The sequence below is a fragment of the Actinocorallia aurea genome, from assembly GCF_054783995.1.
The window spans coordinates 279,431-323,904 of record NZ_BAAGPQ010000027.1; the positions used below are offsets into that span (position 1 = coordinate 279,431).

Sequence of the window (44,474 nt, forward strand, 5' to 3'; positions counted from 1 at the left end):
GCCGCCCGAGCCCTTCGGCGGGCGCCCCGAACGTCTCGCGGAGCGGCACGACGAGCGCGTCCCGGGCGACCTCGACGCCGAACCTCCCGCGCAGTCTCTCCAGCAGGACCTCGCCGTGCGCCTCCCCGAGGCACCACAGGACGAGCTGGCCGGTCTCGGCGTCGTTGTGCAGCCGGACGGTCGGGTCCTCGGCGACGAGGCGGCCGAGCGCCTGGGCGAGCTTGTCGTCGTCGGCCTTGGAACGCGGCCTGATGGCGACGGGCAGCAGCGGGTCGGGCATCTGCCAGGGCTCCACGAGCAGGGGCCGGGCGGGCGCGGAGAGGGTGTCGCCGGTCTCGGCGTGCCCGAGCCGGGCGACGGCGCAGATGTCCCCGGCGACGCACTGCGCGACGCTCCGCTGCCGCCGCCCGAGCGGTGAGGTGAGCGCTCCGACGCGCTCCTCGGAGACGTGGAGGCTCCCGTTCTGCCCTGCGATGTGCACGGTCTCGTCGGGCCGGAGGGTGCCGGAGAACACCCGGACGAGCGAGACCCGCCCGACATAGGGGTCGGCGACGGTTTTGATCACTTCGGCCGCGAGGGGTCCCGCGGGGTCGCAGGCCAGGGCGTCCACCGCCCTGCCGTCCTCGCGGGTCACCGAAGGGGGCTCGTGCTCCAGCGGCGAGGGCAGCCCGCGGGTGATCACCTCGAGGACCTCGGCCATGCCGGTGACGGGTCCGGGCCGGTCGCCGTGCGGCACGGCGGTGGCCAGCACGGGGAACAGCCCGCCGCGCGCGACGGCCCGCTCCAGGTCGGCGATGAGCTCGTCGGCGGGCGGGTCCTCCCCGGCGAGGTACCGGTCCATCAGGCTCTCGTCCTCGCTCTCCTGGATGACCGCCTCGATCAGCGTCTCCCGCAGCGGCGCGTACTCCGGGGGCAGCCCTTGGCCGTCCTGCCTGCGCTCGCCCGACGAGTAGTCGTACCTGCGCGCGCTGATGAGCCCGATGACGGCCTGCCCGTCCGGCACGTACAGGGGCACGACGCCGGGCCCGAAGGCCTCCTGGCAGGCCGCGACGGTCGCCGCGTAGTCGCCGCGCATCTGGTCGGTCTTGGTGATCACGACGGCCCGGGGGAGGCCGGCGGCGGCGCACTCCTCCCACAGGGCGCGGGTCTGCCCGTCCACCCCGTCCACGGCGGACACGGCGAACAGCGCCGCGTCGGCGGCGCGCAGCCCCGCCCGCAGGTCGCCGAGGAAGTCGGGATAGCCGGGCGCGTCGAGGAGGTTGACCTTGACGCCGTCGCAGGAGAACGGCGCGAGGGAGAGGTTGACGGTCCTGCGCTGGCGGGCGTCGGCGGCGTCCGCGGACAGGGACTGGTCGGCGACGGTCGTGCCGTCCTCCACCCGGCCCGCCCGGGGGATCGCGCCGGACGCCGCGAGCAGCGCCTCGGCGAGGGTCGTCTTGCCGGCTCCGGAGCGGCCGACCAGCACCACGTTCCTGATCCCCGCGGGCCGGTCGGCCTCCGGCGCCCTGCCGTCGGCGTCTCCCGGAGATCCGTTCTTCGAAGATCCGCTCTTCTCGGACATGCGCGCTCTCCTCCACGTCGAGGGGAGGGTGTGGACGCGCCCCGAGGGTGAGTGCACACCCTTGTCCTTCCACCCTCCTCCGCGCATGCCCGAACGGCAAGGGGGGGTCGGCTCCGCGAGGTCGGCAGCCGCCCGCCGGGCGGGCCCGCCGCATGTCCCCACCTCGGGGACTACGATGGCGGAACTCCTGATGTCGATGGTTTGGACGACGATGCTCAACCGCTTGCGCCCCGCGCTGGCCAAGGTGGTCACGCCGGTGGGCACGACACTCGCCAGAACGGGCGTCACCCCGAACGTGATCACGGTGGTGGGCACGGTCGGCGCGGTGGCCGGCGCCCTGGGCTTCTATCCCCGCGGCGAGCTGTTCTGGGGCACGTTGGTCATCACCGCGTTCGTCCTGTTCGACATGTTCGACGGCGCCGTGGCGCGGATCACCGGCAAGACCGGCCCATGGGGAGCCTTCCTGGACTCCACGATGGACCGGGTGGCCGACGCCGCGATCTTCTCCGGCCTCATCCTGTGGTTCACCGGCTCGGGGAACAACGACCTGCTGGCCTGGCTGGCGCTGTACTGCCTGGTCTCGGGCGTCGTCATCTCCTATGCCAAGGCGCGCGCCGAAGGGCTCGGCCTCACCTGCGACGTCGGCATCGCCGAGCGGTCCGAGCGGCTGATCATCAGCCTCGTCGGCGCGGGCCTGTTCGGGCTGGGCGTGCCGTACGCCCTGCACGTCGCCCTCATCGTCCTCGCCGTGCTCGGCACGATCACCGTCGTGCAGCGCTTCCACACCGTGTACGCGCAGACGCGCCAGGCCCCCGAGAGGGTGGGCGGGTGATCCAGATCAAGGACGCGGCGGCCGACGCCGCCTACGCCGTCGGCTGGGCTGCGGTGAAGCGGATGCCCGAGCCGCTGGCCCGCCGCATGTTCACCGCGATCGCCGACCGCACCTGGCGGGGCCACGGGCCGGGGGTCCGGCAGCTGGAGAAGAACCTCGCCCGGGTGCTGGGCCGGCCCGCGGACTCCCCGGCCGTCCGGGAGCTGAGCCGGACCGCGATGCGCTCCTACATGCGCTACTGGATGGAGAGCTTCCGGCTGCCCGTGATCAGCCGCGAGCGCATCCACTCGGGGATGCACGTCACCGGCGACCAGCAGATCTACGACGCTATGGCCGAGGGCCGCGGCGTCGTCGTCGCCCTCCCGCACATGGGCAACTACGACCATGCCGGAGCCTGGGTCGGCACCCAGGGCTACCCGATCACGACCGTCGCCGAGCGGCTCAAGCCCGAGTCGCTGTACAAGCGGTTCCTCGCCTACCGCGAGTCCCTCGGCTTCGAGGTCCTGCCGCTCACCGGCGGCGCGTCGGCGTTCGGGGTCATGGCGCGGCGGCTGCGCGAGCCCAAGGTCATCTGCCTGGTCGCCGACCGGGACCTGTCCGAGACGGGCGTCGAGGTCGAGTTCTTCGGGAAGACCGCCCGGATGCCGGGCGGCCCGGCCGCCCTCGCGCTCCAGACGGGCGCGGCCCTCCTGCCCGTCACCCTGTGGTTCGAGGGCGACGACTGGGGCGCGCGCGTCCACGACGAGGTGCCCCAGCCGCTGGAGGGCACTCGCAAGGAGAAGACGCGGGCGATGACCCAGGCCCTGGCCGACGCGTTCGCCGAGGGCATCGCCGCCCACCCCTCCGACTGGCACATGATGCAGAAGATCTGGGTGGAGGACCTCTCTTGAGGATCGGCATCGTCTGCCCCTACACCTGGAACGTCCCCGGCGGCGTCCAGCAGCACATCCGCGACCTCGCCGAGGCGCTGATCGACCTCGGCCACGAGGTCTCGGTGATCGCCCCGGCCGACGAGGACGCGGTGCTGCCGGAGTTCGTCGTGTCGGCGGGCCGCGCGATCCCGGTGCCCTACAACGGGTCGGTCGCCCGGCTGTCGTTCGGGTTCCTGTCGGCCGCCCGGGTGCGCCGCTGGATCCGCGAGGGGCGCTTCGACGTCCTGCACATCCACGAGCCGGCCGCGCCCAGCCTCGGCCTGCTGGCCTGCTGGGTCGCCGACGGCCCGCTCGTCGCGACCTTCCACGCCTCGTACGAGAAGTCCCGGGCCGTCAGCGTCACCGCGCCCATCCTCCAGTCGGCGCTGGAGAAGATCACCGGCAGGATCGCGGTCTCCGAGGCGGCCCGCACGACCCTCGTGGAGCATCTCGGCGGCGACGCCGTGCTGATCCCCAACGGGATCGCCGCGAGCCGCTACGCCCGGGCCGAGCCGCTCGAAGGCTGGGCGGGCCGCACCGGCTCCGAGGGCGCCGAGGCCGCCCAGGCGCTCGGCTTCCTCGGCCGGCTCGACGAGCCGCGCAAGGGCCTCCAGGTGCTGCTGCGCGCGTTCGAGACGCTCGGCCGCGAACGTCCGGGGCTGCGCCTGCTCGTGGCAGGTCCGGGCGACGAGGACGAGATCCTCGCCAAGGTCAGCCCGGAACTCCGCGACAGGGTCGTGCTGCTCGGCCTGGTCAGCGAGGAGGACAAGATCCGCGCCTACCACTCCGTCGACGCGTTCGTCGCGCCCAACCTCGGCGGCGAGAGCTTCGGCATCGTGCTCACCGAGGCGATGTCGGCGGGCGCGCCCATCCTCGCCAGCGACATCGAGGCGTTCCGCCACGTCCTGGACGGCGGCAGGGCCGGGGTGCTGTTCCGCACCGGCGACCCCGCCGCGCTCGCCGAGGAGGCGGCCCGCCTCCTGGACGATCCGGACAGGCGCGACGCGCTCTCCAAGGAGGCGGCCTCGGCCGTGCGCGCCTACGACTGGTCCACGGTGGCCCGCGACGTCCTGCGCGTCTACGAGACCGTCGTGGTCGACGCGCCCGGCGTGGTGGAGACGGCCTCCTGATGGACGGCTTCCTCACGGTCCTGCTGTGGCTCGTCGCCCTGTTCCTGCTGTCCACCTACGTGTCCTGGCGGGCGGGCCGCCTCGACCGCCTGCACGCCCGCGTGGACCTCGCCCGCGCCGCGCTGGACGGCGCCCTCGTGCGCCGCGCCGCCGTCGCCCTGGAACTGGCCACCTCGCAGCTCCTCGACCCGGCCACCAGCCTCGTCCTGGCGACCGCCGCGCACGCCGCACGCACCGCCGACGCCGAAGGGCGCGAGTTCGCCGAGAGCGACCTGTCCCGGGCGCTGCGCGCGGTGGTCGACCAGCCAGGCTTCCACGACTCGCTCACCGCCAAGGGCGCGGGCCCCCTGCTGGAGGAACTGGACGCCGCCGCGCAGAAGGCGTCCTTCGCCCGGCGCTTCTACAACGACGCGGTGTCGGCGACGCGGATCGCGCGCCGCCGGATCCTCGCCCGCGTCGTGCCGCTGGCCGGCCACGCGCCCATGCCGGAATTCTTTGAGATAGACGACACTCCTCCCGCACTGGGGTAGCTCGGGTATGTTCGGGCCCGGCTGTCGTCGGGGTGAAGGAGAGGCCATTGCGTGGATTCTCCCGGAGGGGTTTCGCGTTCTCGCTGCTCGGGGTGGCCGCCGCCGCGTGCAGCAAGGATCCCGGGCGCGGCCCGGCCTCCGGAGGGGTCCCGAGCGCCACGCCGACGCCGACTCCGACGCCCACGCCGACCGGCCTGGGGTACCACCCGTTCACGGGCGGGAGCAGAGGGCTGCGCAACCGCGTCATCGCGGTCAAGATCGACAACACCCCCGCAGCGCTGCCCCAGGAGGGGCTGCGGTCGGCCGACATCGTCTACGTCGAGCAGGTCGAGGGCGGGGTGACCCGGATCATGGCGGTCTTCTGCTCGAAGTACCCCGAGCGCGTCGGGCCCGTCCGCAGCGCGCGCATCTCCGACCTGCACCTGCTCGGCCAGTTCACCAGGCCCGCCCTCGCCTTCTCCGGCGTGCAGACCCCGATGCTGCCCCAGATCCGCAAGGCGTCCCTGTACGACGTCTCCGAGGACAGGGGAGGCGGCGGCTACCTCCGGTCCTCGGCCCGCTCGGCGCCCTACAACCTCTACGCCGACGTCAGGGCGCTGCTGCGCAGGGCGCCCAAGACGGGCCGCGCCAAGGACATCGGCTTCCGCTTCGGCCCCGCTCCCGAGGGCGGGCGCAAGATCAAGCAGTTCACCGCGCGCTGGCCCGCCACCACCCTGACGTTCCGGTGGTCGCCGGACAAGAAGCGCTGGCTCACCTACCGGGACGGCGTGCCGAACACCGCGGCCGAGGGCGGCGTGCAGGGCGGGCGGACGGTCGTCGTGCAGTACGTGAAGACCAAGCGGTCGAGGTTCCACGACTTCCTGGGCTCCTACACGCCCTACCTGCGCGTGACCGGCAAGGGCAGGGCGCTCGTCCTGCGCGACGGCAAGGCCTACGACTGCACCTGGTCGCGCCCCTCCGACCGCAAGGGCACCACCTTCACCACGGCGGCGGGCGAGCCGATGACCTTCGCCCGCGGCCAGGTCTGGGTCGTCCTGGTCAACGACGGCAAGCCTGTCATGCCGTAAAGCACGGGCCCCGGACGCTGACACCATGCCGAGTCCGGGACGTCCGTGATCAGGCAATATCATGGAAGACGACTGTTTTGTCGTCGTCTGTGAGGAAGACATCCCGTGACTACTGTTCCCGCGGAGAACACCGCCGTCGGTACCGCCCGCGTCAAGCGCGGCATGGCGGAGATGCTCAAGGGCGGTGTGATCATGGATGTGGTCACGCCGGACCAGGCCAAGATCGCCGAGGACGCCGGGGCGGTCGCGGTCATGGCCCTGGAGCGCGTCCCCGCCGACATCCGCGCCGAAGGCGGCGTGTCGCGCATGAGCGACCCCGACATGATCGACGGCATCATCAGCGCCGTGTCCATCCCGGTCATGGCCAAGGCCCGTATCGGCCACTTCGTCGAGGCCCAGGTCCTCCAGGCGCTCGGTGTCGACTACATCGACGAGTCCGAGGTCCTCACCCCCGCCGACTACACCAACCACATCGACAAGTGGGCGTTCACCGTCCCCTTCGTGTGCGGCGCCACCAACCTCGGCGAGGCGCTGCGGCGCATCACCGAGGGCGCGGCGATGATCCGCTCCAAGGGCGAGGCCGGCACCGGAGACGTCTCCAACGCCACCACCCACATGCGCGAGCTGCGCGACCAGATCCGCCGCCTGTCCTCACTGCCCGAGGACGAGCTGTACGTCGCGGCCAAGGAGCTCCAGGCCCCGTACGAGCTGGTCAAGGAGGTCGCCAAGAACGGCAAGCTGCCCGTCGTGCTGTTCACCGCGGGCGGCATCGCCACCCCGGCCGACGCGGCCATGATGATGCAGCTCGGCGCCGAGGGCGTCTTCGTCGGCTCCGGCATCTTCAAGTCCGGCGACCCCGTCAAGCGCGCCGAGGCGATCGTCAAGGCCACCACGTTCTACGACGACCCGGACGTCATCGCCAAGGTCTCCCGCGGCCTGGGCGAGGCCATGGTCGGCATCAACGTCGGCACCATGAACGAGGCCGACAAGTTCGCCGGCCGCGGCTGGTAGCACCCGCGCACCCGCAGGCCCAGCCGGCGCCGCCCTCCCACGAAGCACCGACGGCGCCCAGCGCTCGGCGGCCCTTCCACGGAGCGCCGCCAGGCGCGGGGCGCCACGTGATCGGGCTCCCTGGGGCAGCCCCAGGCTCGCAAGAGCCCGATCACAGCCCGCCCGTAGGCCCCCCAGGGCCGGAGGGCGGGCGGAAAACAGAGCCAGAAACGCGTTAGCCTTGACTCTCGGTCGGCCCCGGGTCGGCGGGGTTCCGGGAGGGGGGCGCTGGCGTGGGTTGGTCGGTGGCACTGGCGTGCGCGAGCAGCGGGGGCGATCCCGGCAGGGTGTTCCGTCCGGGCCTGGAGCCCGACGCGGGCGCGGCGTTCGACCTGGCTCGGCGGCTCTACCCGGCGGCCTCGGTCGAGGCGACCGGCGAGACGGTCCTGGACTTCGCGCTGTGGCCGTATGAGGACGAGGTGTTCATCGGCGCCTACCCGGGCGGCCTCGCGGTCTGCGACCGCCGCCTGTTCCAGCTCGACGACGACGCCCGGCGCGTCGCCGACACCATCGCCACCGAGCTGCCCGGCGCCGACTGCGGCGTCCTGGTCCTGCACGAGCGGGTCCGGGCCTGCTGGTTCCGCTGGTACACCGGCGGCGCGCTCGTCCGCGACATCTACGTCACCGCCGACGACGGAGTGGTGGTCGACCAGGGCGCGCGGCTGGACGCCGAAGCCCCCTTCTGGAAGGCCATCGACGGCGGCGCCCCCGACGTGCCGCTGCCGTTCGCACCCGAGGACTTCGGCCTGGAGCTGGCCCGCGCCTGTCTGTTCGGCAGGGAGCTGGCCGGGCGCGACGCCGACGGCTTCCTGCCGCTGGAACTGCCGCTGCGCCGTTTCCGCCTCGCCTGAGGCCGCTTTCCTGAACGCGGGAAGATCACCGGCCGGTCCGCGCGTTCTACACTGAAGTCCTCCCTGAAAGGTCCGGTTTTGTCTGTTGTCATCGGTGTGCTCGCCCTCCAAGGCGACGTCCGCGAGCACGCCCGAGCCCTGGAGCTGTGCGGCGCGACCGCGGTTGGCGTCCGCCGCGCCGAGGAGCTGGAGCGCGTCGACGGCCTCGTCATCCCCGGCGGCGAGTCCACCGCGATGTGGAAGCTCATGCGCGCGTTCGACCTGCTGGAACCGCTGCGCAAGCGGATCGAGGCGGGCCTGCCCGCCTACGGCTCCTGCGCGGGAATGATCATGCTCGCCGACCGCATCGTCGACGGCGCAGCGGGCCAGGAGACGATCGGCGGCATCGACATGACGGTGCGCCGCAACGCCTTCGGTCGCCAGGTCGACTCCTACGAGTCTACGATCGAGTTCGACGGCAGCCCCCTGGACGCGGTGTTCATCCGGGCGCCCTGGGTGGAGTCCGTCGGGGCCGGCGTGGAGGTGCTCGGCAGGGTCGAGATCCCCGCGGGATCCCGTCAGGAGGCTCAACAGGAGGCCCAAGAAGGCTCGGAATCGCGGCAGGAGGGTCCAGACCATAGGATCGTCGCGGTTCGGCAGGGCAGTCTGATGGCCACCGCCTACCACCCCGAGCTCGCCCGGGACCCCATCGTGCACCGCTACTTCACCGAGCTGGTGCTTCAGTCGAAGAACGAGGAGTAAGAGCATGTCCGGCCACTCCAAATGGGCGACGACCAAGCACAAGAAGGCCGCCCTGGACTCCAAGCGGGGCAAGCTCTTCGCGAAGCTCATCAAGAACATCGAGGTCGCGGCCCGCACCGGCGGCCCCGACGCCGACTCCAACCCGACCCTCTTCGACGCCATCTACAAGGCCAAGAAGAACTCGGTGCCGAACGACAACATCGAGCGCGCCCGCAAGCGCGGCGGCGGCCTCGAGGCCGGCGGCGCCGACTGGCAGACGATCATGTACGAGGGCTACGCGCCCGGCGGCGTCGCGGTCCTCATCGAGTGCCTCACCGACAACCGCAACCGCGCGGCCTCCGAGGTCCGGGTCGCGCTGACCCGCAACGGCGGCTCCCTGGCCGACCCCGGCTCGGTGTCGTACATGTTCCACCGCAAGGGCGTCGTGGTCGTCCCCAAGAGCGGGACCACCGAGGACGACGTCATGATGGCCGCCCTCGACGCCGGCGCCGAGGAGATCAACGACCTCGGCGAGAACTACGAGGTCGTCTCTGAGGCGGGCGACCTGCTCGGCGTCCGCAAGGCCATCCAGGAGGCCGGCATCGACTACGAGTCGGCCGAGTCCAGCTTCCTGCCGACGATGCAGGTCCCCCTCGACGCCGACGGTGCCCGCAAGGTCTTCAAGCTCCTCGATGCCCTTGAGGACAGCGACGACGTCCAGAACGTCTGGGCCAACATGGACGTCCCCGACGCTGTCATGGCCGAGCTGGAAGAGGACGAGTAGTTCGGCCGCGCCTCCGGCGCGGCGGTGATCGGGCGCTTGAGATCCCTGGACCGCCCTCCGGCCCCGGGGGCCTCCGGGCGGCCCAGGGGCGCCCGATCACGCAGGCGCCGCGCCTGGCGGCGCTCCGAGGAACATCCGCGATATGTTGGCCGGGCCGGTTCGCCCGAACTGGTGTTCGCAGGTGAGCGCGGAGGTTCCAGCGGTGCGCGTACTCGGGGTGGACCCGGGCCTGACCCGGTGCGGAGTCGGGGTCGTCGAAGGGACGCCCGGCGCTCCGCTCACCCTGGTGCACGTGGGCGTGGTCCGCACCGACGCCGACCTGCCCCAGGCCGAGCGGCTGCTGCGGGTCGAGCAGGGGATCGAGCAGGTGCTGGAGGAGTTCCGGCCTGAGGCCGTCGCCGTCGAGCGGGTCTTCGCCCAGCACAACGTCTCGACCGTGATCGGCACCGCCCAGGCGGCCGGGGTGGCGATGCTGTGCGCGGCGCGGCGCGGCCTGCCCGTCGGGCTGCACACGCCCAGCGAGGCCAAGGCGGCGATCACCGGCAGCGGGCGCGCGGACAAGGCCCAGGTGACCCTCATGGTCACCCGGCTGCTGCGCCTGACCACCGCCCCCAAGCCCGCCGACGCCGCCGACGCGCTCGCCCTGGCGATCTGCCACGTGTGGCGCGGGGGAGCACAGGCGAGGCTGGCCGCGGCCCACCAGGCGGCGAGGGCACGGGCCACAGGAAACGCGCGGGGAGGCAGACGGTGATCGCATACGTGCGCGGGCGGGTGGACTCCACCGGCCCCGACGGCGCCGTGGTGGAGGTCGGCGGCATCGGGCTGGCGCTGCTGTGCGCCCCGGCGACGGCCGCGGCCCTGGTGCCCGGCGAGGAGGCCCGCCTGGCCGCGGCCCTCATCGTCCGCGAGGACTCCCTCACCCTCTACGGCTTCGCCACCGACGACGAGAAGCGGGTCTTCGAACTCGTCCAGACCGCCAGCGGCGTCGGCCCCAAGGTCGCCCTGGCCATGGTCGGCACGCTCAGCCCCGACGAGATCCGCCGCGCCGTCGCCACCGGGGACGCCCGCGCCCTCACCCGGGTGAGCGGCATCGGCCCCAAGGGCGCCCAGAAGATCATCCTGGAGCTGAAGGACAAGCTCGGCGCCCCCGTCGGCGGCGCCGCGGGCCTCCCCGTCCCGGCCCAGCGCGTCCAGCCGTGGCGCGACCAGGTTGCGGCAGGCCTGCAGAGCCTCGGCTGGGGCCCGCGCGACGCCGAGGCCGCGGTCGAGGCCGTCGCCGCCGAACTCGACGGCGAGCAGGTCCCGCCGATTCCCGAGCTGCTCAAGGCGGCCCTGCGCAAGCTGAGCCGCCCGTGAACGGCGACGAGCGCCTCGTCGGCGGCGAGCAGACCGTCGAGGACCGCGCCATCGACGCCGCGCTGCGCCCCAAGAAGCTCGACGACTTCATCGGCCAGCAGCGCGTCCGCGAGCAGCTCTCCCTGGTCCTGCACAGCGCCCTGCGGCGCGGCCGGACCCCCGACCACGTGCTGCTGTCCGGCGGACCCGGCCTCGGCAAGACCACCCTGGCCATGATCATCGCCGCCGAGCTGGGCAGCCCCCTGCGGATCACCTCGGGCCCCGCGATCGAGCGGGCGGGCGACCTCGCGGCGATCCTGTCCACCCTCTCCGAGGGCGAGGTCCTGTTCCTCGACGAGATCCACCGGATGGCCCGCCCCGCCGAGGAGATGCTGTACCTCGCGATGGAGGACTTCCGCGTCGACGTCGTCGTCGGCAAGGGGCCGGGGGCCACCGCCATCCCCCTGGACATCGCCCCCTTCACCCTCGTGGGCGCCACCACCCGGGCCGGCATGCTGCCCGGCCCGCTGCGCGACCGCTTCGGATTCGTCGCCCACATGGACTTCTACGACCCGGCCGAGCTCGAAGTGATCGTCGGGCGGTCCGCGGGCCTGCTGGGCGTCCGGATCGACGACGAGGCCGCCGCCGAGGTCGCCTTCCGCTCCCGCGGCACCCCCCGCATCGCCAACCGCCTGCTGCGCCGCGTCCGCGACTACGCCGAGGTCCGCGCCGACGGCTTCGTCACCCGCGATCTCGCCCACGCCGCCCTCGACCTCTACGAGGTGGACGCCCAGGGCCTCGACCGGCTCGACCGGGCCGTCCTGCGGGCCCTGCTCACCAAGTTCGGAGGCGGCCCCGTCGGGCTGTCCACCCTGGCGGTGAGCGTGGGGGAGGAGCCGGAGACGGTCGAAGTCGTCGCCGAACCTTTCCTCGTTCGTCAGGGGCTGCTCGCCCGGACGCCACGCGGACGGGTGGCGACTCCGGCGGCCTGGACCCATCTGGGGCTCACGCCGCCACCGGTACCCGGCCCTTCCGCGCCAGCCTTGTTCGACGTGGGGGAAGAAGGCGACTAGCCTGACCGGCGGGGACCGGGAACTTCGCGACGGGCTGGGTCGTCACGTCTTTGCCGGTGCTGCGCCTGGATGTCTAGACTCCGGGACCACCCCGGAAACGGATCATCGGACATCCCGGCGACCGGCCCCTATCACCTAGATCGGAAAACAGGACGACATGTCGATTCTCGCAGCGTCTGAGCAGGGCAACCCGCTGTCCATGTTCATCTGGCTGGCCCTCATCGCGGTGGCCTTCTACTTCTTCCTGATCCGCCCGCAGAAGAAGCGGCAGCAGGAGCAGACGAAGATGCAGTCCGCCCTGAACCCGGGCGCGCGGGTCGTCACGTCCTCGGGGATCTACGGCACCGTGCTGGACACCGACGAGGGCGACATCCTCCTGGAGATCGCCGAGGGCGTCGAGGTCCGGATCATGGCCCAGGCCGTGATGCGCGTGGTCGAAGAGGTCGAGTACGTCGAGGAGTCCGACGAGGCCGTCGACACCGACGCCGATGCCGTCGAGGCCGACAGGCCCGCCGAGGGCGTCGAGCTGACCAAGGGCGAGGCCGACGAGCCCGCGAAGTCCCAGACCTCCGACAAGGCCTGATCCCCCCGTCCGTCTCATCCGTGGCGGCGGCCCTGACGGACCGTCGAGGGATCACCTAGGAAGAATCGACCAATAGTGGCGTCCAACAACCGCAGCATCCCGAACCCGGTGCGCACCCTCGTCGCGTTCTTCGCGATCTTCGCGGTGCTCGCCGGCGTGATGTTCCTCCAGGGGTCACCGGTCCCCAAGCTGGGTCTCGACCTGGCCGGCGGCACGACCATCACCATGACGGCCCAGACCGAGGACGGCAAAGCCGCTCCCGCGGTCCAGATGGACCAGGCGATCAAGATCATCCGCGACCGTGTCAACGGTTCCGGCCTGACCGACGCCGAAGTGTCCAAGCAGGGCGACAACGTCATCGTCGTGTCCGTCCCGGGTGACCGCGACGACCAGCAGAGGATCATCGAGCTGGTCGGGACCACCGCCCAGCTCCAGTTCCGCCAGGTCCTCGTGGCCGGCGTCGGCTCCAGCGACCTGGTGCAGCCGACGACGACGGAGCCCACCGCCGAGCCCACCGGTTCCGCGTCCCCGGAGCCCACCGGCTCCGCGACTCCCACCTCGTCGGCCAAGCCCAGCGCGACCCCGTCCGAGAAGAACCGGGCCCTGTCCAGCGGACTGGCCGCCGCTCCGACCGCCACGCCCACCCCGTCCGGCTCGGCCACCCCCACGGGTTCGGCGAGCCCGACGGGCGCCGCCGCGCCCACCCCGTCGGCGACCGCGACCCCCGTCGACAGCGGTGAGGACTTCTCCGCCGTCAAGGACGACAAGGTCATCGCGCAGTACAAGGCGACGGTCTGCACGCCCGACGGCCCCAAGGTCGAGGGCTCCGACAACGCCACCGCGCAGTACGTCGTGTCCTGCGAGGAAGACGGCACCTACAAGTACATCCTCGGCCCGGTCGCCGTGCCCGGCACCGAGGTGGACGAGGCGAACGTCTCCGCGCCCAACGCCCAGTCCGGTCAGACCGGCTGGGAAGTCGTGATCAACTTCAAGAAGGCCGGCACGACGGCGTTCGGGGAGCTGACCAAGAAGGCCAACGAGGCCTACGTCGCCAGCCCCACCTCGCCCGAGGCCCAGATCGCGATCGTGCTGGACGGCAGGGTCGTCTCGGCCCCGCAGATCTCCAACGGCGCCATCCTGGGCGGCACCGCCAGCATCTCCGGCGGCTCCGACTTCACCCAGGCCTACGCCGAGAACCTCACCGAGGTGCTGAAGTACGGCGCGCTGCCGCTCCAGTTCCCGCAGGACAAGCAGACGGTCAGCCAGATCTCCTCGTCGCTGGGCGCCGACCAGTTGCACGGCGGCCTCATCGCCGGCGCGATCGGCCTCGGCCTGGTCCTGCTCTACTGCCTCTGGTACTACCGCGCGCTCGGCCTCGTCGCGATGGCGAGCCTCGTGATCGCGACCGGCGTCACCTACGTCCTGGTCGTCATCCTCGGGGAGAACGCCGGGTTCAGGGTGTCGCTGCCGCACATCATCGGCCTGATCGTCTCGATCGGCATCACCGCCGACTCGTTCATCGTCTACTTCGAACGGCTCCGCGACGAACTGCGCCTGGGCAGGCCGCTGCGGTCGTCGGTCGAAGCGGCCTGGAAGCGGGCCCGCCGCACGATCCTCGTCGCCGACATGGTGACCATGCTCGCCGGTGTGGTGCTGTACTTCCTGGCCGTCGGCGGTGTCCGGGGCTTCGCGTTCGCGATGGCCCTGACCACGCTCATCGACCTCATCGTGGTGTTCTTCTTCACCAAGCCGATGGTCGCGCTGCTGGCCCGCCTGCCGTTCTTCTCCAAGGGCCACAAGTGGTCCGGGCTCGACACCAGCGAGCTGCACAAGCCCACTCCCACCGCATTCCGTGCGGGCAAGCGCCTGGAGGCATGATGTCGGGTGTCATTCAGCGGTTCTTGCACGGTGAGCTGGCGACCAACATCGTCGGCAGGCCGAAGCTCTGGTACACCATCTCCGGCGTCCTGATCCTCTTCTCGCTGGCCGGCCTGCTCATCCGGGGCCTGCACCCGGGCGTGGAGTTCACCGGCGGCTCGGTGTTCACCATCGAGGGCGCCTCGAAGGCGTCGATCAGCCAAGTGCGCGAGTCCGTCGCGGCCGAGGCGGGCGGCACGCCGATCGTCCAGGAGGCGGGCGGCAACTGGCGGGTCACCACGCACCCGCTGACCCCGGCCGAGACCGCCGCGGTCCAGGCCAAGGTCTCCGCGGACCTCGACGTCGAGCGGACCCAGGTCAACGCCGAGAACGTCGGCTCGACCTGGGGCGGCGACGTGACGAAGAAGGCCTGGCAGGCCCTCGTCGTCTTCATGATCCTGATCATCGTCTACATGTCGGTGGCGTTCGAGTGGCGGATGGCGCTGGCGGCGGTCGTCGCGCTCTTCCACGACCTGATCATCACCGCAGGCTTCTACGCCTGGTCCGGATTCGAGGTGACCCCGGCGACGCTGCTGGGCTTCCTGACGATCCTCGGCTACTCGCTCTACGACGCCGTGGTCGTGTTCGACATGATCAAGGAAGTCACCAAACCGCTCAACGAGAACAGCAAGATCAGCTACAGCGAGGCCGCGAACCAGGCGCTCAGCAGCACTCTGGTCCGCTCGCTCAACACCTCGCTGGTGGCGATCCTGCCGGTCGCGGCGATCCTCTTCATCGGCACCACGGTGCTGGGCGCGGGCACCCTGAAGGACCTGTCCCTCGCCCTGTTCGTCGGCATGATCGTCGGTACCTACTCGTCGATCTGCGTGGCGACGCCGCTGCTCGTCCAGCTCAAGGAGCGCGAGCCGATGTACGCCAAGCTGCGCGAGAACATCGCGCGGCGCGCGGCCAGCCCCAAACGGCAGGCCCGCGCGGCCAAGTCCGCCGCGGGTGAGGACGACGAAGACGCAGGCGAAGACGCAGACGCCGACCTCGAAGGAGAGCCGGACGCCGACGCGGTGGCCGAAGCCCACCAGGCCGTCGTCAAGGTAGTCCAGACGGGCCCGCGCAACCAGCCCCGCAAGGGCACGCGGAGCACCCGCCGCCCCTGATCCACCCGCGGTGACGCATCCTCGATGTGCATGACCGGGCCCGGTGAGCAGGCCCGGTCATGCACATCTCTTTGCCAGGAAGGAAGCCCATGGCGTCGCAGTCCCTGCAGGAGTCGATCCTCGGTCTGATCCGGGACGTCCCCGACTACCCCAAGCCCGGGGTGCTGTTCAAGGACATCACCCCGCTGTTGGACGACGCCGCCGCGTTCCAGGCAGTGGTGAACGCCATGGCCGAGACCGCGGGCGACGTCACCAAGGTCGTCGGGCTCGAAGCACGCGGCTTCCTCCTCGCCGCGCCCGTCGCCCTGGCGCTGGGCGTCGGCGTGGTCCCGGTGCGCAAATCCGGCAAGCTCCCGTCGGAGACCTACGCCGAGACCTATGATCTGGAATACGGCACCGCGACGATCGAGATCCACCGGGACGCTCTGCGCCCCGGGGACCGCGTGCTGATCGTCGACGACGTCCTGGCCACCGGCGGCACCGCCGAGGCGGCCGCGTCGCTGATCCGCAAGTCCGGCGCCGAGGCCGCCGCGCTGAGCGTCCTGATGGAACTCGCCTTCCTCGACGGACGCGAGCGGCTGACCGATCTTCCCATCCGCACGCTGCTGACGGTCTGACCTGGAGTTTCGGGCAGCCCTGATGAGGGGTATCCGGGTCGGCACCCTGGGCAGGGCTATAGACTGGGCCTTTACCAGGGAATCGTTCCGGGAGACGAGGAGGCTGGGTGCCCGCTGAGACGGCTGCTGCGAAGAGCACGGGTGCGTCCGCGCCGGAGTCCCGTGCGGGCGTGGACACCGCGCCCGAGACGAGCCCCGTCGCGCCCGCCCCCGCCGAGACCTCACCCGCCGAGGACCACAGCGAGTCCTCGCCGGGCGCACCGCGCCCGGCGGCCTCGGGGGCGGCGCCGTCCTCGATCCCACCTTCCGCGGCACGTGTGCGCCGGCGGCTGGCCAGGCTGGGCGCCCAGCGCGGTCCCACCATGAACCCAGTCCTCGAACCTCTGATCAAGACGGTCCGCAACACGCACCCGAAGGCGGACGTGCGGCTGATCGAGCGGGCCTACGACGTCGCGGCGCACTACCACCGCGACCAGAAGCGCAAGAGCGGCGACCCGTACATCACCCACCCGCTCGCGGTGACGACGATCCTCGCCGAACTCGGCATGTCCACCGAGACGCTCTGCGCCGCCCTGCTCCACGACACCGTCGAGGACACCTCCTACACGCTGGAGGAGCTGCGCGCCGACTTCGGCGACGAGATCGCCGCGCTCGTCGACGGCGTCACCAAGCTCGACAAGGTCAAGTACGGCGACGCGGCCGAGGCCGAGACCGTCCGCAAGATGGTCGTGGCGATGGCCCGCGACATCCGCGTGCTGGTGATCAAGCTGGCCGACCGGCTGCACAACATGCGGACCCTGCGCTACATGCCCCGGCACAAGCAGGAGAAGAAGGCCCGCGAGACGCTGGAGATCTTCGCCCCGCTGGCGCACCGCCTCGGCATGAACACGCTCAAGTGGGAGCTGGAGGACCTGGCGTTCGCCACCCTCTACCCCAAGCGGTTCGACGAGATCGCCCGGCTGGTCTCCGAGCGGGCCCCCCGGCGCGACGTGTTCCTGCAGGAAGTGATCGAGAACGTCTCGACCGACCTGCGCGAGGCCCGCATCAAGGGCACCGTCACCGGACGGCCCAAGCACTACTACTCGATCTACCAGAAGATGATCGCCCGCGACTGCTCGTTCGAGGACATCTACGACCTCGTCGGCATCCGCGTCCTGGTGGACTCCGTCCGCGACTGCTACGCGGCGCTCGGCTCGATCCACGCGCGGTGGAACCCGGTCCCCGGCCGGTTCAAGGACTACATCGCGATGCCGAAGTTCAACATGTACCAGTCGCTGCACACCACGGTGATCGGACCCGAGGGCAAGCCCGTCGAGCTCCAGATCCGCACGTGGGGGATGCACCGGCGGGCCGAGTACGGCGTCGCCGCGCACTGGAAGTACAAGGAGGAGACCGTCGGCGGGCGCAAGGCCGCCGACATGCAGTGGCTGCGCCAGCTCCTGGACTGGCAGAAGGAGACCGCCGACCCGTCGGAGTTCCTGGAGTCGCTGCGCTTCGACCTCTCGGTCTCGGAGGTCTTCGTCTTCACCCCCAAGGGCGACGTCATCGCGCTGCCCCAGGGGGCCACGCCCGTCGACTTCGCGTACGCGGTGCACACCGAGGTCGGGCACCGCACCATCGGCGCCCGGGTCAACGGGCGGCTCGTACCGCTGGAGTCGTCCCTCGACAACGGTGACTCGGTCGAGATCTTCACCTCCAAGGCGCTGGACGCGGGGCCCTCGCGCGACTGGCTCGGCTTCGTCAAGTCCGCGCGCGCCCGCAACAAGATCCGGCACTGGTTCTCCAAGGAGCGCCGGGACACCGCGATCGAATCCGGCAAGGACTCGATCGCGCGGGCGATGCGCAAGCAGAACCTGCCGCTCCAGCGGATGATGTCGGGCGAGGCGCTGCTCGCGCTGGCCCGCGACCTGCGCTACCCGGACGTCTCGTCGCTGTACGCCGCGGTCGGCGAGGGCCACATCGCCGCGCAGTCGGTGGTGCAGAAGCTGGTGCAGGCCCTCGGCGGCGTGGAGAGCGCCGAAGAGGACATCGCGGAGCTCGCGATCCCGTCGCGCCGCAGGGCCCGGCGGGCGGGCCCCGCGGGCGACCCCGGCGTGGTCGTGGCGGGCGACCCGGACGTGTGGGTACGGCTCTCGCGCTGCTGCACCCCGGTGCCGGGCGACGACATCGTCGGCTTCGTCACCCGCGGTAGCGGCGTGTCGGTGCACCGGACCAACTGCGTCAACATCGAGCAGCTCAGGAACGAGCCGGGCCGCCTCATCGACGTGGCCTGGTCGCCGCGGGAGGACTCGGTCTTCCTCGTCGCGATCCAGGTCGAGGCCCTGGACCGGCCGCGGCTGCTGTCGGACGTCACCCGCGTCCTGTCCGACCACCACGTCAACATCCTGTCCGCGACCGTCGCCACCACCCGCGACAGGGTCGCCACCAGCCGCTTCACCTTCGAGATGGGCGACCCCAAGCACCTGGGCCACGTCCTGAAGTCCGTCCGCTCCATAGACGGCGTCTACGACGTCTACCGCGTCAACAACGGCATGAACTGACCCCACCGCCGCCCCCGGCCAACGGCCCCGAACGGCCGCCACCGGCGTCATCAACGGTTCGAATGCACGGGCGAGTCACGATCGCAGGGGCGTGTCCAGAAGGCGCGGCCGGCGGTGGTACGGGGCCTGCGGTGTCCGAGCCGGCTGGCGCGGAAGGGCCCCGGCGGGCGGATCTCAGCGGTAGGCAGGCGTCCTGGTCGCGGCGAGGCGCAGGTGCGGCTCGGCCTCGGCGGGCAGGCCCGCGCGCTGGAGGGTGCGGGCCAGGAGCAGCCGCGCGTAGGAGTCGTCAGGTGACTGCGCGACGAGGGACTCCCGGAGCTTCCGGGCCCGGGTGAGCCGGGCGGAGGCGAACAGGCACCGGGCGGCGAGGAGGCTCACGTCGCGGTAGTCCGGGGTGTTCGCGCAGGAGCGGGCCGAGCAGCGTCAGCGCGCCGAGCGGGTCGCCCTGGTCGAGGAACGACTCGCACTCGCCGAGCCGCCGCACCTCCGGCGGCACGGCGCGTTCCGGGCCGGGTCCGGCGTTGAGGAACGCGGCGATCGCCTCGGTAGGCTGCGCCCCCGCCGGCGCGCGGTCACCGGGCACGACGTTGGCGAGGCGGCGATGCCCCGGGCCCTGCCGCGCAGCACGAGTTCCCGCACCTCGGCGTCGCCGGCCCCGCGTCCTGGAGCGCCGGCCCGCGCTCGGCGACCGCCAGAAGCAGCAGCCGGTGCGCGTCCGGCCGCCAGGCCGCCCCCAGCGGGGCCCCAGCTCCTCGGTCGCGGCGATCTCCGCGACGCGGATCCAGATCTCCGGTTCCATGCCGCGAATCTCAACGAAATCTGTCGTCTAAGCTGCGGCGCTCTGCCCCCTCGATGCTCCGGCGGCGCGGGCCCAGGAAGCCTTCACCACGCTGTTCGGCGCGGTCGAAGGGCAGGCCGCGGTGTTCGGACCGCGGGGGAGCGCCCGGGCAGCCGCGGGGCTCCGGCACATGCTCGCCGCGTGCTTCGAGGAGGCCTTCGCCACGGTCGCCGACGCGACCTGGCGCCTGCTTCTGGCGACGCCGGGACGGGCATGAGCGGGCGTAACGTTGACTTGCGGATTATCCGGCTCGGGATCGTTTTGTATGCTGGGCCTATGACCTCTCTCGCGCCGGCACGCGGCATTCCGGACCTCTCGTACCTGCTGGACCGCACGAGCCATGGGCTGCGCGGCCGGATGGCAGCGGCGCTCGCAGAGATCGGGCTGACCGCCAGGATGCACTGCGTGCTGGTGCACGCGCTGGAGGAGGAGCGGACCCAGGTCCAGCTCGCGGAGATCGGCGACATGGACAAGACGACGATGGTCGTCACCGTCGACGCGCTGGAGAAGGCGGGACTGGCCGAGCGCAGGGCGTCCAGCAGGGACCGCAGGGCGCGCATCATCGCGGTGACCGACAAGGGTGCCGAGATGGCACGGCGCAGCCAGGAGGTCGTCGACGGGGTGCACGCCGCCGCGCTGGGGGAGCTGCCGGACGAGGAGCGCGAGGTCATGCTGCGGGCTCTGGCCCGGCTCGCCGAAGGGCACTTGGGCATGCAGCCCGAGGCGGGCGGCGCGCGGCGGGCCCGGGAGCGCGGCGTCTGAGAAAGCTCCCGCAATAGATCGTCTGCAACAGAACTATCTGTTAGGGTTCTTCTTGTCGGGCCCGGTGGGAAAGACCTCCCCACCGGGCGCACCGCTCCCAAGGAGACTCCCATGTCGATCGCAGCTCCGCAGAGATCCGGTTTGCTCGGCTCCAAGAACCTCGCGCTCGTCGTTCTGTCCGCCGCCGGGCTGATGACGATCCTCGACGGCAGCATCGTGACCGTGGCGCTGCCCGTGCTCCAGCAGGAGCTCGGGTTCACCGCGGTCGGGCTGAGCTGGACCGTCAACGCCTACCTGATCGCGTTCGGCGGCCTCCTCCTGCTGGCCGGCCGCCTGGGTGACCTCATCGGGCGCAAGAGGATGTTCCTGGCCGGGAACGCGGTGTTCACCGCGGCCTCGGTCGTCGCCGGGCTGGCGACCGGCCCCGAGATGCTGCTGGCCGCCAGGTTCGGCCAGGGCGTGGGCAGCGCGATGGCCTCGGCGGTGGTCCTGGGCATCCTGGTCACACTGTTCACCGAGCCCGGGGAGCGGGCTAAGGCGATCGCGGTCTTCTCCTTCACCGGCGCGGTGGGCGCCTCCCTCGGCCAGGTCCTGGGCGGTGTGCTGACCGACCTCTTCGCCTGGAACTGGATCTTCCTGATCAACCTGCCGATCGGGCTCGCCGTCATCGCGCTGGCGCTGCCGTCCCTGCCGGCTGATCGCGGCCTCGGCCTGGCCAAGGGCGCCGACGGGCTCGGCGCCGCCCTGGTCACCTCCGGCCTCATGCTCGGCATCTACACGGTGGTCGGGGTCGAGCGGCACGGCTGGCTCGCCGGCCGCACCCTCGCCCTCGGCGCGCTCTCCGCGGTCCTGCTCACCGCCTTCTTCGTCCGCCAGGCCACCGCGAAGAACCCCCTGATGCCGCTGCGCGTCCTCAGGTCACGGGCCGTGCTCGGCGCGAACCTCGCGCAGATGCTCGCGCTGTCCGGCATGTTCGCCTTCCAGATCCTCGTCGCCCTCTACATGCAGAAGGTCCTCGGCTACGGCGCGCTGGAGACCGGCCTCGCCATGCTCCCCGCCGCGGTCGCGATCGGTGCGGTCTCCCTGTTCGTCTCCGCCCCCCTCGCCGTCAGGTTCGGAACCCGCGCCACCCTCCTGGGCGGCCTGGTGCTGCTGATCGCGGCGATGGCGCTGCTGTCCCGCGTCCCCGTCGAGGCCTCCTACACCAGGGATCTTCTGCCGGTGATGGTCCTCATCGCGGGCGGCGGCCTGGTCCTGCCGTCGCTGGCCACCCTGGGCATGTCCGGCGCGAGCGCGGACGACGCGGGCCTCGCGTCCGGCCTGTTCAACACCACCCAGCAGGTCGGCATGGCCTTCGGCGTCGCGGTCCTCTCGACGCTCGCCGCCTCCCGCACCGAGCACCTGCTCGCAGGCGGCGCGACGGAGGCCGCGGCCCTCACCGAGGGCTACCGCCTCGCCTTCACCACGAGCGCGGGCCTGCTCGCCGCGGCCTTCGTCCTCTCCCTCATCGTCCTGCGCGACCCCGCACCGGCCGACGCCGAGCCCATCGACACCGAGCCCATCGACGCCGATCCCGCCGGCACCGAGGCGCCCGCCCCGGTCTCCGCCTGACGGCCGGACCGCGCACCGGACCCCCTCGGCACCGTCACTCCGCACCACCGGAAGGAAGAATCATGAGCGACACCGCGTACGGCCCCGGCCAGGGCCCGAGCGCCCGCCCCCTCGACGGCGCCGAGATCGGCCGCGTCCTGCACTCCCAGGGGATCGGCGTGCTGGCCACCGTCAAGCGCGACGGCCATCCGCACCTCGCGACGATGGCCTACGTGCGGGACCCCGAGACCGGCATCGTCCGCTTCTCCTCCGCGGAGGGCCGCATCAAGGTCACCCACCTGCGCCGCGACCCCCGCGCCACCCTCCACGTCCAGGGCGACTCGTTCCTGACCTACGCCGTGATCGAGGGCACCGCCGAGGTCTCGCCCCCGAGCCTGACCCCCGGCGACGCCACGGGCCGCGAACTCCTCGCCATGACGGGCGGCTTCCCCGACCCCGCCGACGAGGCCGCCTTCCTCACCCAGATGGCCGCCGACCACCGCGTCGTCATCCGCCTCACCCTCACCCGCACAGCCGGCACCGCCCTCGACGCCTGACCCTCGCCCCCCCGAAGGCCCTCAGCCCCGCTGAGGGCCTTCGGCGTCCCGGAGCCCAAGAGGCCCTCGGCACTGCGGATCTTGGCCTGCTCGGTGGCCTCGCCGGAGGCGAAGCCGAGGCTCCGGACCGCGCGCGATCAGGTTTCCTGCGGCTCGAACGGCTCCGGCGTGGCGTGTGGTCTCCGCGGCCGCGGGCAGGCACGGAAGCCGCCGGTCTCGATCGTCAGGCCGAGGGCGATGCACGAGGTTCGTGGCCGTGCCGTTCGCCGCTCCCGCCGGACCGGGGTCACGCGCCATCTGCGGCGGGGGGCCTGCGCCTGGTCTGGCTGAAAGTGCGGAAACCCGTGGTGTCCAGTTCCATCCCCACCGGAGCCGGGAGGGGGACCGGGGCGCCGAAGGGGATGGCGCTCTTGTCTTCGTAGAGCCCGTTCACCGGTTTCGTGTACAGCGTGCACTGTCCCCCGAACGGGTCGACGATCAGATACAGCGGTATGCCGAAGCGGGCGTAGAGCCGCGGCTTGGCGAAGGTGTCATTGGCCGAGTTGGAGCGGGAGAGCACCTCGACGACGAGAAGCGCCTTGTCCGCGGGCCACCAGCTGTCGTCCTGCGCCGGGTCGTCGGAGAAGGGCAGCAGCGTGAGGTCGGGCTGGGGGAGGTCGGCGAAGCGAGGATGCTCGATCGTCTGCTCCGTCGGGCATGCCCAGCCGTCGTTGAAGGAGCGGAGCTGTGCCTCGATCGCGCGGATGAGGAGGTGGTGCAGCCTTGGGGGGGAAGGCGACAAGATGATCTCCCCGTCGATCAGCTCGGCTCTGTAGCCCTCCGGGACGTCGATCGTCTCGATCGTCTCGCGAAGGCCCTGTTCGCAGCCGTGCGTGTCCTGCTGATGACGGGTCGCCATGATGGTCACGGTAGCAACGCCCCTCTCGCACGCCTACGGCTCGACCGCGACATTACCGGGGCATGGCATAGAGTCGCAACGCGATTGCGCTCTGTCGTCAATGCCCCGGTAATGGCAGGTCGGTCGGATGGGAAGCGTTCGCTCCGGTTCGATCCTCAGGCGGAAGGGGCCGGCTTGACGGGGGTGTCGATGCCGGCTTCCTTGCGCTGCTGGGCGGTGATGGGGGTCGGGGCTCCGGTGAGGGGGTCGAGGCCGGAGGCGGCCTTGGGGAAGGCGATGACGTCGCGGATGGTGTCGGCGCCGATCAGGAGGGTGATCAGGCGGTCGAGCCCGAGGGCGATGCCGCCGTGCGGGGGCGGGCCGTAGTTGAAGGCCTCCAGGAGGAAGCCGAACTGGGACTTCGCGGTCTCCTCGGACAGGCCGATCGCCGAGAACGCCCGCTCCTGGACGTCCTTGCGGTGGATACGGATCGAGCCGCCGCCCAGCTCAGTGCCGTTGAGGACGAGGTCGTAGGCGTTCGACAGGGCCGTGCCGGGGTCCTTGTCGAAGGTGTCGAGGTACTCGGCCGTCGGGGCGGTGAACGGGTGGTGCATCGCGTGCCAGCCGGTCTGCACGCCGTTCTCGTCCTCGATGGGCTCGTACATCGGGAAGTCGACGACCCACAGGAACTTCCACGCGGTGGCGTCGATGAGGTCGCAGCGGCGGCCGATCTCCAGGCGGGCGGCGCCCAGCAGCTCCAGCTGGGCGTGCCTGCGGCCCGCGGCGAAGAAGATCGCGTCGCCCGGCTGCGCGCCGGTCGCCGCGGCCAGGCCCGCGAGGTGCTCCTCGGAGAGGTTCTTGGCGACGGGCCCGCGCAGCGAGCCGTCGGCGTCGATGAGGACGTAGGCCAGGCCCTTGGCGCCGCGCTGCTTGGCCCAGTCCTGCCAGGCGTCCAGTTCCTTGCGGGTCTGCGAGGCCCCGCCCGGCATGACGACCGCGCCGACGTGCTCGGCCTGGAACACCCGGAAGGAGGTGCCCTCGAAGTAGGAGGTGAGGTCGACCAGCTCCTGGCCGAACCGCACGTCGGGCTTGTCCGAGCCGTACCGGGCCATGGCCTCGGCGTACGTCAGGCGCGGGAGCGGCAGCGGCACGTCGTAGCCGGCGAGCTCCTTCCACACGCGCGCGACCATCGCCTCGCCGACGGAGATGACGTCCTCCTGGTCGACGAACGACATCTCGACGTCGACCTGGGTGAACTCCGGCTGCCGGTCGGCGCGGAAGTCCTCGTCGCGGTAGCAGCGGGCGATCTGGTAGTACCGCTCCAGCCCGCCGACCATGAGGAGCTGCTTGAACAGCTGCGGCGACTGCGGCAGCGCGTACCAGTGGCCCGGCTTGAGCCGCGCGGGCACCAGGAAGTCGCGCGCGCCCTCGGGCGTCGACGCGGTCAGGGTCGGCGTCTCGACGTCGACGAACCCGCGCTCGCGCAGTACCTCGCGGATGAGGAAGGTCGCCTCGGAGCGGGCGCGCAGCGCCTTGGCGGTGGCCTCCCGGCGGATGTCGAGGTACCGGTAGCGCAGCCGGACCTCTTCGTTGACGTTGACGTCGCCCTCGATCGGGAACGGCAGCGGCGCGGCCTCCGACAGCACCTCGATCTCGGCCGCGACGACCTCGACGGCCCCGGTGGGGATCTCGGGGTTCTCGTTGCCCTCGGGGCGGATCCGGACCTCGCCGGTGACCTTGACGCAGAACTCCGCGCGCAGGTCGTGCGCGGCGTCCTCCTCGCGGAAGACGACCTGGACGCTGCCGGAGGCGTCGCGCAGGTCGATGAAGGTCACGCCTCCGTGGTCGCGGCGGCGCGCCACCCAGCCGGTCAGCACGACCTGCGTGCCGGCGTCCTGCACCCGGAGCGAGCCGGCCTCGTGCGTGCGAATCATGCGTACTTCCCCTTGAGAACTTCGATGACGTCGGAAAGCCGGATCTCGGTCTGCTCGCCGGTCGCCAGCTCCTTGAGCTGGATCGTCCCGGCGGCCAGATCCCGCTCGCCGAGGATGAGCGCCCACTGCGCGCCGGAGCGGTCCGCGCCCTTCATGCCGGCCTTCATGCTGCGCCCGCCGAACCCCTGGTCGGCCGGGACGCCCGCGCGCCGCAGCGCGGTGACCAGCTTGAAGATCTCGCGGGCTGCGACGTCGCCGAGCGCGACCCCGTAGACCTTGACGGACGCGCCCTCGACGGCAGGGACGTTCTCGGCCTCCATGGCCAGGACGATCCGGTCCAGGCCGAGGCCGAAGCCGATGCCGGGCAGCGGAGGCCCGCCGATGGTCTCCGAGAGGCCGTCGTAGCGGCCGCCGCCGCCGATGCCGGACTGGGAGCCGAGCATCGGGTGGTCGAACTCGAACAGGGTGCGCGTGTAGTAGTCCAGGCCGCGCACCAGCTTCGGGTCGTCGGTCCACGGGATCGACAGGTCGGCGAGGAGTTCGCGGACCCTGTCGTAGTGGTCCTTGCAGGCCGAGCACAGGTGGTCGGTGATCAGCGGGGCGGCGCCGAGCTGCGCCCTGACCTCCGGCCGCTTGTCGTCCAGGACGCGCAGCGGGTTGATCTCGACGCGGGCGCGGGTGTCGGCGTCGAGGTCGAGGCCGCGCAGGAACGCCTGGAGGGCGGCCCGGTAGGCGGGGCGGCACTCGGCGTCGCCCAGGGTGTTGAGCTTCAGGACGACCTGGCGCAGCCCGAGGCCCTGGTAGTAGTCCCAGGCCAGCGCGATCATCTCGGCGTCGATCGCGGGGTCCTCGGAGCCGAGGGCCTCCAGGTCGACCTGGTAGAACTGCCGGTACCGTCCGGCCTGCGGCTGCTCGTAGCGGAAGACGGGCCCGACGGCCCAGACCTTCACGGGCAGCGCGCCGCGGTGCAGGTTGTGCTCCAGGACGGCGCGCAGCGCGCCGGCGGTGATCTCCGGGCGCAGCGTGATCGAGCGGTCGCCCTTGTCGAGGAAGGTGTACATCTCCTTCGTCACGACATCGGTGGACTCGCCGACGCCGCGGGCGAACAGCTGCGTGTCCTCGAAGACCGGCAGCTCCAGGTAGGAGTAGCCGGCCCCCGCGGCGGACCTGGCGAACGCGTCGCGGGCGGCGAGGAACGCGGCCGAGCGCGGCGGAACGTATTCGCTGACCCCCTTGGGGGCCTGGAAAGTGCTCATTACTTGTTACAAGCCTCGTTTGGGTCCTTCGGCGGGCGCGAGATCCGACAGGTACGGATTGGTCACGCGCTCGCGGCCGATGGTCGTCTGTGGTCCGTGTCCGGGCAGCACCACCGTGGTGTCCTCAAGCGGCAGGCACACTTTGGCGAGGCTGCGCAGGATGGCGGCGTGGTCGCCGCCCGGAAGGTCGGTGCGCCCGATGGAGCCGGCGAACAGCAGGTCCCCGGAGAACATCACCTGTGTGACGTCCTCCTGCCCGGTGTGGGGCGTCCTGAAGGTCACCGACCCCGGCGTATGGCCCGGCGCGTGGTCGACGGTGAACTTCAGTCCGGCGAGGTCCATCTCGGCGCCGTCGGTCAGTTCCCGGACGTCGTCGGGCTCGCTCAGCTCCAGCCCGCCGAACAGCTGGCCGGAGGTCACCCCGAAGCCCTTGGCCGGGTTCGACAGCAGTTCCCGGTCGTCGGGGTGGATGAAGGCGGGCACGCCGCTCGCCCCGCACACCGGCGCGACCGACCACACGTGGTCGATGTGCCCGTGCGTGAGGATCACCGCGACCGGCTTCAGCCGGTGCTCCCGCAGGATCTCCTGGACGCCTTCCGTCGCGTCCTGCCCCGGGTCGATGATCACGCACTCCTCGCCGGCGGCGGGCGCCACGACGTAGCAGTTCGTGGCGAAGGAACCAGCGGGGAACCCGGCGACGAGCACGGTCGGCCTCTCTGTACGCGGCCCTTATACGGGGACCGCTTGGATGCACGGACGGAAATCCACGCCATTCGGTACGCGGAAGAACGGTGTACACGGATGGTGAGCCCGAGCCTACCGGGGGGCCGTGCCCTCCCGCGAACGCGTATCGGCGTGTTCGCGTGGGCCGGGCGGGGCCCGATCCCGAGGCACAGAGGTGCCCGGGGGACCGATAGCATGCCGTGCACTGATCTTCGGACGAAAACGGCGGGGGAAGGCTAGGAGGCAGCCGGAGTGGCTGGCAAGGACCGCAAGAAGGAACTCGCCCGGCAGCGCTACGAGCGCCAGGTGGCGCGTCGTGAGGCCGAGGCGAAGGCCGCGCGCAAGCGCAGCGTCATCGGCGGCGCGGTGGCCACTGCCGTGGTGATCCTCGGTGTCGCCGGCGTCGCCTGGTGGGTCACCAAGGACGACGGCGAGGGCGACACGACCGCCGCCGCGCCCACCGCCACGGCGGCCCCGGGCGAGTGCCTGTACACCGAGGCGGGCGAGGCGTCCAAGGACGTCGGCCTGCCTCCCGCCAAGCCCGCGTACGAGACCGTGGTGAACGCCTCGGTGAAGACGACGGTCGGCGACCTGACCTTCGAGCTGGACGGCGAGAAGGCGCCCTGCACCGTCAACTCCTTCGCCCACCTGGCCTCGGAGGGCTACTTCGACGGCACCGAGTGCCACCGCCTCACCGAGAACGTCCTGCAGTGCGGCGACCCGTCGGCGACCGGCAGCGGCGGCCCGGGATACCAGTTCGACAACGAGAACACCGACGGCGCCGTGTACAAGAAGGGCGTCCTCGCGATGGCGAACGCCGGGGCGGGCACCAATGGCAGCCAGTTCTTCATCGTCTACAAGGACTGGGACGATCTCCCTCCGGACTACAGCGTCTTCGGTACCGTCACCAAGGGCATCGAGGAGGTCGAGAAGGTCGGAAAGGCCGGATCGGAGCCCGCCGGGGACGGCAAGCCGAAGACCAAGGTTGACATCAAGAGCATCTCGATCGAGAAGAACTAGCCGCCACGGGCGCTAGTGTTTGGTAGGCCCGGAACACCAATCCGACAGTTCGGGCCACGACGCAGGAGGCAAGGGTGTCCAGCGCCACAGATCCGTGGGGCCGTGTCGACGAAGAGGGCACGGTCTACGTGAAGACCGCGGACGGCGAGAGGGTCGTGGGGTCCTGGCAGGCAGGCGCCCCTGAGGAGGCCCTTGCCTACTTCAAGCGCAAGTTCGACTCGCTCGCCACCGAGATCACGCTGCTGGAGCAGCGGATCAAGACGACCGACCTGGCTCCGGCGCAGGCGTCCAGCAGCATCGAGCGGCTGCGCGAGTCCGTCGTGGACGCCGCGGCCGTCGGCGACCTGGACTCCCTGGTCCAGCGCCTGGACGCGCTCGGCGAGCTGGCGGGCAAGAAGCGCGAGGAGCTGAAGGTCCAGCGCGACCACGCCCGAGGCGCCGCCAAGGAGGTCAAGGAGCGCATCGTCGCCGAGGCCGAGCGGATCGCGGCCGAGGAGACCCACTGGAAGAACGGCGGCGAGCGCCTGCGCGTCCTGGTGGAGGAGTGGAAGGCCGCCGAGCGGATCGACCGCGCCACCGAGACGGTGCTGTGGAAGCGCCTGTCGTCGGCCCGCAACGCCTTCACCAAGCGCCGCAAGGCCTATTTCTCCTCGCTGGAGGACCAGCGGTCCGTCGCGCAGTCGGAGAAGGAGGGCCTGGTCGCCGAGGCCGAGGCGATCTCGGGCTCGACCCAGTGGAACGACACCGCCGCGGCCTACCGCGCGCTGATGAACCGCTGGAAGAACGCCGGCCGCGCCTCCCGGGAGGCCGAGGAGGAGCTGTGGGGCCGGTTCAAGGCCGCGCAGGACACCTTCTTCAACGCCCGCAAGGCCGCCTTCGACGAGCGTGACGCGGAGTTCGCGGGCAACGCCGAGGTGAAGGAGAAGATCCTGGAGGAGGCCGAGCGCCTCGTCCCGGTGAAGAACCTCCGCCAGGCCAAGCAGTCGCTGCGCTCCATCCAGGAGAAGTGGGAGGCCGCCGGCATGGTCCCGCGCGCCGACCGCGACCGCCTGGAGGGCCGCCTGCGCAAGGTCGAGGACGCCGTCCGCCAGGCCGAGGAGGCCGAGTGGCGCCGCTCCAACCCCGAGGCCCGCGCCCGCGCCGAGGCCACCGTCTCCCAGCTGCGCACCAGCATCGAGCAGCTGGAGACCAAGCTGTCCAAGGCCCAGAGCGCGAACAACGCCAAGGGCGTCAAGGACGCCGAGGAGGCCCTCGCCGCCCGCCGCGCCTGGCTCGAAGAGGCCGAGCGCACCCTCGCCGAGTTCTCCGCCTGACCTCCGCCTCACCCGAGGGGCCGCGCACACCCGTGCGCGGCCCCTCGGGCTTTTGCGCGGTCAGTCGGGGGAGCGGCCGAGGGAGGCGAGGAGGCGGGGGAGTTCGCCGGCGCCGCGGGGAGGGGTGAGCGGCGGGGCGATGTGGCCCTCGCGGCGCAGGGCCGGGGCGATGACCTGGGCGGTGGCCAAAGCGTGGTGGACGAGGTCGGGGTCCAGCCGGGCGGGGACGGCGGCGGCCCGGGCGAGATCCCAGGTGTGGACGAGGAGCTCCAGGACGTAGGTGTCCAGGAGGGTGCGCAGGGGCAGTTCGCCGAAGCCGCCGAAGGGGATGAGGCGGTCCAGGGCCTCGGGGGTGAGCGCGGTGGTGCAGGCGGCGCGGGCCGAGCGCCAGGAGGCCAGGGGGTCGGGGCCCGCGAAGCGGCCCGGGGACTCCGCCGCGCGCGGCGGGACGGCGCCCCTGGTGAGGGCGACGATCTCGTGCTGGATCGCGATGACGTGGCCGGCGACGTCCCTGGCCGTCCATCCCGCGCAGGGGGAGGGGTTGCCCCAGGCGTCGGCGGGTACGGCGGAGGCCGCCTCCTCGAAGAGGTCCTGGGCGCGGCGGAGGCCGCCGGGCTCTTCGGAGGCGGAGGACGTCATGGAGGACAAGGTGACCGCCGGGACAGGCGCTCTGTCAACCGCAACGCCGGTTCTGGACTGCGCCGGATAGTGTCGCGGGTATGGACAGCCTGTTCGATGAGCCCGCCGAGGAGGCGCGGCGCGCGCATGAGCCGCTGGCGGTCCGGATGCGCCCCCGGAACCTCGACGAGGTGGTCGGCCAGTCCCATCTGACCGGCCCCGGCACCCCCGTCCGTCGGCTCGTGGACCAGGACGCGCCGATGTCGCTGGTGCTGTGGGGCCCGCCGGGCACCGGCAAGACCACGCTGGCCTCGGTCGTCAGCCGGGCCACCAGCCGCCGCTTCGTGGAGATCTCCGCGGTGTCCGACGGCGTCAAGGCCGTCAGGGACGCGATCGCCGAGGCCAAGCGCGCTCTCGGCATGTCCGGCAGGCAGACCCTGCTGTTCGTGGACGAGGTGCACCGGTTCAACAAGGCGCAGCAGGACGCGCTGCTCCCGGCCGTGGAGAACCGCTGGGTCTCCTTCATCGGAGCCACCACCGAGAACCCGTTCTTCTCGGTGAACTCGCCCCTGCTGTCCCGCTCGCTGCTCCTTACGCTCCAGCCCCTCGGCGACGAGGAGGTCAGGGCGGTCCTGAGAAGGGCGCTGAGCGACGAACGGGGCATCCAGGCGGATCTCACCCCGGAAGCGGAGGACCAGCTCGTCAGGCTCGCTGGAGGCGATGCCAGGCGCACCCTGACCTACCTGGAGGCCGCCGCCCTCGTCGGAGACGGCAAGATCACGATCGACGTGCTGGAGAAGGCCGTCGACCAGGCCGCGGTCCGCTACGACCGGGACGGCGACCAGCACTACGACGTCATCAGCGCCTTCATCAAGAGCATCCGCGGCAGCGACCCCGACGCCGCCCTGCACTACCTCGCCCGGATGATCGTCGCCGGCGAGGACCCCCGCTTCATCGCCCGCCGCCTCATCGTGCACGCCAGCGAGGACATCGGCATGGCCGACCCCACGGCCCTGCAGACGGCGATCGCGGCGGCCAAGGCCGTCGAGCACGTCGGCCTCCCGGAGGCCCGCATCAACCTCGCCCAGGCGGTGATCCACCTGGCGCTCGCCCCGAAGTCCAACGCGGTGATCACCGCGATCGACGAGGCGATGGCCGACGTGCGGCGCGGCAACGTCGGCCACGTGCCCAACCACCTGCGCGACGCCCACTACAAGGGCGCCGAGAAGCTCGGCCACGGCAAGGGCTACCTGTACCCCCACGACCATCCGGGCGGCGTCGTCACCCAGCAGTACGCGCCTGACGAGTTGAAGGACCGCCGCTACTACCGCCCGACCCGGCACGGCGCGGAATCGCGCTGGGCGGAGGTCCTGGAGAGGATCGCCAAGGTCCTGCGGGGCCGTTGACCGCCGGGCTACCCGGGCGTAACCACCGACGCCGCGCGATCACGGTAAGGTCGGTCTGTAAGGGTTACCCCCTTCAGACCTCGCTCTAACGGCTCTCTCGAGGGCGAGGGCCCGCTCGTCTCCCGCGCGAAGTCGGCCCGGGCGACCGCATCCCGATTGGAAAGACCTCGATGCTTAACGGTGGACAGCTCGCCGGTCTGATCGTTGCCGTCTTCTGGGCCATTCTGGTGTGCTTCGTGTCGCTGGTGCTGCTGCGCCTGGCCAAGGTGCTGCGGGAGGCGGCCAAGCTCGTCACCGAGCTGGGCGAGCAGGCGGGCCCCCTGCTGGACGACATGGCCAAGACCGTCGAGCAGGCGGGCGAGCAGCTCGACCGCACGGACGTGATCACCAAGCAGGTGGCCGGCGTCAGCCAGAACGTCTCGGCGGTGACCACGGTGATGACGTCGGTGGTGAGCGGCCCCCTGGTGAAGGCCGCCTCGTTCTCCTACGGGGTGCGCAAAGCGCTCAGTCGGCCGGAGGCCCAGCCCTCGCGGCCGCAGATCCCCGCGCAGCGCAAGGGGCGCCGATGAAGCGGCTGTTCTGGGTCGGCGTGGGCGCGGGCGCGGCCCTGTACGCGCAGCGCAAGGCGGTCCGCTTCGTCCGGAGTCTGACCCCGCAGAACCTCGCGGTGATGGCCGCGGAGAAGGCGGTGGAGCAGGGCCGCAGGACCGGGCACCGGGTGCGGGAGCTCGCCGAGGACGTCAGGTACCACGCGGCGGTCCGCGAGGCCGAGCTGACCGAGGCGATCGAACTCGACCAGGCCCCGCCGCTGGATCCGCGGGGTCAGGTCAGGGGCCGGATCCTGCGGGCCAGGGCCGTCGAGGTCGACGCGCCCCGCCGGGAGCTCAAGAGCAACAAAGACGCCACCTTCACCAACGAAGCCACCTTCAACAACGACAGCAAGGACGGAACACATGGAGTCGGCTGAAATCGCGCGCCGATACCTGCGGTACTTCGAGCAGAACGGCCACACCGTGGTGCCGTCGGCAAGCCTCGTCGCCGAGGACCCCACGCTGCTGCTGGTGCCCGCCGGCATGGTTCCGTTCAAGCCCTACTTCCTGGCCCAGCGCACCCCGCCCGCGACGCGGATGACCAGCTGCCAGAAGTGCGTGCGGACCCCGGACATCGAAGAGGTCGGCAAGACCACCCGGCACGGCACGTTCTTCCAGATGCTCGGCAACTTCTCCATCGCCGACTACTTCAAGGAGCAGGCGATCCCGTTCGCCTGGGAGCTGCTCACGAAGTCCCAGGCCGACGGCGGCTTCGGCTTCCCCGAGGACAAGCTCTGGGTCACCGTCCTGCACGACGACGACGAGTCGGCCGAGCTGTGGCACAGGAACGTGGGCGTGCCCCTGGACCGCATCCAGCGGCGCGGCCTCGCCGACAACTTCTGGCACATGGGCGTCCCCGGCCCCGGCGGGCCCTGCTCGGAGATCTACTACGACCGCGGCCCGGCCTACGGCCGCGACGGCGGTCCCGAGGCCGACGAGGACAGGTACCTGGAGGTCTGGAACCTCGTCTTCATGCAGTTCCAGCTCAGCGCCGTCCGGTCCAAGATCGACTTCGACATCAGCGGCGAGCTGCCCGGCAAGAACATCGACACCGGCATGGGCCTGGAGCGCATGGCGGCGATCCTGCAGGGCGTCGACAACATCTACGAGACCGACACGATGTGGGCGATCCTGGACAGGGCCGCGGGTCTCACGAAGTCCCAGTACGGCAAGGACGCCACCGACGACGTCTCCCTGCGGGTCGTGGCCGACCACGTCCGCTCCGGCATGATGATGGTCGCCGACGGCATCATCCCGTCCAACGAGGGCCGCGGCTACGTCCTGCGCCGCATCCTGCGCCGCGCCATCCGCAAACTGCGGCTGCTCGGCGGGCAGGAGGGCGGCCTCATGCACGAGCTCACCGCCACCGCCGTCAAGGCGATGGGCGAGCAGTACCCCGAGCTGATCCGCACCGCCGCCAACATCCACACCGTCATCGACGCCGAGGAGGAGAGCTTCCTGCGCACGCTGCGCACCGGCGAGTCGATCTTCGACGTGGCGGCTGCGGAGTCCAAGCGCTCGGGCCGCGCCACCGTCGGCGGCGCGGATGCCTTCAAGCTGCACGACACCTACGGCTTCCCGATCGAGCTGACCCTGGAGATGGCCTCCGAGCAGGGCCTCTCGGTCGACGAGGACGGCTTCCGCCGCCTCATGCAGGAGCAGCGCGACCGGGCCAAGGCCGACGCCCGCGAGAAGAAGACCGGCAACGCCGACGTCTCCGTGCTGGGCGACCTCCTGGAGCAGACCGGCGGCAAGGTCGACTTCCTCGGCTACGGCCACTACGACTCCGAGGCCCGCGTCGTCGGCCTGCTCGTGCACGGCGCGAACGTGGCCGAGGCGCCCGAGGGCACCGAGGTCGAGGTCGTGCTCGACCGCACCCCGTTCTACGCGGAGGGCGGCGGCCAGCTCGCCGACCAGGGCGTCATTAAGTTCCTCGGCGGCGCGGAGATCGCCGTCCACGACGTGCAGTCGCCGCTGCCCGGCCTGATCGTGCACCGCGGTGTCGTCAAGAGCGGCCTGGCGCGCTCCGGCGACACCGTGCTCGCCGAGATCGACCGCGGCCGCCGCCAGGCGATCTCCCGCTCGCACAGCGCCACCCACCTGGTCCACGCGGGCTTCCGCAAGGCGCTGGGCGAGTCGGCGGCGCAGGCGGGCTCGGAGAACTCGCCGGGCCGCTTCCGCTTCGACTTCACCGCCTCCGGCGCGGTGCCCGTCTCGGTGCTGCGCGACGTCGAGGACGAGGTCAACGCGGTCCTCATCGACGACCTGGAGGTGCGGGCGTTCACCACCTCGCAGACCGAGGCCGTCGCGATGGGCGCGATGGCGCTGTTCGGCGAGAAGTACGGCGAGGAGGTCCGCGTCGTGGAGATCGGCGAGTACTCGCGCGAGCTGTGCGGCGGCACCCACGTGGGCAGCTCCGGCCAGCTCGGCGTGGTCAAGCTGATGAGCGAGTCGTCGATCGGCGCGGGCGTGCGGCGCATCGAGGCGCTGGTCGGCATGGACGCGTTCCGGTTCCTGGCCAAGGAGAACGTGCTGGTCAACCAGCTCGCCGAGCAGGTCAAGGCGCGCCGCGAGGAGCTGCCGGAGCGGATCGCCGGGATCGTCACCAAGCTGCGCGAGGCCGAGAAGGACCTGGAGCGGCTGCGCGCCGAGCAGATCCTGTCCGCCTCCGCGGGGCTGGCCGAGCAGGCCAAGGACGTGAACGGCACCGCGTTCGTCGGCCACCGGGCCCCCGACGGGGTCGGCGCGGACGACCTGCGCAAGCTCGCCATCGACGTCAGGGACCGCCTGGCGGGCCGTCCGGCGGTCGTCATGATCACCGCGGTGCCCAAGGACCGTCCGGTCGTCGTGGTGGCCGTGAACGAGCCGGGACGCGGGCGGGGCCACAAGGCAGGCCGGCTCGTCGGCGTCGCGGCCAAGGTGCTCGGCGGTGGTGGCGGCGGCAAGGACGACCTCGCGCAGGGCGGCGGCGCCGACCCCGGCAAGATCGAGGAGGCGCTCGCGGTGGTGGAGCGCCAGGTGGGCGCCGAGTGAGGAACGGTGTTCGGCTCGGGGTCGACGTGGGCAGTGTCCGTATTGGCGTTGCCCGCAGCGACCCCGCCGGCATCCTGGCCGTCCCCGTGGAGACGGTCAGGGCAGGGCGGGGCGATGTCGCGCGCATCCTCGCGCTCGTGTCCGAATTCGAAGCCCTGGAGGTGATCGTGGGCCTGCCCGCCCATCTCTCCGGCAAGGAGGGGCCGGCCGCGGCCTCAGCCAGGGCATTTGCCACTAGATTGGCACGGAAACTCCCCTTCGGTACGGTACGCCTTTACGACGAGCGTTTGACGACCGTGACCGCTTCCAGCGGTTTGCGATCGGGCGGAACCAAGGCGAAGGACCAGCGACGAGTGATCGACCAGGCGGCGGCCACAGTGCTGCTCCAGGCGGCGCTCGACGCCGAACGGCTGACCGGCAATCCGCCGGGTGTGCCCGTCAAGGGGAGAGAGTGAACGACGACTTCTGGGGCGAGGAGACCCGGCGTGACAGCCGGGCCGGCCGGACCGACAGGGCCGACCGCACCGACCAGCGCAAACGCGACAAGCGTAAGAAGCGGGGCGGAGGTGCGGCCGCGATGGCCGCGGTCCTCTTCCTCATCGCCGTCCTCGGCGGCGGCGGATACCTCGGCTACACCAAGCTCGACACCTTCATGCGGCCCCCGGACTACGACGGCCAGGGCACCGGCGAGCAGACGATCGAGGTCAAGGAGGGCGACTACACCTCCGCGATCGCCGACACCCTCTTCGAGGCCGATGTGGTGAAGTCCAGCAAGGCCTTCATCAAGGCTGCCGAGGAGGAGCCGGACATCCAGGGCGTCCAGCCCGGCTTCTACAAGATGCGCAAGAAGATGTCCGCGGCCTCGGCCGTGGAGCTGATCCTCGACCCGAAGGCCCGCGCGCACATCCTGACGATCCCCGAGGGGCTGTGGGCCTCGGAGATCTACCAGAAGCTGGCCAAGGAGAGCGGCATCCCGCTCAAGCAGTTCAAGAAGATCAAGAACAAGGACCTGGGCCTGCCCGCCTACGCCAAGGGCAACGTCGAGGGCTTCCTGTTCCCCGGGCAGTACAACCTGCCGCCCGACGCCTCGGCCACCGAACTCGTCAAGATGATGGTGGACCGCTTCAAGCAGGAGATCCAGAAGGTCGACCTGAAGGCGGGCGCCAAAAAGCACGGCATGACCCCCGCCCAGATCATGTCGATGGCCGGGCTGATCCAGGCCGAGGTGGGCAAGCCCGAGGACCAGGTGAAGGTCTCGCGCGTCATCTACAACCGCCTCAAGATCGACATGCCGCTCCAGTGCGACACGTCCGTCATGTACGCGCACAAGCAGCGCACCATCGACGTGCGCAACAACCACCTCGACATCGACTCGCCGTACAACCTCTACGACCACAAGGGGCTCCCGCCCGGCCCGATCAGCAACCCCGGGCTGAGCGCCATCGAGGCGGCATTGAACCCGGCCGCCGGCCAGTGGATCTACTTCGTCGCCGTGGACCCGATCCACCAGGTCACCGAGTTCGGCGAGACCGACGCGGAGTTCGCCAAGATGAAGGCGAAGTTCGAGAAGTGGCTCAAGGAGCACCCGCAGCCGTGACCCGCGCCGCCGTCCTGGGCTCGCCGATCGCCCACTCGCTGTCCCCCGTCCTGCACCGGGCCGCCTACGCGGCCCTGGGCCTCGACGGCTGGACGTACGAGCGGCACGAGTGCGCCGAGGACGGCCTCGCGGCGTTCCTCTCCGAGGACTTCGCGGGCCTGTCGCTGACGATGCCGCTGAAGCGCGTCGCGCTGGAGGCGGCGGCCGAGCGCAGCGACCTCGCTGTGAAGACGGGCGGCGCCAACACCCTCGTCCGGCTTCCCGGCGGAGGCTGGTCGGCCGACAACACCGACGTCCACGGCATCGTCCAGGCCCTCGCCGAGGGCGGTGTCACGGCCGTGGACAGGGTCGTGGTCCTCGGCGGCGGCGCCACGGCCGCCTCGGCCCTGGCCGCGGCCTCGCTCCTCGGCGCGAGGCACGCCGCCCTGGCCGTCCGCACCCCGGCCCGCGCCGCCGGAACCGCCGAGGTGGGCCCCCGCTTCTCCCTCCCGACCGAGATCGTCCCGCTGACGGACCTGGAACCGGCCCTCAAGGCCGCCGACCTGGTCATGTCAACGCTCCCCGGCGACGCCGCGGCCCCCTACGCCCCCGCCGTCGCAGCCTCCGGGCTCCCGCTCTTCGACGCCATCTACGCCCCCTGGCCCACCGCCCTCGCCAAGGCCGCCCTGGCCGAGTCCACCCCCGTCGTCAACGGCTTCGCCATGCTCCTCCACCAGGCCGCCCGCCAGGTCACCCTCATGACCGGCCGCCCCGACGCCCCCGTCGAGGCCATGCGCGCCGCAGGCGAAGCCGAGATCGCCCGCCGCGAGTCCACCGCACGCTAGGCGGCGCCGCAGAACGCCGAAGGCCGGGTCCCGCTCCTGCGGGCCCGGCCTTCGTCGGTCAGGCGGTGCTCGACGTGGACCAGATGTTGATGCCGGCTTCGACGGCGTCGGCGTCGATGGCGTCCAGTTCGGCCTGGGTGAAGGGGAGGTTGCGGACGGAGCCGAGGGAGTCCTCGAGTTGGCGGACGCTGCTGGCGCCGATGAGGACCGAGGTGACGCGGGGGTCGCGCAGCGCCCAGGAGAGGGCCAGCTGGGCCATGGTCTGGCCGCGTTCGGCGGCGAGGGCGCTGAGGGTGCGGACGTGGGAGAGGATCTCGTCGGTGAGGTGCTCGGGGCGCAGGAAGCGGTTCTGGGCGGCGCGGGAGTCGGCCGGGACGCCGTTCAGGTAGCGGTCGGTGAGGACGCCCTGGGCGAGGGGCGAGAAGGCGATGCAGCCGGCGCCCTCGGCCTCCAGGGTGTCCAGGAGGCCGCCCTCGATCCAGCGGTTCAGCATCGAGTAGGACGGCTGGTGGATGAGCAGCGGGGTGCCCAGATCGCGGAGGATCGCCGCGGCCTCGGCCGTCCGCTCGGGCGAGTAGGAGGAGATCCCCGCGTACAGGGCCTTGCCGGAGCGCACGGCGTGGTCGAGCGCGCCCATCGTCTCCTCCAGTGGCGTCTCGGGGTCGAACCGGTGGCTGTAGAAGATGTCGACGTACTCGACGCCCATCCGCTTCAGGGACTGGTCGAGGCTCGCGAGCAAGTACTTGCGCGAGCCCCACTCGCCGTACGGGCCGGGCCACATGTCGTACCCGGCCTTGGTGGAGATGAGCAGCTCGTCCCGGTACGGACGGAAGTCCTGGGCGAAGATCTCCCCGAAGTTCGACTCGGCGGAGCCGTAGGGAGGGCCGTAGTTGTTGGCCAGGTCGAAGTGGGTGACGCCGAGGTCGAAGGCGCGGCGCAGGATCGCGCGCTGGGTCTCGCGCGGCTTGTCGTCGCCGAAGTTGTGCCACAGGCCGAGGGAGACCGCGGGCAGCTTCAGCCCGCTCCTGCCGCAGCGGCGGTAGGGGAGGCGGTCGTCGTAGCGGTCTTCCGCGGCCTGGTAGCTCATGATCACAGTCTAGGCGCGCCGTCCCCGGCCCTCGGCGCCGAGCGGGGGCAGGACGGCGGTCGCCGTGGTGTCGGGACGCGCGGTGGCCACCACCTTGTCGGTGCCGGCCACGGAAGGGCCGCCGGGACCGTCCGCGACCGGCGCGGCCGGGAAGGAGTCGGTGAGGCTCAGGTGAAGGTCGCCGCCGCAGTGCGGACAGGCGACGGTCGCGGTGGCCGGCGCACCGGGCGCGGGCCGTGCGGCGGGCGTGGGGCGGCGCAGGCCGGGCGCGGCGACGAGCAGGAGCAATAGGGCCGGCCACGTCCACGGGTAGGAGGACGTCTCGGCGGTGAAGACGACTTCGCGGGCCTGCCCTTCGATCTCGCCGCGCACCTGGTAGGCGCCGAAGGCGGGGCCGTTCAGCTTCACCGGGACGCGGAAGGTCTTCGACGCGCCGGGCTCGATCGTCCCGATGGCGGGCGCGGTGAGGATGCCCGTCGGGTCGGGCGCGCGGCCGACGGCCAGACTGACGGGCGCGTCGGTGACGGGGAGGTCGCCGTCGTTGTGCACGGTGTACACGAGGGTGCGCTCGGCCGGGCCCCCGAACCAGGCCGCGGAAGGCCCGCCGCCCTCCAGCGCCACCTTTGTGACCGTCAGGGACGAGACCGCGGCGTCGGCCTCGGCCCGCTGGGACTCGCTGAGCGTCTTCACGCCCTTCACCGTGACGGGCACGGTGCGGGCCTGCCCGCCGCCGACCGGGCGCACCGAGACGACGCACGGGCAGCCGACGGGCGGCTCGGCGACCGTGAGCAGGGCGGTCGCGCTGCCCTGCGCGCCCACGAACGTCGTCGCGGACGAGGCCACCGCGCAGTCGGCGGTACCGCGGCGGCCCTCGTTGCCGCACAGCTCGATGGAGACGTTCCCGCTGGGCCAGCCCGCGAGCCGGACCGCGACGGTCTGGCCGGGGGCCACCTCCTGCCGGTCGAGCTCGACGGTCGCGCCCTGCGCGCTCACGGGCAGCAGGGCCAGGGAGGCCACCAGCACCGACTTCACTTACTTCACCTTCCGGAGCGAACGGTATGAGGGTCGGGGCGCGTCAGCGGCGTGCGGGACGGCGACGGCGCACCAGGAGCAGGCCGACGAGGACCGCGGCTCCGACGACGGCCCACGGCACGGCCCAGAACGTGATGGAGCGCGTGGTGGAGTCGAGCCGGGCCGGGGTGAGCTCGCTCGGGTCGGCGGGGGTCAGCCGGACGGCGGCCTGGAGCGGCCCGGCGGGCAGCACCCCGGTGATCTCGTCGGTGAACGTGTACGACGAGCCGGGCAGCAGCTCGGGGATCTCGCGGTCGGCGGCCCTGCCCTGCGGCCAGGTGAACAGGGCCTCGGCCGAGACGTGCGCCTTGGCCGTCAACCGGATGTTGCCGGTGTTGGTGACGCGGTAGCTCACCTTCACCGTCCGATCGCCGACGAGCGGCCCGTCGTGGGAGGCGGTGAGGCGGTCGACCTTCAGCGCGGTCGTGGTGGGCCCGTTGACGCGCAGGTGCAGCCGGGCGGCGACGCGGCGGTCCACGTTCACCTGCTGCCCGCCGCCGGTCGTCTCCTGCCGGGTGACCGCGGCGAGGACCCCGCCGGAGTGGTCGCCGGGCGCGGCGTTCTCGGGCACCTTGACGGTGAAGGGCACATCGACGCGCTTGCCGGGCTTGACGGTGAAGGTCCGCTTGTCCAGCGTGATCCAGGATCCGACGTCGTCGGGCGTCTTCTCGGCGGTGAGCAGAGCGAAGGACCCGTCGGAGGTGTTGAAGGCGTCGGTCGCGTAGACCTTGAAGGTCAGCTTCTCGGTGCTGCGGTTGGTGATGCCGACCGTGTCCTTGAGGGTGTCGCCGGGCCCGGCCGAGTAGCTGAAGTAGTCGCGGCCCGTGGGGCCTTCGGGTCCGGACGGCTGGACCGACCAGCTGAATCCGGGGGAGGGGGCGAGTGCGAGGGTGGTGGCGAGCACCAGGTTGGTGATCAAGGTCGGACTCCGGGGAGAATGCGGGGAGTGCGGGATGAGGGCGCCGTAATCGTCCTCATCCCGCACCTTTCTTGCGGCCCGGTCCTTAGGACAGGGTCAGGGTGAGCGTGCCGGTGTAGGTGCCGGTCGCGGCGCCCGCCGGGATGCTCAGTTCGAGGGCGGCGCCCAGGTCGAAGACGCCGCCGGACAGGCCGCCCTCGGCGGAGCCGAGGGTGCGGGCCTCGTCGAGCCCGGTGACCGCGGGGCCGGGGACGGCCACGCCCGCCGAGCCGTCCGCGACGGCCGCGGCCGACGGGGTCCAGGCGAGGTTCGAGCCGGGGATGGTGTCGCCTTCGGCCGAGGTGAAGTCGCCGACCTGGCCGACCAGGTTCCAGCCCGCGTCGGTGCCGCGGGTGTCGGTGACGGTCACCTTGTTGAGGTCGCCGGTGGCCGCGCCGCCGCGCGCCGCGCTGGTCAGCGCGACGTTCGGGCCGGCGACGGACAGGGACAGCGCGCCCTCGCCGGTCACCTCGGTGGTGATGGTCTGCTGGTCGGAGACGCCGCCGGGGTTCTCCCCGCCGGGCTCGCCCGGGTCGACCTCGCCGCCCGCGAACGTCACCGGGGTGAAGGTGTCCATGGAGCGGTCGGCGGCGCCGTGCGCGGCCATCGTGACGACGTAGCACTGGGTCACGAGGCAGTCGATGGCGTTGCCCGCGCCGTCGGTGTACCGGGCCTTCAGTCCGGTCAGGTCGAAGGCGAAGCTGCCGTCGGCGTTCAGCTTGTCCTGGCCCGCGGTCGGGGCGGTGTTGTTCTTGTGGACCCACTTCACCGACTGGAAGGCGCCCGCGTTGAGGTACCAGTTGGCGGAGGTGTCCTTCCAACCGAAGCCGACGTAGATGCCGAAGCCGTTGTTGGCGTTGGCGTCGAAGCCGGAGCCCGAGACACTGATGGTGGCCCCGGCGGGGTCGAGCCCGGTGGTGGGGTCGACGTTCACCGTGGCGCCCGCCGCGTGGGCGGGGGAGGCGAGTCCGGCGATGAGGCCGGCGCCCAGCAGGATGGGCAGTGCGCGCTTGCGCAAGTGTTCCTCCTTCAGAGGGGGGATATTGGTTAGGTAAGCCTTACCTAACCTTCCGCTAACTTAGCGGAGTTCTGTCCGGTCGAGTCAAGGAGCCCCATAGATGTCCGAACTCCCCTTCGGTCCTGACGCCGTCACGGCGATCGCCGCGCACATGAACGGCGACCACGCCGAGGACAACGTCCTCATCTGCCGCGCGTTCGGCGGCGTCGAGCCCTCGTCGGCCCGCGTGAGCGGACTGGACGCCGAGGCGCTGGTGTTCACCGCCGTCGTCGACGGCGCGGACGCCGAGGTCCGGGTGCCGTGGAGCGCCCCGCTCAAGGACCGGGTCCAGGTGCGGCACGAGGTCGTGCGCATGTACCAGGACGCCTGCGCGAAACTCGGCGTCGAGCCCAGGGGGCACTGAGCCGAACCGCGCGGGCCGGTGCGCCGCGCGCGGCTCCGGCCGTGCGCGGCGCACCCGTCTCATGCGCGGGCGAACGCGCGGCGCAGCAGCGGGCGCGCGCCGAGGCCCGCGCCGATCGCGACGGCCATCGCCGCCCAGAACGGCCACGCGGGTCCGGCGTCGGACGAGGCCACCGAGACCGCGGCGAGGGGTGTCGCGTCCGTCTCGGCCGCGCCGCCGGCCACGGGCGCCGCCGTGCCGGTCTGCGCCGCACCGGTGGTCGGCTTGGGGCTCGTCCCGCTCCCGCTTCCGTTCGCCGATGCCCCCGACGTCCCCGACGCGCCGGATCCGGCCGAGCCGGAGGATCCGGCGGAGTCAGAGGCGCCGGAAGAATCCGAGGACCCCGAGCCGCTTCCGGTGGACCCGCCCTCGAAGGAGACGGGCGTCGAGGTGTCCTGGCTGCGGTCGGGGACGCCGTGCGCGGCGAACGTCAGGACGTAGCACCGCGTGACGGTGCAGTCGACCTTCTTGCCGTTGCCGTCCGTGTAACGGGCGCGTACCGAAAGGGTCACGTCGAAGCCGCCGGAGGCCGTCATCTCGGCCTGTCCCGCCCCGCCGCCCGCGCCGCCGACGTGCACCCACTTGGCGGCGCCGAACAGGTTCGCGTCGAGGTGGTAGTCCGCGGGCTTCGGGCCGAAGACGACGTACACGCCGAACGCGTTGTTCGCCTTCGCGTCGAAGCCGGATCCGCTGATGGAGACGCTGCTGGCGCCCGTCGCGGACAGGCCCGAGGAGGGGGAGACGCGCACGGCTCCGGCCGAAGCGGGCGAGGCGTTGAAGACGGTGAGCGCGCACGCCGCGCCGACCGCGGCGAGGGAGGCTGCTGCGCGGTTCGTACTCATGGGAAGAGACCAATCGGGTGAGGTCGGGTGGCCGGGTGTGTTCCGCACAGCCCTATGTTTCTTAGGTGAGCCTAAGCTAAGGTTTTTCTCGTCCGGGATGAACAGGTCAAACTTCCCCAAAACGTGACAAATAGGGAGATTTCCGAATGAACCAGGCCCCTGAGGCGGTGTTCTCCGCGGTGCTCCGCGAGGCCAGCGCGGGCGATCACGCCGCCGCGGAGTCCGCCGGGTACATGGGCGACCTGATGGGCGGGAAGCTGCCGATCGCCGCCTTCGCCGCGCTCACCGCACGCCTGCACCCCGTCTACGCCGCACTGGAGGACGCCGCGGAGGCCATGCGCGAGCACCCCGTCGCCGGACCCTTCGTGCACGACGAGCTGACCCGCACCCCCGCCCTGGAAGAGGACCTGGCGTTCCTGTACGGGCCGGACTGGGCCGACCGCCTCGGCGACTCGCCCGCCGCCCGCGCCTACGCCGAGCGCATCCGCGCCGTCGCGTTCGACACGCCCGAGGGCTTCGTCGCGCACCACTACACGCGCTACCTCGGCGACCTGTCCGGCGGGCTCATCATCGGCCGCACCCTGGAGCGCGTCTACGAGCTCGCCGACGGCAAGGGCGTCGCCTTCTACCGCTTCGACCGCATCCCCAAGCCCAAGCCCTTCAAGGACGCCTACCGCGCGCTCATCGACGAGGCGCCCTTCGACGCCGAAGGCCGTGCGCTCGTCGTCGCCGAGGTGCGCGAGGCCTACCGGCTGAACACCGCGCTGTTCGCCGAACTCGGCGCGATGACCTGGGGCGAGGCGGCGTGAGACGCGCCTCCGCCCTGCTGAGCGCGCTGGCCGCGGCCTCCCTCGCCGTCCTCCCCGGCACGGCCCACGCCGAGACCGGAACCGCTTCGGGCGAGAGCGGCCAGAAGCTGACCGTCTCGACGACGACCGTGGCCGACGGCCAGACGATCACCATCACCGGCGAGGACTACGACACCTCCAAAGGCATCTACGTCGCCTTCTGCAAGGACCTCGGCGACGGCAGGGCCCCGACCCCGTGCGGAGGCGGCGCCGACACCTCCGGGCTCGGCGGAGGCTCCCACTGGATCTCCGACGACCCGCCCCCCTACGGCAAGGACCTCGCCGAGAAGTACGGACGGAACGGCTCCTTCGAGGTCCGGATCAAGGTCGCCGCGAAGATCGGCGAGGACGTCGACTGCACCGTCGACCTGTGCTCGGTCGTCACCCGCGCCGACCACACCCGCACCGAGGACCGCACCGCCGACGTGCGCGTCCCGCTGACGTTCACGACCGAGGCCGCGGCCGGCGGATCGGACACCGCCCTGTACGCGGGCCTCGGCGCGGCCGCCGTCGTCGTGCTCGCGGGCGGGGGGATCCTGCTCGCCCGCCGCCGCAAGGCGGCGGCGTGACCGCTGTGCGGGCGCGGCGGTGGGGCACCGCCGCGCTCGCCCGCGCCCTGGCCGCGGGCTGCGGGGGCAGGCCCGCCGCCGAGCACGC

45 protein-coding genes (1 of these 45 cut by a window edge) are annotated in these 44,474 nt (G+C 71.6%); 33 read left to right on the forward strand and 12 right to left on the reverse strand.

Features of this window, described 5'->3' with window-relative positions; genetic code table 11:
• Positions 1-1,561, reverse strand: partial view of an elongation factor G-like protein EF-G2 gene (locus ACYVOM_RS30780; RefSeq protein ID WP_460307053.1) — the 5' portion only. 581 nt of this gene lie to the left of the window's left edge; the window shows 1,561 of its 2,142 coding nt (coding positions 1-1,561); the start codon lies at positions 1,559-1,561; its stop codon lies beyond the left edge, outside the window.
• Positions 1,562-1,772: 211 nt separating this feature from the next.
• Between ACYVOM_RS30780 and pgsA the strand changes: the two genes are divergently transcribed.
• The 17 genes from pgsA to ACYVOM_RS30865 all read left to right on the forward strand — a co-directional run bounded on the left by pgsA (position 1,773) and on the right by ACYVOM_RS30865 (position 18,613).
• Positions 1,773-2,393, forward strand: a complete 621-nt coding sequence (pgsA, locus tag ACYVOM_RS30785; protein ID WP_460307101.1) for a phosphatidylinositol phosphate synthase — start codon at positions 1,773-1,775, stop codon at positions 2,391-2,393.
• Positions 2,390-3,283 carry a phosphatidylinositol mannoside acyltransferase gene (locus tag ACYVOM_RS30790; RefSeq protein WP_460307054.1) on the forward strand — a complete coding sequence of 298 codons (894 nt, stop codon included), beginning with the start codon at positions 2,390-2,392 and terminating at the stop codon, positions 3,281-3,283. Before pgsA ends, ACYVOM_RS30790 begins: the two co-directional genes overlap by 4 nt.
• Positions 3,280-4,434: a glycosyltransferase family 4 protein gene (locus ACYVOM_RS30795; protein ID WP_460307055.1), complete on the forward strand. Its 1,155-nt coding sequence runs from the start codon at positions 3,280-3,282 to the stop codon at positions 4,432-4,434. The genes ACYVOM_RS30790 and ACYVOM_RS30795 overlap by 4 nt, the downstream gene beginning before the upstream one ends.
• Positions 4,434-4,964: a hypothetical protein gene (locus tag ACYVOM_RS30800; protein ID WP_460307056.1), complete on the forward strand. Its 531-nt coding sequence runs from the start codon at positions 4,434-4,436 to the stop codon at positions 4,962-4,964. The genes ACYVOM_RS30795 and ACYVOM_RS30800 overlap by 1 nt, the downstream gene beginning before the upstream one ends.
• Positions 4,965-5,011: 47 nt before the next feature.
• Positions 5,012-6,031 carry a DUF3048 domain-containing protein gene (locus ACYVOM_RS30805; RefSeq protein WP_460307057.1) on the forward strand — a complete coding sequence of 340 codons (1,020 nt, stop codon included), beginning with the start codon at positions 5,012-5,014 and terminating at the stop codon, positions 6,029-6,031.
• Positions 6,032-6,136: 105 nt separating this feature from the next.
• Positions 6,137-7,042, forward strand: coding sequence for a pyridoxal 5'-phosphate synthase lyase subunit PdxS (gene pdxS / locus ACYVOM_RS30810; protein WP_460307058.1), 906 nt, complete (start codon positions 6,137-6,139; stop codon positions 7,040-7,042).
• Positions 7,043-7,326: 284 nt separating this feature from the next.
• On the forward strand, positions 7,327-7,932 hold the full coding sequence (locus ACYVOM_RS30815; RefSeq protein ID WP_460307059.1) for a DUF6928 family protein: 606 nt from the start codon (positions 7,327-7,329) through the stop codon (positions 7,930-7,932).
• A gap of 78 nt (positions 7,933-8,010) precedes the next feature.
• Positions 8,011-8,673, forward strand: coding sequence for a pyridoxal 5'-phosphate synthase glutaminase subunit PdxT (gene pdxT / locus ACYVOM_RS30820; RefSeq protein ID WP_460307060.1), 663 nt, complete (start codon positions 8,011-8,013; stop codon positions 8,671-8,673).
• 4 nt (positions 8,674-8,677) lie between these two features.
• A complete protein-coding gene (locus tag ACYVOM_RS30825; protein WP_460307061.1) occupies positions 8,678-9,436 on the forward strand; it encodes a YebC/PmpR family DNA-binding transcriptional regulator in 759 nt (252 codons plus the stop codon).
• Between the two features lie 202 nt (positions 9,437-9,638).
• Complete coding sequence (ruvC, locus tag ACYVOM_RS30830) at positions 9,639-10,187, forward strand: crossover junction endodeoxyribonuclease RuvC (protein ID WP_460307062.1); 549 nt, start codon at positions 9,639-9,641, stop codon at positions 10,185-10,187.
• Positions 10,184-10,792: a Holliday junction branch migration protein RuvA gene (gene ruvA, locus ACYVOM_RS30835; RefSeq protein WP_460307063.1), complete on the forward strand. Its 609-nt coding sequence runs from the start codon at positions 10,184-10,186 to the stop codon at positions 10,790-10,792. Before ruvC ends, ruvA begins: the two co-directional genes overlap by 4 nt.
• Positions 10,789-11,844, forward strand: coding sequence for a Holliday junction branch migration DNA helicase RuvB (ruvB, locus tag ACYVOM_RS30840; RefSeq protein ID WP_460307064.1), 1,056 nt, complete (start codon positions 10,789-10,791; stop codon positions 11,842-11,844). Before ruvA ends, ruvB begins: the two co-directional genes overlap by 4 nt.
• Before the next feature lie 157 nt (positions 11,845-12,001).
• A complete protein-coding gene (gene yajC / locus ACYVOM_RS30845; protein ID WP_460307065.1) occupies positions 12,002-12,427 on the forward strand; it encodes a preprotein translocase subunit YajC in 426 nt (141 codons plus the stop codon).
• Between the two features lie 75 nt (positions 12,428-12,502).
• Entirely contained in the window at positions 12,503-14,305 is a 1,803-nt protein-coding gene (gene secD / locus ACYVOM_RS30850; protein WP_460307066.1) for a protein translocase subunit SecD, read from the forward strand.
• 23 nt (positions 14,306-14,328) lie between these two features.
• Positions 14,329-15,456: a protein translocase subunit SecF gene (secF, locus tag ACYVOM_RS30855; protein WP_460307067.1), complete on the forward strand. Its 1,128-nt coding sequence runs from the start codon at positions 14,329-14,331 to the stop codon at positions 15,454-15,456.
• Between the two features lie 89 nt (positions 15,457-15,545).
• Positions 15,546-16,073 carry an adenine phosphoribosyltransferase gene (locus tag ACYVOM_RS30860; RefSeq protein WP_460307068.1) on the forward strand — a complete coding sequence of 176 codons (528 nt, stop codon included), beginning with the start codon at positions 15,546-15,548 and terminating at the stop codon, positions 16,071-16,073.
• Between the two features lie 362 nt (positions 16,074-16,435).
• Positions 16,436-18,613: a RelA/SpoT family protein gene (locus ACYVOM_RS30865; RefSeq protein ID WP_460307102.1), complete on the forward strand. Its 2,178-nt coding sequence runs from the start codon at positions 16,436-16,438 to the stop codon at positions 18,611-18,613.
• A gap of 174 nt (positions 18,614-18,787) precedes the next feature.
• On the opposite strand, the gene ACYVOM_RS30870 is transcribed toward ACYVOM_RS30865, so the two are convergent.
• Positions 18,788-18,991 (reverse strand): tetratricopeptide repeat protein, encoded by a 204-nt coding sequence (locus tag ACYVOM_RS30870; protein WP_460307069.1) that lies wholly within the window; start codon positions 18,989-18,991, stop codon positions 18,788-18,790.
• A gap of 542 nt (positions 18,992-19,533) precedes the next feature.
• On the opposite strand from ACYVOM_RS30870, the gene ACYVOM_RS30875 reads away from it, so the two are divergent.
• The 4 genes from ACYVOM_RS30875 to ACYVOM_RS30890 all read left to right on the forward strand — a co-directional run bounded on the left by ACYVOM_RS30875 (position 19,534) and on the right by ACYVOM_RS30890 (position 22,360).
• The gene (locus ACYVOM_RS30875) at positions 19,534-19,668 is read left to right on the forward strand and encodes a hypothetical protein (RefSeq protein ID WP_460307070.1); all 135 of its coding nucleotides are present in this window, start codon (positions 19,534-19,536) and stop codon (positions 19,666-19,668) included.
• Between the two features lie 59 nt (positions 19,669-19,727).
• Positions 19,728-20,213 carry a MarR family winged helix-turn-helix transcriptional regulator gene (locus ACYVOM_RS30880; RefSeq protein WP_460307071.1) on the forward strand — a complete coding sequence of 162 codons (486 nt, stop codon included), beginning with the start codon at positions 19,728-19,730 and terminating at the stop codon, positions 20,211-20,213.
• 111 nt (positions 20,214-20,324) lie between these two features.
• Complete coding sequence (locus ACYVOM_RS30885; RefSeq protein ID WP_460307072.1) at positions 20,325-21,824, forward strand: MFS transporter; 1,500 nt, start codon at positions 20,325-20,327, stop codon at positions 21,822-21,824.
• Positions 21,825-21,886: 62 nt separating this feature from the next.
• Positions 21,887-22,360, forward strand: coding sequence for a pyridoxamine 5'-phosphate oxidase family protein (locus ACYVOM_RS30890; RefSeq protein WP_460307073.1), 474 nt, complete (start codon positions 21,887-21,889; stop codon positions 22,358-22,360).
• 286 nt (positions 22,361-22,646) lie between these two features.
• On the opposite strand, the gene ACYVOM_RS30895 is transcribed toward ACYVOM_RS30890, so the two are convergent.
• From ACYVOM_RS30895 to ACYVOM_RS30910, 4 genes are all read right to left on the reverse strand, one after another.
• Positions 22,647-23,258 carry a Uma2 family endonuclease gene (locus ACYVOM_RS30895; RefSeq protein ID WP_460307074.1) on the reverse strand — a complete coding sequence of 204 codons (612 nt, stop codon included), beginning with the start codon at positions 23,256-23,258 and terminating at the stop codon, positions 22,647-22,649.
• A gap of 155 nt (positions 23,259-23,413) precedes the next feature.
• Positions 23,414-25,171, reverse strand: a complete 1,758-nt coding sequence (gene aspS, locus ACYVOM_RS30900; protein ID WP_460307075.1) for an aspartate--tRNA ligase — start codon at positions 25,169-25,171, stop codon at positions 23,414-23,416.
• The gene (hisS, locus tag ACYVOM_RS30905; protein WP_460307076.1) at positions 25,168-26,427 is read right to left on the reverse strand and encodes a histidine--tRNA ligase; all 1,260 of its coding nucleotides are present in this window, start codon (positions 26,425-26,427) and stop codon (positions 25,168-25,170) included. Before hisS ends, aspS begins: the two co-directional genes overlap by 4 nt.
• 6 nt (positions 26,428-26,433) lie before the next feature.
• Positions 26,434-27,132: an MBL fold metallo-hydrolase gene (locus ACYVOM_RS30910; protein ID WP_460307077.1), complete on the reverse strand. Its 699-nt coding sequence runs from the start codon at positions 27,130-27,132 to the stop codon at positions 26,434-26,436.
• 270 nt (positions 27,133-27,402) lie between these two features.
• Here ACYVOM_RS30910 and ACYVOM_RS30915 point away from each other — a divergent pair, with 270 nt between their 5' ends.
• Together ACYVOM_RS30915 and ACYVOM_RS30920 are read left to right on the forward strand one after the other, a co-directional pair.
• A complete protein-coding gene (locus ACYVOM_RS30915) occupies positions 27,403-28,170 on the forward strand; it encodes a peptidylprolyl isomerase (protein WP_460307078.1) in 768 nt (255 codons plus the stop codon).
• A gap of 74 nt (positions 28,171-28,244) precedes the next feature.
• Positions 28,245-29,483, forward strand: a complete 1,239-nt coding sequence (locus tag ACYVOM_RS30920) for a DUF349 domain-containing protein (protein WP_460307079.1) — start codon at positions 28,245-28,247, stop codon at positions 29,481-29,483.
• Positions 29,484-29,543: 60 nt separating this feature from the next.
• Here the strand turns inward: ACYVOM_RS30920 and ACYVOM_RS30925 are convergent, their stop codons facing one another.
• On the reverse strand, positions 29,544-30,122 hold the full coding sequence (locus ACYVOM_RS30925) for a TIGR03086 family metal-binding protein (RefSeq protein ID WP_460307080.1): 579 nt from the start codon (positions 30,120-30,122) through the stop codon (positions 29,544-29,546).
• Positions 30,123-30,202: 80 nt separating this feature from the next.
• Here ACYVOM_RS30925 and ACYVOM_RS30930 point away from each other — a divergent pair, with 80 nt between their 5' ends.
• From ACYVOM_RS30930 to ACYVOM_RS30960, 7 genes are all read left to right on the forward strand, one after another.
• Positions 30,203-31,507: a replication-associated recombination protein A gene (locus ACYVOM_RS30930; RefSeq protein WP_460307081.1), complete on the forward strand. Its 1,305-nt coding sequence runs from the start codon at positions 30,203-30,205 to the stop codon at positions 31,505-31,507.
• 170 nt (positions 31,508-31,677) lie between these two features.
• Entirely contained in the window at positions 31,678-32,076 is a 399-nt protein-coding gene (locus tag ACYVOM_RS30935; RefSeq protein ID WP_460307082.1) for a DUF948 domain-containing protein, read from the forward strand.
• Complete coding sequence (locus tag ACYVOM_RS30940) at positions 32,073-32,474, forward strand: hypothetical protein (RefSeq protein WP_460307083.1); 402 nt, start codon at positions 32,073-32,075, stop codon at positions 32,472-32,474. The genes ACYVOM_RS30935 and ACYVOM_RS30940 overlap by 4 nt, the downstream gene beginning before the upstream one ends.
• The gene (gene alaS, locus ACYVOM_RS30945) at positions 32,461-35,130 is read left to right on the forward strand and encodes an alanine--tRNA ligase (protein WP_460307084.1); all 2,670 of its coding nucleotides are present in this window, start codon (positions 32,461-32,463) and stop codon (positions 35,128-35,130) included. Before ACYVOM_RS30940 ends, alaS begins: the two co-directional genes overlap by 14 nt.
• A complete protein-coding gene (ruvX, locus tag ACYVOM_RS30950) occupies positions 35,127-35,585 on the forward strand; it encodes a Holliday junction resolvase RuvX (protein WP_460307085.1) in 459 nt (152 codons plus the stop codon). Before alaS ends, ruvX begins: the two co-directional genes overlap by 4 nt.
• Complete coding sequence (gene mltG, locus ACYVOM_RS30955) at positions 35,582-36,727, forward strand: endolytic transglycosylase MltG (protein ID WP_460307086.1); 1,146 nt, start codon at positions 35,582-35,584, stop codon at positions 36,725-36,727. The genes ruvX and mltG overlap by 4 nt, the downstream gene beginning before the upstream one ends.
• Positions 36,724-37,551, forward strand: a complete 828-nt coding sequence (locus tag ACYVOM_RS30960; RefSeq protein ID WP_460307087.1) for a shikimate dehydrogenase — start codon at positions 36,724-36,726, stop codon at positions 37,549-37,551. The genes mltG and ACYVOM_RS30960 overlap by 4 nt, the downstream gene beginning before the upstream one ends.
• 58 nt (positions 37,552-37,609) lie before the next feature.
• Here the strand turns inward: ACYVOM_RS30960 and mgrA are convergent, their stop codons facing one another.
• The 4 genes from mgrA to ACYVOM_RS30980 form a co-directional block, all read right to left on the reverse strand.
• Positions 37,610-38,638: an L-glyceraldehyde 3-phosphate reductase gene (gene mgrA / locus ACYVOM_RS30965; RefSeq protein WP_460307088.1), complete on the reverse strand. Its 1,029-nt coding sequence runs from the start codon at positions 38,636-38,638 to the stop codon at positions 37,610-37,612.
• A gap of 9 nt (positions 38,639-38,647) precedes the next feature.
• Positions 38,648-39,670: a hypothetical protein gene (locus ACYVOM_RS30970; protein ID WP_460307089.1), complete on the reverse strand. Its 1,023-nt coding sequence runs from the start codon at positions 39,668-39,670 to the stop codon at positions 38,648-38,650.
• 43 nt (positions 39,671-39,713) lie between these two features.
• Complete coding sequence (locus tag ACYVOM_RS30975) at positions 39,714-40,628, reverse strand: WxL protein peptidoglycan domain-containing protein (protein ID WP_460307090.1); 915 nt, start codon at positions 40,626-40,628, stop codon at positions 39,714-39,716.
• Positions 40,629-40,713: 85 nt separating this feature from the next.
• Positions 40,714-41,685: a WxL domain-containing protein gene (locus ACYVOM_RS30980; protein ID WP_460307091.1), complete on the reverse strand. Its 972-nt coding sequence runs from the start codon at positions 41,683-41,685 to the stop codon at positions 40,714-40,716.
• Between the two features lie 100 nt (positions 41,686-41,785).
• On the opposite strand from ACYVOM_RS30980, the gene ACYVOM_RS30985 reads away from it, so the two are divergent.
• Positions 41,786-42,088, forward strand: a complete 303-nt coding sequence (locus tag ACYVOM_RS30985) for a DUF2470 domain-containing protein (RefSeq protein WP_460307092.1) — start codon at positions 41,786-41,788, stop codon at positions 42,086-42,088.
• Between the two features lie 59 nt (positions 42,089-42,147).
• Here the strand turns inward: ACYVOM_RS30985 and ACYVOM_RS30990 are convergent, their stop codons facing one another.
• Positions 42,148-42,969: a hypothetical protein gene (locus ACYVOM_RS30990; protein ID WP_460307093.1), complete on the reverse strand. Its 822-nt coding sequence runs from the start codon at positions 42,967-42,969 to the stop codon at positions 42,148-42,150.
• Between the two features lie 146 nt (positions 42,970-43,115).
• Between ACYVOM_RS30990 and ACYVOM_RS30995 the strand changes: the two genes are divergently transcribed.
• On the forward strand, positions 43,116-43,778 hold the full coding sequence (locus tag ACYVOM_RS30995) for a biliverdin-producing heme oxygenase (RefSeq protein WP_460307094.1): 663 nt from the start codon (positions 43,116-43,118) through the stop codon (positions 43,776-43,778).
• Positions 43,775-44,386 carry a hypothetical protein gene (locus ACYVOM_RS31000; protein WP_460307095.1) on the forward strand — a complete coding sequence of 204 codons (612 nt, stop codon included), beginning with the start codon at positions 43,775-43,777 and terminating at the stop codon, positions 44,384-44,386. The genes ACYVOM_RS30995 and ACYVOM_RS31000 overlap by 4 nt, the downstream gene beginning before the upstream one ends.
• The last annotated feature ends 88 nt before the right edge of the window (positions 44,387-44,474 follow it).

What these genes read in the sequence shown, in the direction of transcription:
- pgsA (WP_460307101.1), top strand. Translation starts at nt 1,773, where the DNA reads ATGCTCAACCGCTTGCGCCCCGCGCTGGCCAAGGTGGTCACGCCGGTG.
- ACYVOM_RS30800 (WP_460307056.1), top strand. Translation starts at nt 4,434, where the DNA reads ATGGACGGCTTCCTCACGGTCCTGCTGTGGCTCGTCGCCCTGTTCCTG.
- ACYVOM_RS30825 (WP_460307061.1), top strand. Translation starts at nt 8,678, where the DNA reads ATGTCCGGCCACTCCAAATGGGCGACGACCAAGCACAAGAAGGCCGCC.
- yajC (WP_460307065.1), top strand. Translation starts at nt 12,002, where the DNA reads ATGTCGATTCTCGCAGCGTCTGAGCAGGGCAACCCGCTGTCCATGTTC.
- ACYVOM_RS30860 (WP_460307068.1), top strand. Translation starts at nt 15,546, where the DNA reads ATGGCGTCGCAGTCCCTGCAGGAGTCGATCCTCGGTCTGATCCGGGAC.
- ACYVOM_RS30865 (WP_460307102.1), top strand. Translation starts at nt 16,436, where the DNA reads ATGAACCCAGTCCTCGAACCTCTGATCAAGACGGTCCGCAACACGCAC.
- ACYVOM_RS30880 (WP_460307071.1), top strand. Translation starts at nt 19,728, where the DNA reads ATGACCTCTCTCGCGCCGGCACGCGGCATTCCGGACCTCTCGTACCTG.
- ACYVOM_RS30885 (WP_460307072.1), top strand. Translation starts at nt 20,325, where the DNA reads ATGTCGATCGCAGCTCCGCAGAGATCCGGTTTGCTCGGCTCCAAGAAC.
- ACYVOM_RS30890 (WP_460307073.1), top strand. Translation starts at nt 21,887, where the DNA reads ATGAGCGACACCGCGTACGGCCCCGGCCAGGGCCCGAGCGCCCGCCCC.
- ACYVOM_RS30895 (WP_460307074.1), bottom strand. Translation starts at nt 23,258, where the DNA reads ATGGCGACCCGTCATCAGCAGGACACGCACGGCTGCGAACAGGGCCTT.
- aspS (WP_460307075.1), bottom strand. Translation starts at nt 25,171, where the DNA reads ATGATTCGCACGCACGAGGCCGGCTCGCTCCGGGTGCAGGACGCCGGC.
- hisS (WP_460307076.1), bottom strand. Translation starts at nt 26,427, where the DNA reads ATGAGCACTTTCCAGGCCCCCAAGGGGGTCAGCGAATACGTTCCGCCG.
- ACYVOM_RS30925 (WP_460307080.1), bottom strand. Translation starts at nt 30,122, where the DNA reads ATGACGTCCTCCGCCTCCGAAGAGCCCGGCGGCCTCCGCCGCGCCCAG.
- ACYVOM_RS30930 (WP_460307081.1), top strand. Translation starts at nt 30,203, where the DNA reads ATGGACAGCCTGTTCGATGAGCCCGCCGAGGAGGCGCGGCGCGCGCAT.
- ACYVOM_RS30935 (WP_460307082.1), top strand. Translation starts at nt 31,678, where the DNA reads ATGCTTAACGGTGGACAGCTCGCCGGTCTGATCGTTGCCGTCTTCTGG.
- ACYVOM_RS30940 (WP_460307083.1), top strand. Translation starts at nt 32,073, where the DNA reads ATGAAGCGGCTGTTCTGGGTCGGCGTGGGCGCGGGCGCGGCCCTGTAC.
- alaS (WP_460307084.1), top strand. Translation starts at nt 32,461, where the DNA reads ATGGAGTCGGCTGAAATCGCGCGCCGATACCTGCGGTACTTCGAGCAG.
- mgrA (WP_460307088.1), bottom strand. Translation starts at nt 38,638, where the DNA reads ATGAGCTACCAGGCCGCGGAAGACCGCTACGACGACCGCCTCCCCTAC.
- ACYVOM_RS30985 (WP_460307092.1), top strand. Translation starts at nt 41,786, where the DNA reads ATGTCCGAACTCCCCTTCGGTCCTGACGCCGTCACGGCGATCGCCGCG.
- ACYVOM_RS30990 (WP_460307093.1), bottom strand. Translation starts at nt 42,969, where the DNA reads ATGAGTACGAACCGCGCAGCAGCCTCCCTCGCCGCGGTCGGCGCGGCG.
- ACYVOM_RS30995 (WP_460307094.1), top strand. Translation starts at nt 43,116, where the DNA reads ATGAACCAGGCCCCTGAGGCGGTGTTCTCCGCGGTGCTCCGCGAGGCC.